The 56,080-nt window shown below is 69.9% G+C and carries 52 protein-coding genes and 2 pseudogenes; 27 read left to right on the top strand and 27 right to left on the bottom strand.

Going from position 1 to position 56,080, the window contains the following annotated elements; translation table 11 throughout:
• A partial coding sequence (locus tag ABZY33_RS19095) for a hypothetical protein (protein ID WP_356492851.1) occupies positions 1-211 on the top strand: 211 nt, incomplete at its 5' end.
• 38 nt (positions 212-249) lie between these two features.
• Here the strand turns inward: ABZY33_RS19095 and ABZY33_RS19100 are convergent.
• Both ABZY33_RS19100 and ABZY33_RS19105 read right to left on the bottom strand, forming a co-directional pair.
• Entirely contained in the window at positions 250-894 is a 645-nt protein-coding gene (locus tag ABZY33_RS19100) for a hypothetical protein (RefSeq protein ID WP_356492771.1), read from the bottom strand.
• Positions 891-1,079, bottom strand: coding sequence for a hypothetical protein (locus ABZY33_RS19105; RefSeq protein WP_356492772.1), 189 nt, complete (start codon positions 1,077-1,079; stop codon positions 891-893). Before ABZY33_RS19105 ends, ABZY33_RS19100 begins: the two co-directional genes overlap by 4 nt.
• Positions 1,080-1,841: 762 nt before the next feature.
• On the opposite strand from ABZY33_RS19105, the gene ABZY33_RS19110 reads away from it, so the two are divergent.
• Positions 1,842-2,348, top strand: a complete 507-nt coding sequence (locus ABZY33_RS19110; RefSeq protein WP_356492773.1) for a peptidase inhibitor family I36 protein — start codon at positions 1,842-1,844, stop codon at positions 2,346-2,348.
• Positions 2,349-2,657: 309 nt separating this feature from the next.
• On the top strand, positions 2,658-3,161 hold the full coding sequence (locus tag ABZY33_RS19115) for an actin depolymerization factor/cofilin-like domain-containing protein (protein ID WP_356492774.1): 504 nt from the start codon (positions 2,658-2,660) through the stop codon (positions 3,159-3,161).
• A gap of 57 nt (positions 3,162-3,218) precedes the next feature.
• Here ABZY33_RS19115 and ABZY33_RS19120 read toward each other — a convergent pair whose 3' ends face one another.
• Both ABZY33_RS19120 and asnB read right to left on the bottom strand, forming a co-directional pair.
• Positions 3,219-4,439 carry an acetyl-CoA C-acyltransferase gene (locus tag ABZY33_RS19120; protein WP_356492775.1) on the bottom strand — a complete coding sequence of 407 codons (1,221 nt, stop codon included), beginning with the start codon at positions 4,437-4,439 and terminating at the stop codon, positions 3,219-3,221.
• Positions 4,440-4,521: 82 nt separating this feature from the next.
• Positions 4,522-6,345, bottom strand: a complete 1,824-nt coding sequence (gene asnB, locus ABZY33_RS19125) for an asparagine synthase (glutamine-hydrolyzing) (RefSeq protein WP_356492776.1) — start codon at positions 6,343-6,345, stop codon at positions 4,522-4,524.
• 697 nt (positions 6,346-7,042) lie between these two features.
• On the opposite strand from asnB, the gene ABZY33_RS19130 reads away from it, so the two are divergent.
• Together ABZY33_RS19130 and ABZY33_RS19135 are read left to right on the top strand one after the other, a co-directional pair.
• Positions 7,043-7,903, top strand: coding sequence for an NAD-dependent epimerase/dehydratase family protein (locus ABZY33_RS19130; RefSeq protein WP_356492777.1), 861 nt, complete (start codon positions 7,043-7,045; stop codon positions 7,901-7,903).
• A gap of 103 nt (positions 7,904-8,006) precedes the next feature.
• A complete protein-coding gene (locus ABZY33_RS19135) occupies positions 8,007-8,885 on the top strand; it encodes a LysR substrate-binding domain-containing protein (protein ID WP_356492778.1) in 879 nt (292 codons plus the stop codon).
• 191 nt (positions 8,886-9,076) lie between these two features.
• Here the strand turns inward: ABZY33_RS19135 and ABZY33_RS19140 are convergent, their stop codons facing one another.
• Complete coding sequence (locus ABZY33_RS19140; protein WP_356492779.1) at positions 9,077-9,841, bottom strand: SDR family NAD(P)-dependent oxidoreductase; 765 nt, start codon at positions 9,839-9,841, stop codon at positions 9,077-9,079.
• A gap of 100 nt (positions 9,842-9,941) precedes the next feature.
• Here ABZY33_RS19140 and ABZY33_RS19145 point away from each other — a divergent pair, with 100 nt between their 5' ends.
• Together ABZY33_RS19145 and ABZY33_RS19150 are read left to right on the top strand one after the other, a co-directional pair.
• A complete protein-coding gene (locus ABZY33_RS19145; RefSeq protein ID WP_356492780.1) occupies positions 9,942-10,826 on the top strand; it encodes a helix-turn-helix transcriptional regulator in 885 nt (294 codons plus the stop codon).
• Between the two features lie 287 nt (positions 10,827-11,113).
• Entirely contained in the window at positions 11,114-11,590 is a 477-nt protein-coding gene (locus tag ABZY33_RS19150) for a hypothetical protein (RefSeq protein ID WP_356492781.1), read from the top strand.
• A gap of 139 nt (positions 11,591-11,729) precedes the next feature.
• Here ABZY33_RS19150 and ABZY33_RS19155 read toward each other — a convergent pair whose 3' ends face one another.
• Positions 11,730-13,118: an FAD-dependent oxidoreductase gene (locus tag ABZY33_RS19155; protein ID WP_356492782.1), complete on the bottom strand. Its 1,389-nt coding sequence runs from the start codon at positions 13,116-13,118 to the stop codon at positions 11,730-11,732.
• A 27-nt stretch (positions 13,119-13,145) separates the two neighbouring features.
• Here ABZY33_RS19155 and ABZY33_RS19160 point away from each other — a divergent pair, with 27 nt between their 5' ends.
• Entirely contained in the window at positions 13,146-14,105 is a 960-nt protein-coding gene (locus ABZY33_RS19160) for an AraC family transcriptional regulator (RefSeq protein WP_356492783.1), read from the top strand.
• An 8-nt stretch (positions 14,106-14,113) separates the two neighbouring features.
• On the opposite strand, the gene ABZY33_RS19165 is transcribed toward ABZY33_RS19160, so the two are convergent.
• Positions 14,114-14,983, bottom strand: coding sequence for an alpha/beta fold hydrolase (locus tag ABZY33_RS19165; protein ID WP_356492784.1), 870 nt, complete (start codon positions 14,981-14,983; stop codon positions 14,114-14,116).
• A gap of 252 nt (positions 14,984-15,235) precedes the next feature.
• On the opposite strand from ABZY33_RS19165, the gene ABZY33_RS19170 reads away from it, so the two are divergent.
• The 5 genes from ABZY33_RS19170 to ABZY33_RS19190 all read left to right on the top strand — a co-directional run bounded on the left by ABZY33_RS19170 (position 15,236) and on the right by ABZY33_RS19190 (position 18,235).
• On the top strand, positions 15,236-15,952 hold the full coding sequence (locus tag ABZY33_RS19170; protein ID WP_356492785.1) for an SDR family oxidoreductase: 717 nt from the start codon (positions 15,236-15,238) through the stop codon (positions 15,950-15,952).
• A gap of 71 nt (positions 15,953-16,023) precedes the next feature.
• Positions 16,024-16,326, top strand: coding sequence for a 2-dehydropantoate 2-reductase (locus ABZY33_RS19175; protein WP_356492786.1), 303 nt, complete (start codon positions 16,024-16,026; stop codon positions 16,324-16,326).
• 11 nt (positions 16,327-16,337) lie between these two features.
• Complete coding sequence (locus tag ABZY33_RS19180) at positions 16,338-17,066, top strand: ketopantoate reductase C-terminal domain-containing protein (protein WP_356492787.1); 729 nt, start codon at positions 16,338-16,340, stop codon at positions 17,064-17,066.
• On the top strand, positions 17,020-17,571 hold the full coding sequence (locus tag ABZY33_RS19185) for a CGNR zinc finger domain-containing protein (RefSeq protein ID WP_356492788.1): 552 nt from the start codon (positions 17,020-17,022) through the stop codon (positions 17,569-17,571). Before ABZY33_RS19180 ends, ABZY33_RS19185 begins: the two co-directional genes overlap by 47 nt.
• Before the next feature lie 427 nt (positions 17,572-17,998).
• Complete coding sequence (locus ABZY33_RS19190; protein WP_356492789.1) at positions 17,999-18,235, top strand: hypothetical protein; 237 nt, start codon at positions 17,999-18,001, stop codon at positions 18,233-18,235.
• Positions 18,236-18,282: 47 nt separating this feature from the next.
• On the opposite strand, the gene ABZY33_RS19195 is transcribed toward ABZY33_RS19190, so the two are convergent.
• The 8 genes from ABZY33_RS19195 to ABZY33_RS19230 form a co-directional block, all read right to left on the bottom strand.
• On the bottom strand, positions 18,283-18,675 hold the full coding sequence (locus ABZY33_RS19195; protein WP_356492790.1) for a nuclear transport factor 2 family protein: 393 nt from the start codon (positions 18,673-18,675) through the stop codon (positions 18,283-18,285).
• Between the two features lie 459 nt (positions 18,676-19,134).
• Complete coding sequence (locus ABZY33_RS19200; protein WP_356492791.1) at positions 19,135-19,689, bottom strand: dihydrofolate reductase family protein; 555 nt, start codon at positions 19,687-19,689, stop codon at positions 19,135-19,137.
• Positions 19,690-19,784: 95 nt separating this feature from the next.
• Complete coding sequence (locus tag ABZY33_RS19205; RefSeq protein WP_356492792.1) at positions 19,785-20,420, bottom strand: helix-turn-helix domain-containing protein; 636 nt, start codon at positions 20,418-20,420, stop codon at positions 19,785-19,787.
• Between the two features lie 777 nt (positions 20,421-21,197).
• Positions 21,198-24,326: a glycoside hydrolase family 38 C-terminal domain-containing protein gene (locus ABZY33_RS19210; RefSeq protein WP_356492793.1), complete on the bottom strand. Its 3,129-nt coding sequence runs from the start codon at positions 24,324-24,326 to the stop codon at positions 21,198-21,200.
• A 61-nt stretch (positions 24,327-24,387) separates the two neighbouring features.
• Positions 24,388-25,620, bottom strand: coding sequence for a glycoside hydrolase family 76 protein (locus tag ABZY33_RS19215; protein ID WP_356492794.1), 1,233 nt, complete (start codon positions 25,618-25,620; stop codon positions 24,388-24,390).
• A 136-nt stretch (positions 25,621-25,756) separates the two neighbouring features.
• The gene (locus ABZY33_RS19220) at positions 25,757-26,578 is read right to left on the bottom strand and encodes a carbohydrate ABC transporter permease (RefSeq protein ID WP_356492795.1); all 822 of its coding nucleotides are present in this window, start codon (positions 26,576-26,578) and stop codon (positions 25,757-25,759) included.
• Complete coding sequence (locus tag ABZY33_RS19225) at positions 26,575-27,534, bottom strand: sugar ABC transporter permease (protein WP_356492796.1); 960 nt, start codon at positions 27,532-27,534, stop codon at positions 26,575-26,577. Before ABZY33_RS19225 ends, ABZY33_RS19220 begins: the two co-directional genes overlap by 4 nt.
• The gene (locus tag ABZY33_RS19230; RefSeq protein ID WP_356492797.1) at positions 27,531-28,844 is read right to left on the bottom strand and encodes an extracellular solute-binding protein; all 1,314 of its coding nucleotides are present in this window, start codon (positions 28,842-28,844) and stop codon (positions 27,531-27,533) included. The genes ABZY33_RS19225 and ABZY33_RS19230 overlap by 4 nt, the downstream gene beginning before the upstream one ends.
• Before the next feature lie 296 nt (positions 28,845-29,140).
• Here ABZY33_RS19230 and ABZY33_RS19235 point away from each other — a divergent pair, with 296 nt between their 5' ends.
• The 5 genes from ABZY33_RS19235 to ABZY33_RS19255 all read left to right on the top strand — a co-directional run bounded on the left by ABZY33_RS19235 (position 29,141) and on the right by ABZY33_RS19255 (position 34,779).
• On the top strand, positions 29,141-30,859 hold the full coding sequence (locus ABZY33_RS19235) for a hypothetical protein (RefSeq protein ID WP_356492798.1): 1,719 nt from the start codon (positions 29,141-29,143) through the stop codon (positions 30,857-30,859).
• The gene (locus tag ABZY33_RS19240) at positions 30,856-31,782 is read left to right on the top strand and encodes an ROK family protein (RefSeq protein ID WP_356492799.1); all 927 of its coding nucleotides are present in this window, start codon (positions 30,856-30,858) and stop codon (positions 31,780-31,782) included. Before ABZY33_RS19235 ends, ABZY33_RS19240 begins: the two co-directional genes overlap by 4 nt.
• Positions 31,783-31,826: 44 nt before the next feature.
• The gene (locus ABZY33_RS19245; RefSeq protein ID WP_356492800.1) at positions 31,827-32,867 is read left to right on the top strand and encodes a LacI family DNA-binding transcriptional regulator; all 1,041 of its coding nucleotides are present in this window, start codon (positions 31,827-31,829) and stop codon (positions 32,865-32,867) included.
• 187 nt (positions 32,868-33,054) lie between these two features.
• Positions 33,055-34,356 carry a glycoside hydrolase family 125 protein gene (locus ABZY33_RS19250; protein ID WP_356492801.1) on the top strand — a complete coding sequence of 434 codons (1,302 nt, stop codon included), beginning with the start codon at positions 33,055-33,057 and terminating at the stop codon, positions 34,354-34,356.
• A gap of 171 nt (positions 34,357-34,527) precedes the next feature.
• On the top strand, positions 34,528-34,779 hold the full coding sequence (locus ABZY33_RS19255; RefSeq protein ID WP_356492802.1) for a hypothetical protein: 252 nt from the start codon (positions 34,528-34,530) through the stop codon (positions 34,777-34,779).
• A gap of 58 nt (positions 34,780-34,837) precedes the next feature.
• Here ABZY33_RS19255 and ABZY33_RS19260 read toward each other — a convergent pair whose 3' ends face one another.
• The 3 genes from ABZY33_RS19260 to ABZY33_RS19270 form a co-directional block, all read right to left on the bottom strand.
• Complete coding sequence (locus ABZY33_RS19260; RefSeq protein WP_356492803.1) at positions 34,838-35,086, bottom strand: SCO4226 family nickel-binding protein; 249 nt, start codon at positions 35,084-35,086, stop codon at positions 34,838-34,840.
• Between the two features lie 554 nt (positions 35,087-35,640).
• Entirely contained in the window at positions 35,641-37,164 is a 1,524-nt protein-coding gene (locus ABZY33_RS19265; protein WP_356492845.1) for a chitinase, read from the bottom strand.
• A gap of 179 nt (positions 37,165-37,343) precedes the next feature.
• Entirely contained in the window at positions 37,344-37,889 is a 546-nt protein-coding gene (locus ABZY33_RS19270; RefSeq protein WP_356492804.1) for a hypothetical protein, read from the bottom strand.
• Between the two features lie 253 nt (positions 37,890-38,142).
• Between ABZY33_RS19270 and ABZY33_RS19275 the strand changes: the two are divergent.
• Positions 38,143-38,979, top strand: a pseudogene (locus ABZY33_RS19275) (helix-turn-helix transcriptional regulator).
• Positions 38,980-39,111: 132 nt separating this feature from the next.
• Here the strand turns inward: ABZY33_RS19275 and ABZY33_RS19280 are convergent.
• The 3 genes from ABZY33_RS19280 to ABZY33_RS19290 form a co-directional block, all read right to left on the bottom strand.
• Positions 39,112-39,591, bottom strand: coding sequence for an STAS domain-containing protein (locus ABZY33_RS19280; protein WP_356492805.1), 480 nt, complete (start codon positions 39,589-39,591; stop codon positions 39,112-39,114).
• Positions 39,592-39,598: 7 nt separating this feature from the next.
• Positions 39,599-41,080: a SpoIIE family protein phosphatase gene (locus ABZY33_RS19285; RefSeq protein WP_356492806.1), complete on the bottom strand. Its 1,482-nt coding sequence runs from the start codon at positions 41,078-41,080 to the stop codon at positions 39,599-39,601.
• Positions 41,081-41,381: 301 nt separating this feature from the next.
• On the bottom strand, positions 41,382-42,128 hold the full coding sequence (locus tag ABZY33_RS19290; protein WP_356492846.1) for a DUF5994 family protein: 747 nt from the start codon (positions 42,126-42,128) through the stop codon (positions 41,382-41,384).
• 275 nt (positions 42,129-42,403) lie between these two features.
• Here ABZY33_RS19290 and ABZY33_RS19295 point away from each other — a divergent pair, with 275 nt between their 5' ends.
• The 6 genes from ABZY33_RS19295 to ABZY33_RS19320 all read left to right on the top strand — a co-directional run bounded on the left by ABZY33_RS19295 (position 42,404) and on the right by ABZY33_RS19320 (position 46,906).
• A complete protein-coding gene (locus ABZY33_RS19295; RefSeq protein WP_356492807.1) occupies positions 42,404-42,655 on the top strand; it encodes a hypothetical protein in 252 nt (83 codons plus the stop codon).
• 363 nt (positions 42,656-43,018) lie between these two features.
• A complete protein-coding gene (locus ABZY33_RS19300; RefSeq protein WP_356492847.1) occupies positions 43,019-43,447 on the top strand; it encodes an Asp23/Gls24 family envelope stress response protein in 429 nt (142 codons plus the stop codon).
• 164 nt (positions 43,448-43,611) lie between these two features.
• Positions 43,612-43,908, top strand: coding sequence for a hypothetical protein (locus ABZY33_RS19305; RefSeq protein ID WP_356492808.1), 297 nt, complete (start codon positions 43,612-43,614; stop codon positions 43,906-43,908).
• A gap of 594 nt (positions 43,909-44,502) precedes the next feature.
• Positions 44,503-44,937, top strand: coding sequence for a DUF5994 family protein (locus tag ABZY33_RS19310; protein ID WP_356492809.1), 435 nt, complete (start codon positions 44,503-44,505; stop codon positions 44,935-44,937).
• A 437-nt stretch (positions 44,938-45,374) separates the two neighbouring features.
• The gene (locus ABZY33_RS19315; protein WP_356492810.1) at positions 45,375-45,785 is read left to right on the top strand and encodes a DUF5994 family protein; all 411 of its coding nucleotides are present in this window, start codon (positions 45,375-45,377) and stop codon (positions 45,783-45,785) included.
• Between the two features lie 140 nt (positions 45,786-45,925).
• Positions 45,926-46,906 (top strand): slipin family protein, encoded by a 981-nt coding sequence (locus ABZY33_RS19320; RefSeq protein WP_356492811.1) that lies wholly within the window; start codon positions 45,926-45,928, stop codon positions 46,904-46,906.
• Between the two features lie 263 nt (positions 46,907-47,169).
• Here the strand turns inward: ABZY33_RS19320 and ABZY33_RS19325 are convergent, their stop codons facing one another.
• The gene (locus ABZY33_RS19325) at positions 47,170-47,721 is read right to left on the bottom strand and encodes an EF-hand domain-containing protein (protein WP_356492812.1); all 552 of its coding nucleotides are present in this window, start codon (positions 47,719-47,721) and stop codon (positions 47,170-47,172) included.
• A gap of 134 nt (positions 47,722-47,855) precedes the next feature.
• Positions 47,856-50,156 (bottom strand): molybdopterin-dependent oxidoreductase, encoded by a 2,301-nt coding sequence (locus tag ABZY33_RS19330; protein WP_356492848.1) that lies wholly within the window; start codon positions 50,154-50,156, stop codon positions 47,856-47,858.
• 271 nt (positions 50,157-50,427) lie between these two features.
• On the opposite strand from ABZY33_RS19330, the pseudogene ABZY33_RS19335 reads away from it, so the two are divergent.
• Positions 50,428-50,751: pseudogene (locus ABZY33_RS19335) on the top strand (RidA family protein); the annotation flags it as partial.
• A 328-nt stretch (positions 50,752-51,079) separates the two neighbouring features.
• On the opposite strand, the gene ABZY33_RS19340 reads toward ABZY33_RS19335, so the two are convergent.
• From ABZY33_RS19340 to ABZY33_RS19350, 3 genes are all read right to left on the bottom strand, one after another.
• Entirely contained in the window at positions 51,080-52,897 is a 1,818-nt protein-coding gene (locus tag ABZY33_RS19340) for an amino acid transporter (RefSeq protein ID WP_356492813.1), read from the bottom strand.
• Between the two features lie 729 nt (positions 52,898-53,626).
• Entirely contained in the window at positions 53,627-53,998 is a 372-nt protein-coding gene (locus ABZY33_RS19345) for a Gfo/Idh/MocA family oxidoreductase (protein ID WP_356492814.1), read from the bottom strand.
• The gene (locus tag ABZY33_RS19350; RefSeq protein WP_356492815.1) at positions 53,995-54,333 is read right to left on the bottom strand and encodes an NDP-hexose 2,3-dehydratase family protein; all 339 of its coding nucleotides are present in this window, start codon (positions 54,331-54,333) and stop codon (positions 53,995-53,997) included. Before ABZY33_RS19350 ends, ABZY33_RS19345 begins: the two co-directional genes overlap by 4 nt.
• A 392-nt stretch (positions 54,334-54,725) precedes the next feature.
• On the opposite strand from ABZY33_RS19350, the gene ABZY33_RS19355 reads away from it, so the two are divergent.
• The gene (locus ABZY33_RS19355; protein WP_356492816.1) at positions 54,726-55,277 is read left to right on the top strand and encodes a phosphatase PAP2 family protein; all 552 of its coding nucleotides are present in this window, start codon (positions 54,726-54,728) and stop codon (positions 55,275-55,277) included.
• A 381-nt stretch (positions 55,278-55,658) separates the two neighbouring features.
• Here ABZY33_RS19355 and ABZY33_RS19360 read toward each other — a convergent pair whose 3' ends face one another.
• Entirely contained in the window at positions 55,659-55,829 is a 171-nt protein-coding gene (locus ABZY33_RS19360; RefSeq protein WP_356492817.1) for a hypothetical protein, read from the bottom strand.
• Positions 55,830-56,080 lie beyond the last annotated feature (251 nt).

Below are 56,080 nucleotides of genomic sequence, written 5' to 3' on the forward strand. Positions count from 1 at the left end.
GATCGTGATGCTCGCCAACCGCCACGACTGGCTCTCCGCCTTCTCGAACGAGCTGGGCGTCGTGCTCGCCGTGGAGCGGATGCTGGCCGAGCGCGACGGGGAGGGAGTGCCCGTCGCATTGGGCATGTTCCTCGCCAACACCCGCCGCCGCGCCGACGAACTCACCGTGCGCCGACGCGACGACCTCAACCAGCTCGGTATGCGTTGGTGAGGGAGATGTCGCTCTGGGGGCCCGCCTGGAACCAACCCTCACCAGTCGGTGAGGTCCACCAAATATCGGCAGTGCGAGTCGTCCACGGCATCGGAGGTTCGCCACTCCTCACCGAGCAGCGATGGCAGTGCCGCGAGAAGGGCGGTCAAGGTTCCGCCCGGCCGTACGTCTGCGGCAATCACTCCGGTGACTTTGTCGCTGTCCATGTACAGACGTAGCAGGCCGTTTTCGCGGAAGAGGAATCCGCGGAGCTGTGACCGGGTGTGCGCCGTGGAAGGGCGGGCCAAGCAGCGCAGCAGGGTGGCGGACCAGTCGTCTGTGGTGAAGGGGGCCGCCTCCACCTGTGCCGGGTCGACCAGGTACAGGTCCATTCCCATGACGGAGGTGACCCGGCCGGCCGGGTAGATATGGGTTCCGGTGTGCACGGCGCGCAGTAGGGCGATGACGTCATGGGTGGTCCGTAGCTCTGTGCCCGTCCTGAGGGGGATCTCGTACGCCGTCAGCCGGTGGGGTGCGCAGTCGCCTTTGTCGCCGAGGACGGCCCGCACTGCTGGTGCGCGTGAGGGTGAGGGCAGGACTCCGCGTACGTGCTGGTCTTCCAGCAGTGGCGCGTGGACGAAGTCCAGCAGGCGGCTGGTCACCTCTCGTTGCAGGTCTTCGATCTCCTGGTCGTCGTCATTCACGAAGTCACTCGTTTACTCAGTTGGGACACTTTGGCGCCGTGCACGCTGTCGACGTTGCCCTGGATCGGGATATTGACGATCGCGCACTTCTTGATGTTGTGCTTGCCGGAGAAGTGGTTCCGTCCCAGTTCGCCGTTGCCGATGCGAGCGGGATGCGCCGGCGGTCCGGGTCGGTCGCCTCGCACTTGGTGCTCTTGTTCCAGTGCGGCCCGCCACCCGCTTCGGCGGGCTGAGGGGTGCCGGCCTTTCACGTCGCATGTTGTAGCGAGCTGGGCTCTGCTTCTTGCCACTCTGCTCTTTCCGGTCCTCCATCGGTCAGCTCGGGGGCGCCGTCGCGCCGCTGCCCGGTGTCAGCCATGAAATCCCGACTCCTCCCTGGCCTTCCTCAAGTCATCGACCATCACCTGTAGGTCTGGGGTGGTGTCGCTGGGGATGCCGTCAGGCACAGGCTCAGCAGGCAATGGCCGCACGTGTTCACGGATGACCATGAGCATCGCGGCCGCGCGCGAGCTGACCGCGCCGAAGTCCGTTTCCCGTCGCGCCAGATGACCAGTTCGCCGTCGAGCACGGTGTCGTGCGGGAGCTCCATCGCGGCGGTGGCGATGTCGAGCCATTGGGCAGTGGCGTCCCGGCCTGAGCGGGTCTGGATACGGACGGACTCGCGGCGCCGGATCACGCCGCGGTGACCGTCGTTCTCCAGACTGCACGGTGTCTCGTGAGACAGGTTCGGCTGCCAGAATGTCAATTAACGGTGGTCGAGAACAATCGGTGGGTCTATCTGTGACCGCCTCTCGGGCCCTAGCGTTTGCGGGCCGCGTCGGGCACCGTTCTGGTCGCCAAGTGAGGTCCTCGTAAAGGTCGAGTGCTCTACTCGCTGCGATGCCGAGCGAGCTGCCGGATATGCCCTCCAGAGGCTTCACCCGCACAGACCAAACCGCATAGAGATAGTGCGTTCCAGCAGCGTCACCGCCGGATCGGTGGCTCGTTGTCAGGGCGTGTCGAACAAGATCAGCATCTTCATCGCCATGACGCTTTCCGCCCTGTTGCTGGGCTCCGTCTCGCCAGCGGTTGCAGCAGAAGGCCCGGTGCGCGTCATCCGCGGGCACGGACTTGAAGCCTGTCCACGCAATTCTCTGTGTCTCTACGAGGACGTCGACTACAACGGATCGGGCAACGGCCGTATCTGGGTCGTCACCGGGAGTGTTCACTCGCTCAGCGAGTACGGAGGCAACGACGAGACCAGCTCCATGTACATGCATACGCCCGAGAACTGGCGGGCCGATGCCCATGAGAACCGAAGCGGGATGGGTAGTGGTGACTGGGTATGGATGTATGGGGGGAAGAAACTCCCGAACCTCCGGAGCGTCAACATTCACCAATCTGCACGTGACACGCACTATGGGCCCTTCAACGACGTCATCACGTCCGTCTCCTGGGCGGGCGGGGAGGCATAGCGTGCAGGCGGAGGAACCCCAGCTGTAGCGGCCCAGACTGTCAAGGACCGACACGAAGCGGGGACTGGCGAGTCATACCTCGCCGGTCCCCGCTTCAATTGCGATCGCACTGCGGTCCACCCTTATCGCGTCATCTGCGGAGTGATCGCTGACTCCCGGGGCGGGGTGGGAGCAGTGCGGTTGCAGCGCCTCAGCGCCCCGCTTGTTTGAGCTGCCGGCCAGTAAGAGCCAATCCCCGAAATTAGGTTCGAAGTCTTTTTGCGCCAAGAAGCGTTGTACCAGCCACTTTTCTCCGTACCCGCGCATCCCATGATCGTGGGCAGCACACCGGATCTCGACCTGAGGGAACCGGCGCACGTCGCGAGACTGGCGCCGCGGCCCCCGTATCTGGGAGGAGAGGACATGGGTTCCTCTGACTTCGCCGTTTCCAACGCCTGCGTCGAGGCGTACAACAAGCTCAGGATGGCTCGCACGTACAGGTACGTGATCTTTACCGTCGACGAGGGCCGTAAGGAAGTCGTGGTCCACAAGACCTCGGCTGATGACGACTACGAGGCGTTTGTGAGGGATCTGCCCGAGAAGGAGTGTCGTTTCGCGGTCTACGACTTCCCGTACACGGTCGGTGGGCAGCAGCGCAGCCGGATCGTCTTCTACCGCTGGTCTCCTGAGAGTGCAGCGGTGAAAAGTAAGATGATCTATGCGTCGGCAGAGGACGCGTTCCGGCAGCGCCTTGACGGCGTCAGCATCAAGCTGACGGCGACCGAAGCCGCGGAGGTCTCCCGAGAGACCGTTCTTGAAAAGGTCCGGCAATAAGGCACCGCTTGCGTGGATCGCGAGGCTTTCAGCGAACAGAAAGTTGCCCGGCCCCTCTCATGAGGTTCGTTCCATGAGGAGGGCCATGCCCTGGCCTCCCGCAGCGACGACGCTGACCAGGGCGGTGTTGAGATCGTCGTGGCGGAGCGTGGTGAGGGCCGTGGTGGTAAGCCGGGCTCCAGCCGCACCGTAGGGCTCGCCCAGGGCGATGGAGCCGCCGTGCGGGTTCATGCACTGGGGATCCAGGCCGAGTTCGGTGCAGTAGGCCAGCACCTGGGCGGCGAAGGGTTCGTTGCCGGCGACAGTGTCCACATCCGCCAGGGCCAGACCGGCCCTGGCAAGGACGGTGCGGGTCGCGGTGACAGGGACGGGGCCCTCTGTCTCGGGGGTGCCCGCGCTGACGGCGGTGGCCAGGATGCGGGCGAGCGGGGCGTGGCCGTGGGCGCGGGCGTAGCTCTCGGACATGACGACGACCGCTGCGGCGCCGTCGGACAGCGGGGCGCTGTTGCCGGCGGTGACCCGGCCGCCTGTGCGGAAGCGCGGCGGCAGGGCGGCGAGGGTCTGCGGGGTGACTCCGGTGCGGGGGCAGTCGTCTGTGGTGGCGGTGGTGCCGTCGGGGGTTTTGACCGGGACGATGTCGCCGAAGTGGAAGCCTTGGGCCAGTGCTTGCTGGGTGAGGTGGTGGGAGCGGGCGGCGTAGGCGTCCATGTCGCTGCGGCTGATGTTGTACAGGTCGGCGGTGTTCTCGGCAGCCAGACCCACCGGGATGTAGGGGTCAGGGTGGGCGCCGTCCTCGCGCGGGTCGTGCCAGGGGCCGGGGTCGGCCTGGGAACGCTGGTGGGTGCGCTGCCCGGCGGTGTGGAAGGCGGGGTTCTCGGTGTCGGGCCAGGTGTCGGAGCTGCCGTAGGCGAGCCGGGACTGCGATTCGACTCCGGCGGCGATGACCACGTCGGCGTCCCCGCAGCGCACCGCCTGTACAGCCGTGCGGATGGCCTGCAGCGAGGAGGTGCAGAACCGGTTGACCGTCACGCCGGGGACGTGATCCCAGCCGAGCAGGACGGCGGCGATCCGGGCGATGTTGAACCCTTGCTCCCCACCGGGCAGAGCGCAGCCGACCACCAGGTCCTGGACGCCCTGCGGTGTCAGGCCGGGGGTGCGGGCCAGTGCCTCGGCGACGGTGCGGGCGAGCAGGTCGTCGGGACGGATACCGGCCAGCGTTCCTTTGTGGGCACGCCCGATGGGGGTGCGGACGGCTGAGGTGATCACGGCATGCTGCATGAGGGTGTCCTGTGCGGTCTGGGCGACGAGGGAGGGGCAACAAGGCGAGAGCCGCCGAGCCGGTGGGTCGCGTCGGGGGCGGTCAGAGATGGAGGGCGGGGCGGTGGGTGCGCAGCCACTGGTCCAGGTCCAGAACGAACTCCAGCCCCTCCCTGGGGAAGCGGTCCGGGCCGGTGCTCTGCAGCAGCAGGCGGCGCACGGCGGCTGCATCGAGCAGGTCGGTGGCGGGGCCGCCCTCTGCCAGGAGCCGGTCGACCTGGAGGGTGAGGGCCGCGCGGTAGGCGGGTTCGCGGACCATGGGGTAGGGGCTCTTGCGGCGGTTGAGAACGGCGTCGGGCAGGAGCCCGGCGGCCGCGGCGCGCAGGAGGCTCTTCTCGCGGCCGTCGAAGGTCTTCAGGTGCCAGGGGGTGTTGAAGACGTACTCGACCAGTCGGTGGTCGAGGAACGGCACCCGTACCTCCAGGCCGACGCCCATGCCGAGGCGGTCGGCACGGTCCAGGAGGCAGGGCAGGAAGCGGGTCAGGTTGAGGTAGCTGTCCTGGCGCAGTGCGGCCTCGGCGGGGGTGGTGCCGGGCAGGTGGTCGACTTCGGCACGGGCGGCGCGGTGGAGTTCGGCACGGTGCGCGGACAGATCCAGCGCGGCGGCCAGGGCCGGGTCCAGGAGCCGGGTCAGATCCGCGCGTCCCAGCACACCGTCCCACGGAAAGGATTCTGCGGCGGCGGCCTGCGAGGTGAACCAGCGGTATCCGCCGAAGAGTTCGTCGGCTCCGTCTCCGGCCAGGGTCACCGTGAAGTCCTCGCGTACCGCGCGGTAGAGCTGGAGCAGCGAGGTGTCGAAGTCTCCGAGCGTCAGTGCGTCGCGCAGTCGGCCGACCCGGGCGCGCAGGTGCGGGTCGGCGAGGTCGCCGGCGTCCGCCCGTACCCGGCGGTGGGAGCTGCCCAGGTGGCGGGCCATCACCTCGGCGTAGGGGGCGTCCGGGTCACGCTGCATGGCGTCCTGCCCGGATGCCCGGTCACCGAGGTCGACCGACAGGGTGTGCAGGCTGCCCGCCGCGGGACGGGCGAGAGCGGCGATCACACTGGAGTCCAGGCCCCCGGACAGCAGGACGCTCACCGGCACATCGGCCGCCAGCTGCCCGGTGACCGCCTCCTCCAGCAGCCCCCGTACCCGGGCCACCGTCGCCGGCAGGTCATCCTGGTGCTCGGCCGGGGTCAGCGACCAGTACCGGCGGGTGCGCACACCGTCGGGTGTCATGCTGACGACCGTGCCCGGGGCGACTTCACTCAGGCCCTTGAAGGCACTGCGCCCGGGGGTCTTGATCATGGGATGGGCGGACAGCAGCAGCTCTCGCAGCCCTTCCAGGTCCAGGCGTGCGGTCACCGCCGGGTGGGCCAGCACCGCCTTGGGCTCGGAACCGAACACCACCGCGTCCCCGGTGCGGGCGTAGCACAGGGGCTTGATCCCGAACCGGTCCCGGGCCAGCGTCAGCCGCCTGGCATCCGGCTCCCACGCGGCATAGGCGAACATGCCCTCCAGGTGGGCGGGGGCCTCCTGTCCCCAGGCAGCGACCGCGTACAGCACGACTTCACTGTCGCCCCGGGTGGTGAACCGGTAGCCGAGAGCAGACAGCTCCGACCGCAGCCGGCCATGGTTGTAGACCTCACCGGTGAACGCCACCGTCAGCACCGTGCGCCCGCCACGGACCAAGGTCATCGGCTGCCGGCCGCCGACCAGATCCACAACGGCCAGCCGGGTATGCCCCAGCCCCGCCGCCCCTTCGACCCACACGGCCGAAGCGTCCGGTCCCCGGCAGGCAAGGGTTTCGGTCATCTCCTTGAGCGAACTGCCCGCCGTGCCCCGGGGCACATGGCCCGCCAGACCGGCATAGCCGACCAGCCCACACATGTGAAACTCCCTCGCCTCTGGGTCAGGGCCACCGCACGCTCGGACCGGAGCCCTCCGCAGGGGTACTCCGCGCGATGGAGGCAGGCCCGGTGTCCGACCGGCGGTCGGTCCACGACCAGGGAAACGATCAACAAGCTCCGAGGTCACCCACACGCCGTCCAGGACATGGGCGCCACCCCCGCGACCTACCAGGTACCGAAAGAGGTTCCCCAGCGCGGCCGCAGGGCACGTTGGAAACGCTGGACGGCGACAACATCGACGAACTGGGCATAGGCCAGCTCGTTGCCCGCCGCGACTGCGGTCCCTCGCCTCAGATCCACGTACTACCAGGCCAGGCACGCGGACGTGGCCGCACGATTGTCCAGCGACAATTCAGTACGTCCCCGTCACGGCACCGGCCCCGCCGTGCGCTGGGGCTGTCCGGCACCATCGCGGCTGCGCCGAGCACAGTCGGCCCGCACGCGCCCGCACCCCTGACCGGCCCGCCGTGCCGTCAGTTCGCGGGGCGTGCAGGCCGGTGCGGATCTTCAGGCGGGCCGCCTTGCCGACAGGAGCTCCTCGGCTCGGCATCCGGCGCCCGGGCGGCTTGATGCCCTTCGGGTATCAGGGACGTCGAAAGAGGTCTTGGACGAGAGGCCGTTGCGAGACGCAGGCTGGTCAGCGACGTCGACAGCCCACGAAGACAGGAGCCGTGACCATGAAGATCTTTCTCACCGGTGGGTCCGGATACATCGGCAAGGCCACGATCAGCGCGCTGGTCCGGCACGGCCACACCGTGGAGGCGCTGGCCCGCAACGATCGCGCCGCCGAAACCGTCCGCTCCCTCGGGGCGGCTCCCGTCCGTGGCGGGCTCGGTGATCTCGGTGTGCTGAACGCGGCCGCGGCCCGCGCGGAGGCGGTCGTCCACCTGGCGCAGGCCGAGACCGGCGACGAGGACCTCGCGGCCGCCACCGCCATGCAGGACGGCATCGGTACCGGCACCTATGTGCACACCGGCGGCACCTGGGTCTACGGCGACACCAACGGGGTCGTGGACGAGACCGCGCCCTGGAACCCGCCGCCGTTGGTCGCCTGGCGCAAGCCCGTGGAGGAGGCCGTCCTGCGGCGTGCGCAGCACGACGGCCGGCCCGTCGTGGTGCAGCCCGGCCTGCTGTACGGCGGTGAGAACCGCCTGATCGACATCTTCTACGCCACTCCGGGCAGGAAAGCGAAAGCAATCCCCTGCATCGGTGACGGTGCGAACCACTGGGCGCTGGTGCACATCGACGACATGGCAGAGCTGTACGTCGCCGCCCTGAAGGCGAAGCCGGGTTCGGTGTACGTGGGTGTGGGCGGGGTGAATCCGACCGCCAAGGAGTGCTCGCTGGCCGTAGCACGGGCCGTCGGCCTCGACGGCAAAGTCGTCTCCCTCTCCCTGGAGGAGGCTCGCGATCAGATGGGCCCGATCGCGGACGCCTTCGTCCTGGACCAGCAGCTCACCCCGGCGCGCGCCGAGGCCGAGCTGGGGTGGGTCCCTGCGCACACCGACCCGCTGGCCGTCCTGAACGGCGGCGAGTGACGCGCTCGGGGAGCAGGCAGCGTCGGCGGCTGGGCGGCCAGACCGATAGATTTGCTCTCCGGCTGCTCCGCGAACAGTCGGAGAGAGTGAGCGGTGAGTCCGGGTGGATCTTGACCTGCGAAAGCTGCGGTACTTCGTCGTGGTGGCCGAGGAACTCCACTTCGGACGGGCGGCGGAGCGCCTGCACATCGCGCAGCCGGTGCTGTCCCGGCAGATCCGGAGCCTGGAGAATGATCTGGGCGTCGAGGTCTTCGAGCGTGACCGGCGCGGCACGCTGCTCACCGCGGCGGGGAGACAGTTGCTGGAGGACGCGGCCCCGCTGCTCGCCTCGGCGCAGGCACTGGTGCGGCGGGCGAAGGCTGCCGCGCAGGGTACGCCTACGCTGACCGTCGGCTTCATGCCCGGCATCACACTCACCCCTGCCATGGCCGTCTTCTCCAGCATCCGCCCGGACGTCCACGTCCGACTGCTGCGCACCAGTTGGGACGACCAGGTGCAGGTGCTGCTGGACGGCCGGGCCGACATCGGAGTCGTACGGCTGCCCATCGACCAGCACGGCCTTCAGGTGCGGCCCCTGTTCAAGGAGCCCCGGGTCGTCATGCTGCCCGCGGGACACCGCCTGGCGGACCGTGTGTCCGTGAGCGTCCGCGACCTCGCCTCCGAGCATCTGCTCCAGGACCCGGACGCCGTACCCGAATGGCGGGACGTCGCCCTGGAGCTGCGTGACGGACGACGCCCCGAGAAGCCAGTGATCCACCAGGTCGAGGAGAAGCTGGAGCTGGTCGCCTCCGGCGCGGGCATCTGCGTACTGCCCTTGTCCACCGCCACCTTCTACACCCGCACCGATGTGATTCCGCTGCCCCTGGAGGACATCGGCCCCAACAAGGTGGCGCTGGCATGGGTGGCGTCCCGGCGTTCCCCCCTCGTCCACGACTTCGCCGAGGCCGCGGCGAAGACTCTGGGGCGGCCCCGGTCCGAGTAACGCCCCGGGAACACTGAGGGTGCAAACGACAGGCGTCCCTTCGGGGGCGCGTCGTCAACGCCACCGTCGGCCAAGCCCCCGCGGCTGTGCTCACGGGCGTCGCCGGCCTCGTCCTGGTGCTGATCTGGACATTCCGCCGCCGGTGTCGCCAGGGCGACTACTCCCAACAGCGGCAACGGGGGCTTCGCCAGCTACTTTCCGTGCGGATCGGTGCTGTTGAGTGCCTCGACCACGCGGTCGTAGTCACCGCGCGCTTCGCCGTAGCGCAGGAACTTCACCTGCTCGACCTGGATCTCCTTGGCGTCGGGCTGGTTCTCGAGCAGGGAGACCACCTCAGTGATGAACGCATCGAGCGGCATCGCTGCCTCGTTCTCCTCGTGCCCGGGCATCAGGGCCGTGCGGACAGCCGGCGGCTCCAGTTCCACCACCTTCACCGAGGTGTCGGCGAGCTGGAGCCGGATGGACTCGCTGAGCATGTGGATCGCGGCCTTGGAGGCGTTGTAGGTCGGTGTGACCTTGAGCGGGGCGAACGCCAGCCCCGACGACACGGTCATGATCGTCGCGTCCGGCTGGGCCTGCAGATGCTCGATGAACGAGGCGATCAACCGGACCGGACCGAGCACGTTCGTGGTGATCGTTGTCTCGGCCGTCCGGAGAAACGATGCAGGGGTGTGCCAGTCCTCAGCGATCATCACACCGGCCATCGGCACGAGGACATTGAGATCCGGGTGGCGGGCGAGCACCTGCTTGGCGGCGGCTTCGATGCTGGCCATATCAGCCGTGTCGATCTGGACGGTGTCGATGCCGGGGTGATCGGCGGCGATCTGCTCCAGCAGTTCGGCGCGCCGGCCACCGACGATGACCGTGTTCCCCCGCGCCCGCAGCGCAAGAGCCAGAGCCAGTCCGATGCCGCTGGTGGAGCCGGGGATGAAGACGGTGTTTCCGGAGATGTTCATGCATCCAATATCGACTGGTGCGGGCCTGAAGTGCAGAGACCACTTATCGGAGGATCGGCGATCCCTGGCTGAGTCACCTCGTCCGGCCGACACTGGAGGCATGGACCGAACAGCCCTCGCCGATTTCCTGCGCCGCCGCCGCGAGGCACTCCAGCCTGCCGACGTCGGCCTGCCAGTGGGTGCACGCCGCCGCGCCCGAGGTCTGCGACGTGAGGAGGTGGCCTCCCTGGCGGTCATGTCCACGGACTACTACACCCGCCTGGAGCAGCAGCGCGCGCCTCAGCCCAGCGAGCACATGCTGGCCTCGCTCGCGCGGGCTCTGCGGCTGACCGTCAGCGAACGCGACTACCTGTACCGCCTCGCGGGCCGCAACGCGCCGACCTCGCTGGCGGCCACACCGCATGTGGCCCCCGCACTGCAGCGCGTACTCGACCGCCTGACCGACACCCCGGCACTGATCCTGAGCGACCTCGGCGAGACGCTGGTCCAGAACGACATGGCCGCGGCCCTGTTCGGTGACGCATCGCATCTGACCGGGCTCGCGAGAAGCGGGGTCTACCGCTGGTTCACCGACCCCGCGGCCCGCACCATGTATCCGGAGGCGGACCGGGACCGGCAGAGCCGCAGCCAGGTCGCCAACCTGCGAGCCGCCTACGGGATCCGAGGCCCCCAGTCCCGGGCAGGTGAGCTGGTGCGGGCGCTGAGCAAGGCCAGCCAGGAGTTTACCGAGCTGTGGGCCCTGCACGAGGTCGCCCGTCGATTCGAGGACCACAAGACGCTCGTCCATCCAGAGGTCGGCGCCATCGAGGTGGACTGCCAGGCCCTTTTCACCGAGGACCAGTCGCAGGTCTTGCTGGTGCTGACCGCCGCACCGCGCAGCGAGAGCGCCGAGAAGCTGCAGCTACTGTCCGTCCTGGGACAAAGCCGCTACGCCACCTCGACCGACCAGGCCTCCACGCGCAAGGGGAAACTTCAGACCGGGTAACGCGCTCTACCCTGCGCCTGCCGCCTGCCGCCTGCGCCCAGCTCGGCCAGTTGCCCCCCGTTCCTCTCCCCCGCCCACGGGCACCCGCCTACGCACGCGTCGACGACCAGTCCCGTCAGAACCGCGGCGCAGGCCGGTGAGGGGAAGGGCGATGTACGGCTGCCGGTGGGCCGTGCCACCGCAGGGTGCGCGGCCCCTGCTTTGCCACAAGAATTTTCAGCATCTTTGCGGGAAGGCGACGAAGGCCCGCACCGCGAGAGGTTCCCTCCGCAACGAAGGAGTTCCTGATGCTCGAGATCCGACGCGAACGCGCCTTCGGACGCACCTATCAGATTCTCTCGGACGGCAGGCAGGTCGCGCAGTGGTCCATGCGCGCCTGGAAGTCAGGTGGACGTGTGGAGTTGGCCGACGAGACCTTTGAGTTGCGGTCCTCCGGATGGGGACGTTCCTTCGAACTGCTGGAAGGGGGCGCAGAAGGAGCGCTCCGGGCCCGGGCTCACCGATCCGGTCGGCGCTGGTACATCTCCGACACGTCAGGACAGTACGAACTGAAGCGACCATCAGCATTCCGCGGCAAGAGGCAACTGCTGTCGCAGGACAGTGTGGTTGGGGAGTTCCGGCCCAGTCGTCTCGGCAGCGGCCTGACCGCCGAGTTCACTGATGTGCCCCTCCCCGTACAGGTCTTCGCGGGCCTGATCGTCCTCTCGATGCAGCAGCGCCAGACCGCGGCCGCAACCGCAGCTGCCGCGGGTTCGAGCGGCTGACAGCGGCGCGTCTGCGAGCTGCAGCGCTGCTGAGCGCCTCGAGCAAGGTCGGGTTGGCGAACCGGGGCAGGGGCGGCCGGTTCAGGTCGTGCCGGTGATGGCCCAGGTGGCTGGGAGCGGTGTCGGTGAGTCCGGCGGGTCAGCCGATGACCTTGTCGAAGACCTCGTTGAACGCCTCTGTCGAGCTGGGGTGGGTGTAGATCGCGTCACGCAGTTCGGTGGCCGTGATGCCGTGGCGCATCGCCATGGTGACCATGTTGATGATCTCCTGGGCGTCGATGGTCAGCAGGGCCGCGCCGAGGATCAGGTCCGTTTCCGCGTCCACGATGAACTTCATCAGGCCGCGGGTCTCCTCCACGGTGTACGCGCGCGGCATCGCGACGATGTCGGCGACGTTCTCGCGCGAGACTTTGATGTTGCGTCCCTGGGCCCGCGCCTCTTTTTCCGTGAGTCCCGTGGTGGCCAGCGGTGGGGTGATGAACAGGGTGTGCGGCACCGCGACGCGGTCGGTCGTGGTGCGCCTGCCCTGTCCGAGCAGTTGGTCGAGGACGATCCTGGAGTCGTCGAGGGACACGTAGGTGAACTGCGGGCCGCCGTTGACGTCGCCGAGGGCGAAGATGTGCGGCCTGCTGGTGCGCAGCCGCTCGTCGACCTCGATCGCGCCGTGCGCGGTGGTGCGCACGCCGGCCGCCTCCAGGTTGAGATCCGCGATGGCAGGCCTGCGGCCCGTGGCTGCCAGTACGGCTTCCGCCTCGACGGTCAGGGTCTGCTCGTCCTTCTCGTAAAGGACCGTGGCGGCGGCCCCGTTGTCCCGTACCTCGACAGTCCGTGCGCCGGTGACGAGGCGGATGCCGTCCTGGGCGAGGATGTCGGTCACCGCCTGGGCCACGTCGGCGTCCTCGTGCCTCAGCAGTCGGTCCGCGGTTTCCAGTACGGTCACCTCGGTGCCGAAGTGCTGGTAGATCGCGGCGAATTCGAGGCCGAGGTAGCCGCCGCCGACGATCACGAGGCTTTCGGGGAGCTGGTCCTGCTGGATCAGGTCGGTGCTGCTGACCCGGTGCTTGCTGTCCGCGAGTCCCGGGACGTCGGCGACGAACGGCTCGGAGCCGGTGTTGAGCAGGATGGTCGGCGCGGTGACGGTGATCAGGTCCGCGCCCTCGCCCACGGTGACGGTGTGCTCGTCGGCGAACCTCGCGGTGCCGGTGATGACGGTGGCGGTGTCCTTGCCGTCCAGGGCGTCGAAGTTGCCTGCCCTGAAGGTGCTCGTCAATGCCCTGACCCCGGCGACGGAGTTGGCGAAGAACTCCTGCGCGTCGTCCTCGAGCCGCTTGCCGCTGGAGTAGTGGACGAGCATCTTGGTCGGCACGCAGCCCACGTTCGGGCAGGTGCCGCCGTACATGTTCGCGGATCGCTCGACGAGGACGACGCGCTTGCCCGCGTCGGTCAGCACATGCGCGGCGGTCTTGCCACCCTTGCCGAAACCGACGACGAGGACGTCTGCGCTGATAGTGGTCGTGGTGGATTCCATGGCTCAAGACTCCATGTCTATGGTTGGGTGAACCAGGTCTGTTTGTTTCGGTTTCCAGCTCGGACGTCTCACATCGACACTGTCAGTCACTTCATCCGTCAGGCCCGCGTCGAGGCGAGCCTCGACAAGCGCTGCCTGCTCGGCGCCTCCACCCGCATGGACGTCGCCGCCATGGGGAAGCGCGAAGCACCGTTCCATGTGCTCCTCGACGGCGAGTGCAGGCTCCTGGTCGGCTCCCAGGTACTCGAACTGCGGCCGGGGGACGCGGTGATCATCCCGTCCGGCAGGCCGCACCGGATCACCACAGAGCGCGGCGGCAGCCGGATCAGCGGGACGGCGGAGACGGTCGGCGCCGCCTTCGCCACCGCCCGCAGTGCACAGACCCGCGAAGCGGTGATCGACCTCTTCTGCGGGCACTACACCTTCGGCTGCGGCGCCGGCGCGATACTGCTCGGCAGCCTGCCCGACCCGGTGCACGTCTCCTTCGGGCAGTCGTCCGACAGCGACGAGGTGCTCAGGATGCTCAGCGCCCTGATGCGCGGGGAGGCGCACCGCGAGGGGGAAGGGACGGCAGCTGTCCTGTCGGCGCTGTGCACGGTACTGCTGACGATGGTGCTACGCACCTCGCGCGGCCCTGCGTCCGCTATGACGCTGTGGACCGCGGCGGGGGACGCGCGGATCGCCGGAGTGGTGGAACGCATCGTCGCGGACCCGGGAGCCGACTGGCCGATCGAGCGGCTCAGCCGCCTCGCCGCCATGTCGCGTGCCACGTTCATCCGCCGCTTCGGCCGGAGTACTGGCGTGACCGTGGGCGCCTTCCTCACCCGGGTGCGGATGATGGCGGCCGCCGAACTCCTCCTGAGCGGCGACGCCAACGTCGCCGGCGTCGCGGAACAGGTCGGCTACCGGTCCGAGTCGGCATTCAGCCGCTCGTTCCGCCGTGCCGTCGGCACGACCCCCGCGCGGTTCCGGCGCTCAGGGGCCTGAGCGCACCGTCAGGCCTTGACTCTCCTGCCGAGGAAGTCGGTGATCAGCGCGGTGACTTCGGGCAGTGCGCTCTCCAGCAGGAAGTGGCCGCCTTCGAGCAGGTGGATCTCCGCGTCCGGCACGTCGCGGCCGAACGCCTCGGCGCCCGCGGGGCCGAAGATGGGGTCGCCCTTGCCCCACACCGCGAGGACCGGCGGCTGCCGTTCGCGCAAGTAGCCGTGCAGGGCCGGGTACTTGGGTGAGTTGGTCGCGTAGTCGCGGAACAGCTTGAGCTGGATCTCGTCGTTGCCGGGGCGGGAGACCAGGTGGTGGTCGTGGTACCAGGTGTCGGGGCTGACGACGCTCTCGTCCGGAACCCCCGTCACGTACTGCCACTTGATGAGGTCGAGGCCGAGCGCACCGCGGATGGCCGCCTCGGTCTGCGGGGTCTGCTCGCGCTGGTAGTCCCAGACCGTCCTCCAGAAGCCCTCGACGAAGCCCTCGTCGTAGCCGTTGCCGCTCTGGGTGATGATCGCGGTGATCGAGTCCGGGCTGTCGAGAGCCAGCCGCCAGCCGATCGGCGCGCCGTAGTCCTGCACGTAGATCGCGTAGCGGGTGACGCCGAGCTGGTCCAGCAGTCCCTTGGTCAGGGCGGTCAGCGCGTCGAAGGTGTAGTCGAACTCGTCGGCGGCCGGCGCGTCCGACAGGCCGAAGCCCAGATGGTCGGGCGCGATGACGTGGTAGTCGGCGCCGAGCATCGGGATGAGGTCGCGGAACATGAACGAGCTGGTCGGGAAGCCGTGCAGCAGGACCACGGTGGGCGCGCCGGCAGGGCCGGCCTCGCGATAGAAGATCCGCCGGCCCCGCACGGTCGCGAACCTGTGGTGAACGGTAGCCATGACTAACCTCCGTAAGTTCCGTTGATGGTTATAGCCAAGCGCGTTTTCTGTAACCTGTCAAACTGGTTTTACAGGTTAGACTGGAACAGCGCAGGTTCGCGGAGAACCGGTGGGCCTACCGCGCGCGAAGTGAACCAGTGAACCGCTGCCTTGACGTGGTGGAACTCCGTCGTGCGAGCGACGGAATCGCCCAGCACAGCAACAGCGGACGGCAACAGGCAGCAAAAGACAGCAGAGACTGAGGAGTCAGCCATGACAGCCGAACTACGGGACAAGAAGGTGCTCGTCATCGGCCGTGGCAGCGGCATCGCAAGGGCCGTCACCCTCGCCGCACGCGCAGCAGGCGCACAGCTCGTCGTCGCAGGCCGTGACCGGGAGAAGCTCGCCGGCGCCTACGACGACCCGGGCGTCGCCGCGGAGAGCGTCGACCTCACCGACGAGACGTCGATCGCCGCACTGGCGGAGCGCCTCGGCGCGGTCGACCACGTCGTGTCCACGGCCTCGGCCCGCGCCCGCGGCCTGGTCGGCGATCTGGCTCAGGAGACCCTCAAACTCTCCTTCGAGACCAAGGTGATCGGGCCGATCCTGCTCGCCAAGCACTTCAAGGGCCGTATCGCCGAGGGCGGTTCGCTCACGCTCTTCTCCGGCTCCTCCGCGATCAAGCCGGTGCCCGGCATGCTCGCGGTGGCCGCGACGAACGGCGCGGTCGACGTCATCACGAAGGCGCTCGCCGTCGAACTGGCGCCCACGCGGGTGAACGCGGTGTCGCCGGGCACCATCGACACCGGCGCGTACGACGCGCTCGGCGAGGAGAGGAAGGCGGCGCTGTTCACCGCGCGCAGCGCGCACAACCCGGCGCGGCGCATCGGCACCGCGGAGGACATCGCGGACGCCGTCGTCTTCGCCATGACCACTACGTTCATGACGGGTGTCTCGCTCGCGGTCGACGGCGGCGAACCGCTCGTCTGAGCGGACGAACCAATCGTCCATATGGACAACGGCTCCCTGTGGGACGTCCTGAACGAGAAAGAGGAGGTTGTATGCGTAAGCGGTCATGGGGGCCGGCGGCGCCGGTGGCTACTTCGGCGCCCGGCCACGACGTGGAGTTCATCGCGCGCGGCCGTCAGCTCGGCGCGCTGCGCGAGCGCGGGCTGCGGGTGGAGAGCCCGCTCGGCGACGTACATCTGAGAGAGGTGACGGCGACCGACGACCCGGCCGCCCCCGACCAGGTCGACCTCGTGCTGTTCGGGGTCAAACTGTGGGACACCGATGCCGGGGCGAGACTTGTCGTGCCGCTGCTGCGGAAGGACACCGCCGTGGGGTGTCCTTCCATAACGGTGTAGTCAAGGACGAGGTGCTGCGCTCCGTCCTGGGTTCCGAGCACGTCGTCGGAGGCGTCTGCTACATCTCGGCCACCGTCGCGCAGAGCGGTGTCATCCGGAACTCCGGCACACTGCAGAAGCTGGTTTTCGGCGAGTACGACGGCATTCCCTCGCCCCGCGTCCTCGAGTTCCGTGACGCATGCGCGAAGAGCGGGATCGAGGTGGAGGTCAGCGACCGGATCGAGCGGACGATCTGGGAGAAGTCCGTCTTCCTCGTCGGACTCTCCGGCACGACGAGCGCGGTGCGCTCGACCATCGGCCCCATCCGTGCAGACCCGCGCACGCGTGCCTTCCTGCGTGACCTGATGGACGAGGTCGTCCAGGTCGCAAGGGCCCAGGGCGTACAGATGCCGGCGGACTACGCCGACGACCGGCTGGCCTTCGTGGACCAGGTGCCCGCGGGCATGACGTCCTCGATGCACCACGACCTCGACCGCGGACACCGTCTGGAGGTCGACTGGCTCAGCGGTGACGTGGTCGAGCGCGGCGCCAAGTCCGGCGTGCCGACCCCCTGCAACCGCGCGGTGGCGGACATCCTCGCCGTGCATGCGGGGGCGGGAATGAACCCGCGCCCGTCACGGCTAACCTGGATAACGGGTTTCAGGGGTTTTGGGCCGGTCTCTGTGCCGTCTCACCGCCGGAGTGGAAGGGTGCATGGAGGCCATGGAGATCGGCGCGGTTCAGGAAGAAGCGCTGCTTGACCTGCTGAACACGACTCCCGTGCTGAACGGGACAGCACGGGACCTGCTGGCGGGCGACGACGAGGCCCGGGGCTGGCTGGCGGAGCACGACGTCGTCGCGAAGGGTGCCGATCTCGGGGCGCTGCGCGCGGCCAGGGACACCGTGCAGAAGGTGGTGCGGGGTGAGGAGAGCCCGCGCTCGCTGGCGGAGTTCCTCGTCGGCGTCGGCTACCTGCCCGTGGTCGACGACGCGGGGATCGGCTGGCGGCTCGACGTCCCCGCGGGCCGGGAAGCGGCCGCGCTGGCCGTGCTGACCTGGAACCACGTGAGGACGGCGAAGCCCGGCCGGCTCAGGCCCTGCGCGAACGACGAGTGCCGGCTGTTCCTGCTGGACAAGAGCAAGGCGAACAAGGCCAAGTGGTGCTCGATGGCGGTCTGCGGCAACAGGACCAAGGCCCGCAGGCACTACGCGAGGGTGAAGGGCGCCGAGAGCCGGGCGGCGTCCGGCCTGTCTACCGGGGAGTAGTCGAATGCCGGGCGCGGCGCGCCGCGTCTCCTCCGCGTCCGGCTGTTCCTGCGGCAGGTAGACGACGGCCACATCGGCACCTTCGCGGCGTACAGGACGGCGACTGTACGGCCGATACCGAATCGCCTCCCGTGATCAACGCGATCTTGTCGGTCAGCTTGCGGGACCCTCGATACTGCGGGCTGAGGTAGCCGGGCGCAGGCTCCTCCGTGCTTCCGGTCCCGGACGGTCCTGACGCCCAAACGTGTACGTCGCAACCGGCTGAGTTTCTTGGCCGTCGCCTCGGACGCCTTCTGCGTGAGGGTGGACAGCAGGTGCGCGGGAGGGGTGTGGCGGAGGGCTCGCCCAGGTTCAGTCCGTGGTGAGTCGCGGTGTCGGTCGGGTGCTGGACGTGGGTGTGGGACCAGTCGGCGAGGTCCAGGGCGACGTGGTGGACCTCGTGTTCGGCCTGGTGGTGGCCGGCTACGGCCGTCAGGTGCCCGGCCGGGTGCTTCTCGCCCACCGTGCACGCGAACGCTTGGTCGTCCAGACCCTGTTCAGCGAGAGGAATGGGGCGTTCGTGGAAGCGAAGCGCTGGCGCTTGCCGGTGCGGAGCTCCAGCATCGCCGGACGACCATGCATCCGGCTCGCCGCCTTCACCTCCCGAGACGCGATCTGCGAGTGAATCGACCCGGGTTTGATACATATCTTCAGAATCCGGAAGGATGCCGATCACAGCGGGATCTCTTGGGAGACGGACTGCTCGATCTCCCCCGCGAAGACGATGACCTGGTCGATGAGGCTCCGTCGCAGATGGACGACGTCCGTTCCCGCCAGGCGAGGGCCACCATCAGGCGTGGTGAAGACCCACCGGTAACGGGCCCATTCGTCAGGCATGTCCACCGCCGAGCAGCGCACCATCGTGCCCGCCCCCGCCGGATGGTGCCGGATGTCGAGCACGAACCGCTCGACCGCAGCGATTCCTTCGCTGCGTCCCAACGGCCCCCAGAAGAGCACGTCCGAGGTCAGCGCCTGGGAGAGCAGAGCAGTCACATAGCTGTCGTCCGAGGCGTTGAACGCGGAGATGAACGTGTCGATCGCGGAGCGTGCGGTCTCTTCCTGCATGCCCCAGTCATACCAGCCATTGCGCGTGCGCTCGTCCCACGAGCAGCCTATCGATCAGAATGGACCGGTCCTGCCCCGAAGGCGGAGATCAGCGGGGTAGGCACTACCGGATGCGGCGCATCGCCCCTGACGGCAGCGGTCGTTTGGCCACAGTGGTCGTCTGCAGGCTGCGTATCGGCAGCCTGCGACAAGGAACGCCAGGCAGTACGCGTCCGCTCCGCACGCACTGTGTGGTCACCTGGTCCCACTCTTGTCGGCCCCCCGGAGTCGAGAGGCGGTGGCGCTGCAAGATGGCGGGCCGGTAGCGACGACGCGGAGACCGTGGATGTCTTGTTCGTCGCCCCTAGCAACGCGGCACCCCTCGGGGCAGGCAGGCGCAGTTCCAAGGCTCGCTGTGCTGTAGCGCCAGACTCGCTCTGTCATCGGGGTGTCGTACGCGCGGCCCGCGTCGAGCAGTGCTCAGCGCGTCGGGCGGTAAGTCGCGATGATCACTCCGCTGCTGGTCGGCTGAGCGCTGACCAGCTCCAGCTTCTTCATGGTGGCGTCGTCGGCGAAGAGCTTCTTGCGGCCCTCGCCGGCCACCACCGGGTGGATCAGCAGTACCAGTTCGTCCAGCAGGTCCTGCTCAAGGAGCGAACGCACCAGTGTGGGGCTGCCCGCGACGGTGATGTCCTTGCCCTCGCCCGCCTTGAGCTGCTCGATCGCGGTCGCCAGGTCACCGTTGATGAGCGTGCTGTTCGCCCAGTCCTCCACGCTGGACAGCGTGGAGGAGACGACGTACTTGGGCGAGTCATTGATCCACTTGGCAAAGCCGGCGTCCTCGCCGTCGGTCACCGTCGGCCAGTACCCGGCCCACTCGGTGAAGGTCACCCGGCCCAGCAGAATCGTGTCGGCTGTCTCCAGCGTCTTTCCCAGCGCCGCGCCCATCTCCTCATCGAAGGCGAACTGCCACTCGTTCGGCGACTGGGCGACACCATCGAGCGAGACGAACAGACCTGAGACGACTTTGCGCATGATTCCTCCGTCGTGAGTTCGGGAGCCTTTGCCTGGCCCCGGCCGAAGAGCGTTCCGGCCAGGACGGGCCGGTCCCGTCGGCTACGTCAGGAAGACTATGCGGGCGACGGGGATGCGGGCTTGTACAGAAGCGACAGCGGATCCGCCCCCTCCGGTGCACCCAGCTGAGTGGCGGTCCGGCCGATGAACCGGGTCAGGGACCGCGCCAGGTGCGGCTGGTCGAAGTAGCCCAGCTGGTGCACGACGTTCTGCGCCGCCGCCCCGTCCTGGATCAGAACCGCCGCCTCGCGGGCACGGTGGATCTGCCGGATGGCACCTTGGGTGAGGCCCGTCGCCGCGACGAAACGCCGCTGGAGGGTTCGCTCGGAGACCTCAGGGGCCGCGCCATCGAGCACCGCGGCCACGATCGGGTCGCACTCCACGATGCCCTCACGCACCATGCGCCGCACGAACGCCTCCGCGTTGTCGTAATCGGGCACGTGCCAGGCGGAACCCTTCAGCCACACGGAGCGCTGCGTCACGTCCGGGATCTCCGCGCTGCCGCCCACAAGCCGGCTGATCGGCACATGAGGCATCGAGGTGCCGAGAGCGAAGCTGATACCGAAGAACGTGGCGTCCCTGGGGACGGGAGCCGGACAGGCCCTGGGCTCCGGGCCCAGCACGGCCGCCTGCATCCGGCCGTCGTGCTCCCAGAAAACAAGCTCCCAATGCGACGCCGCGATCGAGGTCATCCGACCACCCTCGATACTGCGGCTGCGCCATACCCTCTCGATGTACGGCAACTCCGACGACCGACTCTCAATCTCCAGACCCACCCGGATCGCCCCCGTTCACCGCCGCCTGTGCCGCCAGTGTGTCACGTCGGGCCCGTACCGCTCGGGCCGCATCGCGCCGACGTCGGCGCCGCCGCTCACGAGGGCTCACCGTTCATGGGAACTCGCGTCGTTCACGGTGTCGGCGGCCTGCCGGTAGTGGCGCGGGTGGGCGTTGACCGAGCCGACGACGGCGTTGTTCTCCCAGGACAAGCTCGCGGTTGAGGGCGCCTGCGTCGACTGTGATCCGCTTGCCCTTCGGTGAGACGCCGGTGCCCTCACCGGTGTGCAGTTCCACTCCCGACTCTGGCGCGTCCCGCCCGACAATAGCGGGCACATCGCCGCAGGCGCCGGAAGCCGATCTTCCGGCGCCTCTCCGACCATCAGGTGGGGCGTGGCGTTTCGCGGCACGGAGTCACACCCATCGGCATCGGTAGGAGGTGGTTGACGCGAGAGTGCCGGACCCCGTCCGCTCCCCCACGCACCACCGGGTTGGCATCGAGCCCCCGCAGAACAGGCTGACGAGCGACGGCACACGGTCCTGAAAGTCCTGACGCCGCCGGCCATCCTTGTCGCCTCACTGGGTACCGCCGACGGGTGATCACCGCCCCTCTCACCGGCACGGGCCGCGCCGTGCGGGACCGGAGTCGCGGACGCCCTGCTGAACACGGAGGCCCGGCAGGGCGTTCGCCTCCCTCAGGTGCGCACGGTGAGGAGTACGGCCGCTGTCCCGAGCGCGGGTACCTCGATCGGGACAGCCCGGTCCTCGTGCAGGTCGAGGCCGCTCGGGTTCAGCCCCAGATAGGTGGTGCGGGCGGCGCGCGCTACGGGCAACGGGGTGCGCAGGCGACAGGTGACAGGGGCGTCCGTAAGGGACTGCAACCGCACCAGGAGTGTGCCGTCGCCGGGGACGGTGACCCCGACCAGGCGCACCCGGGGGTCGTCCAGGGCCAGGAAGTGGGTCCGCGCCGGGCTCGCGGCCCCGGCACCGCCCCGGGCGCGGACCGGCACCAGCGGATGGCTGGTGACCGCGGCGATCCGCGCGGCGAATCCGTCGGCGCCGGTGTTCTCCTCGGCTGTGGCTCGGGTGAAACCGACGCTGTAGCGGAAGACATGGTCGAACCCTTGCTGGGAGGGGAAGTTGGTGTCCCAGACGTTGTTGTGCACCCAGGAGAAGACGGTGCCGGGCTCCTCCTGCGGCAGCGACTGCGGGTAGGGGACGTACGGGATCGCGATGCCGCCGAGCTGGACGAGCGGCGCGTCGGCCGTCGCCAGGGCCGCGTGGTGGGTGCCGTCACTCAGGCTGATCCAGCGCCGGATCGCCCGCATGTGGGTGGCCGAACCCGGCACGGTCTCGCGGTCGGTGCCGAGCACACCGCCCGTCGCCTCCGTGTGCACGACGGGGCGGTCGAGGGCGAAGGGGAACGCGAAGAAGGCGCTCTCCTTGGTCAGGGTCGCGTTCTTGTCGACGCGGTTGTCGATGTCGACGCGGGCCGCGTCGTGCGGGAGGTGCACGCGCACGCGAAGACGCCGTGTGCCCGCCGGGGCGCATTCGTAGACGAGGGTCTGGCCGGTGGCGTCCGTGGTGCGGTCCACGAGCGCGGCGGGCGGGGCGGTGCTGCGGGAGGCGAGCAGGTGCATCGAGTCGTCCGCGACGGTTTTGCTGGACTGGTGGTTGAACCCGCCCGCGGTGGCGTACTCGTCGTACACGTATCCGTTGAAGCCGATGACGGCGTCCTGGCGCACCATCTCGCGGCCGGTCCGTTTGTCGACGATGGAGGCGATGCACGCCTCGCGCAGGTCGACGGTCACCCGCAGGTGATCGTTCTCCAGAACGCCTGCCTCGGTCGGCTCGTCGTGCTGTACGGGGGACGCGGCGCCGGTGACGACGATGTCCAGGCGGACGGCCCCGCAGGCGGGCACGTCCGCGACGGGCACGTGCAGGAAGCGGCCGGCCGCGCGGTGGCGCTCGTTGCTCTGCGCCTCCTCGGCGCAGGGCAGCGGGCTGCCGGTGCGTGCGTCGAGGACCTGGACCGGAGTGTCGAGGGCGACGGTGCTCTCCGGCAGGAAGAGGCGGGCGGTCTCGGTCCGTGGCCAACTGCACGTGTTGACGACGTAGAAGGAGGCCGACACGTCGTCCGCCGCGGCGAAGGCTTCGCCGAGGAGGGCGGAAGCGGCGTCCAGGAGCGTCTCGGCGTCGTCGTGGGCGCGCAGGGCCTGGGAGTACTTCCAGTGCCACTGCGTCTGCCCGGAGCCGTGGCCGTGGTCGCCGTGGGTCCAGGGGTCGCCGGCGCCCCAGGTGTGTTCGTTGAAGAGGGAGGCGGAACGGTAGATGCCCGGTGCTTCGCCGGTCACCGCAGCGCCTCCGTGCATGCCCATGAGGGAGGCGTAACCGGCCACGGTCTGTGCCTCGGCGAGGGCCGCCTGACCGCGCCGCACGGCGGCGAGCGGAACTGCACCGGCGCCCACTCCGTCGACCCACCAGTCCGTCCAGTCGCCCCGGTAGGTCTCCAGGCGGTCGCCGACGCGCTTCTCCGCGTCCTCGAAGAAGTCCTCGTTGCGGGAGGCGCGCAGCCGCGGATACGCCCACTGTTCGTTCCAGCGGCGCACCGTGTCGGAGATGACGCGGCGCGGCGGGCCGTTGTCCGCGAACTTGCCGAGCACGCGCAGGTGCAGCACGTCCCACGGGTACGGGTCCGCCGTGTCGGGCAGGTCGAGTGCGGAGAAGCCGGGGATACCACGGCCCTGGTGGGGATAGGGGAAGCGGGCCAGGGCGCTGAGGTAGGCGGGCAGCAGGTCGTCGACGCGGTCGTAGGACTCGTCGAAGCCGAGGATGGAGCCCTCCATGTAGGCGAGGCCGTGCGGGGTGTCCGTGCGCCAGACCAGGACGCTGTTGCCGCTCGGCGTCTGCCACCGGAAGAGGCGCGGGAGGTGTTCGCCGCCGACGAGGTGGGGAACGGCGCGGCCCGCCCAGTTGTGGGCGACGGACAGGTAGCGGATGCCGTTGTCCGCGAGGACGTCGGGCAGGCCGACCACCTGGCCGGGTACGTCCGTCTGCATGGCCGTGGTGATGGCGATGCCGTGCCGGTCGCGCAACTCGGTGGCCGGGCGCAGGAGCTCGTGGAGTTCGTCGGTGGAGCAGGTCTCGGTGTGGAGGTTGAAGGGCATGGCGGTGAGTTCGACGCGGCCCTCGCGCACCCGGTCGAGGAAGCCCTCCACCTGGCGGCTGGGCCGGTTCGCCCGCCAGTCCTGGAAGGAGTGGAAGCCCTCGACGGCCCAGCGGAACCGGGCCGGGTCGGGCCAGTCGTCGGTGTCCCGACAGAGTTCGAGGAGCGAGTCGAGGTAGGCGCGGCTCTCGGCCATCACCCGGCCCTGCGGGTCGGTGTAGCCGATGTCCAGGTGGGAGTGCTGGACGAGGTGCAGGGTCCAGTGGCGCTGCGGGGTCACCTGGAAGGCGATCTGTGTGCCCTCTTCGAGGTCGGGGAGTTCGATCAGCAAGGGCGTGGGCTCAGTCACCTCCGGGACCATGAGGCGGATGCCGTCGCCCGGCCCCGGCACGATCTCGCAGGGGACGGGGGTGCCCCCGCTCGTGGTGACGTGGGCCCGGGTGACGCGGGGCAGCGGGTCCGTGCTGCCGGGTCGGAGCACGGTGAGCCGCACGGACTGCAGCAGCCCTCCCCTTCCGTCGTGGCGCAACAGAGGCTCCCCCGAGAACCGCACCTGGAGGCCGGCGAGGCCGGTGGTGGTGGCGACGCGCTCCTTCAAAAGGTCGCGCGCGATGTCGGAGTCCCACCAGGATTGCCTGGTCAGCGGCGGCTTGGGCATGGTGCGTGAGGGTCCTTTGCGTCGGGGCAGGTGTGGGTCGGTGCGGGTTCGGGTCGCTGCGTCAGGAGACGGCGCGGGGGCCGGATGCTCCGGGGCGAGACGCTTGAGGGCCCGTCGCTTCGGCGAGGGTGGCGAAGATCTGGACCATCGCCGACTGGTTGAGGGTCGCGGCCGGCGCCTTCGGGTCGTAGTCGCCGCCGTTGGACGGCTGGAAGCGGAACAGGCCGGTGGCGGCGTCGCGGTTGGATGTGTACGTGCTGTCCGCGTACGCGCTCATGGTCTTCAGGTAGGCCGGGTCGGGGCGTACGGAAGCCAGGTCGAGCAGGTCCTTGAAGTAGAAGGCGTTGAACACGGCCGGCTGGTCGTGCAGCCGACTGCCCTGGGTCCAGTGGGCGAGGGAACCGCGGGCGTCCTCCACGGCCTTCTTCAGATACCGGGTGTCTCCGGTGCCGCGGTAGAGGGCGGTGGCGGTGGCGATCATGGCGCCCGAGTTGTAGGTCCACAGGGTCTCGTCGACGCAGCCGTCGTCGCCTCGGTCGTTGACGTACAGGCCGGGTGCCTTGCGCATGCAGGAGTGCACCCAGCCGTACCACTGCCGCGCCTTGTCGAGATACGTGTGATCACGGGTATGTGTGTAGAGCCGGGCGGCGAGTTGGGCGGACAGGGCGGTGACGTTGGTGGCGCGGATGGTGTTGGCGGGCGAGTCGTACCAGTCCATGCCTCCCGCGCAGCTCTTGGTGGTGTCGCCGTCCCAGGCGCGGGAGACGGTGGGTATGACCTGCTCGGCCCGGTCGAGGAAACGCGTGTCGCCGGTGGCCTCGTACTGGTCGAGCTGGGTCAGGGCCACGACGGCGTTGTCGTCGTAGTACACGTCGCCGCCGGTGCCGAGCGGGGCCGGGAGGTACGACGCGTAGCCCGGCCGCTCACCGGACGTGCGGTACAGCTCGGCGGTGTCGAAGCGGTCGGCCGCGTCCTGCCGGTACCCGTCGCCGGTGCGTGGCAACTGCTGCATGTCGACGGCTGCCTGCGCGGCCTCGCGGAACGGCCAGAGGAAGGAGTGGGCGGGGTCACCGTCCTGGCGGGGTGTGTGCTCCAGGTAGAGGCCGTGCCGGCCGTCACCCTCGTACAGGTGTGTCTGCAGGGCTCGATAGCTGTCGGTGGCGCGGGCGGCCCAGGTGCCGGAAGGGACGGGGCGGGCCCGGTCGGGGCTCTGGGCGTGGGCGGGGGCAGCGGTCCAGAGCAGCCCCGCGCAGAGGACGGGGGCGGTGGCACGGGTGAGCAGCGAGCGCAGCATGAGGGGTGCCCTTCGCGACGGTGGAGGAGGTGGAGGAAGGCGTGGACGACTCGGCGGAAGCGGAAGTGCGGAACGGCGTACGGCTCAGCCGTGCTGAAAGACGTACGGGTCAGCCGTGCGGGGAGACCGAGGGCGCTCAGCGATGGATCTTCAGGCTGCTGACGAAGAAGCGCTGGGCGCAGAAGAACAGCACCACGGTGGGGAGCGAGACCAGGAGGGCGCCGGCGAGGACGATGGGCGGTCCGACGTTGGAGTAGTTGCCCTGGAGATCGGCGAGGGCGGCCATGACGGGCCGGATGTTGCGGCTCGTGACCATGGTGATGCCGAACATGAGGTCGTTCCAGACCGCCACGAACTGGAACACGAACACGGCGATCATGGCGGACCGGGTCAGCGGGACGTGGATCTGCCAGAACACCCGCCACCAGGACGCGCCGTCCATGCGCGCGGCCTCGACGACCTCCCGGGGCAGGGTGAGCGCGTAGTTGCGCATGACGAAGAACGCGAACGGGACCGCGATCGCCGTGTAGATCAGCACCAGGCCGAGTTGGGTGTCGTAGAGGGAGGTGTGCGCGTAGGACAGGAACAGGGGGCGGATGAAGACCTGGAGGGGCAGCAGGGTGCCGCAGTAGATCAGCCAGAACCACCAAGCCCGGTGTCTGACCGGCATGATGACCGTGGCGAAGGCGGCGAATCCGGCGAGCACGGCGGCGGCCACGGCGCTGACGACGGAGTACAGGAGGCTGTTGCCGAACGCCGGGCCCAGGTCGGCCTTCTCCCAGGCCTGCGACATGTTGTCGAACAGTCCGAAGCCCTGGGGCAGCCAGTGCGGACTGCCGGAGTAACTCGCTGCGGGGACAAGGGCGTTGACGACCAGGAGCCAGGTGGGGATGAGCCACAGCAGGGCGAGTGTCACGAGAGTGGCGTTGCGCAGAACGCGGCCGAGAGACATCGTCATCCGCCTTTCACGTCGAGCTGGCGGCGCAGGTAGAGCCAGGAGGCGGCCAGGACGATCACGGTGAGGACGACCGCGATCGCCGCCCCCGCGCCGGGCCGCAGTTCGAGGAAGGTCTCGTTGTACATGGACACGGCGAGCGTCTCGGTGGCCCGTCCGGGGCCGCCCTGGGTGAGCACCCAGATCAGGTCGAACGACTTGAGGCCGTTGACCAGGCTCATGCCGATCACGATGATCGACACCGGCCGGAGCTGTGGCAGGACGATGTGCCGGAACTGCTGCCAGCCGCCCGCGCCGTCCAGCGCACCGGCCTCCAGCGTCTCGGGCGGGATGGACTGCAGTCCGACGAGAAAGAGGATGACGGCGACGCCGGTGGCCTGCCAGGCGTTGGCGAGGATCATCACGAGGGTGTTGCCGGGCCAGGTGATCAGCCATCCCTGGGCGAGCGAGTCGAGCCCGACACCGTTCAGGACCTGGTTGACGGCGCCGTCGGTCGTGAGCATGAAGTTCCACACCACGGCCACGGCGGAGCCCGAAAGCGCGTACGGCAGGACGACGCAGAGCCGGGCCAGTCGGGAGAGGCGGCTCGCGTTGGTCATGCAGGCGATGGCGAGCCCGAGCACGAACGGGAGTGCGACGGTCCCCACCACCCACATCAGGGTGTTCTGGATGGAACGGGACAGCGCCGGATCGGAGGCGAACAGCGTGTAATTGTCGAACCAGTCGAACGGGGCGGTCCGGGTGTCGCTGAAGAAACTGCGGTAGACGGTCCAGACGAACGGGGCCAGCAGGAACAGCGTGACCAGGAGGACGGCCGGGGCCATGAACCCGCCGGCCGCAAGGCGTTCACGCGCGCCCGCCCAGGTGTGCGACCGGGGAGGGTGTGCGGTCGTGCGCCTGGGTGTGGGAGATCCGCCGGGCGGGCTCGGCGGGCGCTGCTCGGTCAGTGAAGTGCTCATGCTTCGTCTCGCTTCCAGGCCGCCCACTCGCTCTGCGCGCGTTCTTCCATCCGGCGCAGGGTGGTGGCGGGAGAGGTCTGCCCGGCCATGAAGCCGCCGAGGTCGTTGGTGTTGCCCTGAATGAGGCTCGGCGGGCTGGCCTCCCAGTAACGGACAAGGGCCGTGCGGCGGTTGCGGGCGATGTCCCGCTGGAGCCCGGCCACCACCGGATTGCTCGAGCGCACGGTCGGGTTGGCGGAGCTGTCCTCCAGGAAGTCGCTCCACACCCGCTGTACGGACGGGTCGAGCCAGGCCCCGACGTTCGCCACCGCGGCGGCGTGCGACGAGGCGCGGCCGGGCACCGCGAAGACACCCGACTCGGCGATGACACTCTTCGGGGTCGAGGAACGCACCGTCGGGAGGATGAAGGCGCCGTATCCGGTGCCCGGCTTCATCCCCGCCGCCGACATGCCGGACGCCTGCCAGGTGCCGTGCAGGAACATGCCGACCGTGCCCTCCTTCAGCGCACCGGGGCCGCGTGCCTGGTCGAAGTCGGGCGGTGTCATCCAGCCCTTGCGCATGAAGTCCTGCCAGAGGTCCATCGCCCGGCGGGCCGGTTCGTCGGTGTAGGAGGCCTCACCGGCCACCAGGCGGCGGTAGAAGTCCGGGTCGACCTTGCTGACCAGCTCCTGGAACCACTCGATCGCGGGCCAGCCGCCCACCTGGCTGGCGAGGAACGGCGTGATCTTGTTGCGTTTCAGGACCTCGGCGCAGTGCAGCAGTCCGTCCCAGTCGGTGGGGGCGGAGAGGCCGAGCTTGGTGAACACCGGCTTGCTGTAGAAGAGCACGTAGTACGACTCGTACAGCGGGATGCCGTATGCCGTGCCCCGGTAGGAGACGGCGTCGCGCGTGGTGCGGCGCACCCACCCCTTGGCCGCGTACCGCTCGAAGACGCGCGTCAGGTCGGTGAGCCCTCCGGCCCGCGCCAGCCGCTTGAGCTGGTATCCGGAGGCCCACTTGACGAGGTCCGAGGATTTCGAGGTCTGCAGGGTCATCTGCACGACCTGCTGGTACGAGGTGACCGATGGGTTCGACAGCGGCCTGAGCGCGTAGCCGGTGATCTTCTCCAGCTCACGGCCCGCCGAGCGGTAGCCCTCGTCCCAGGTGGCGTTGTCGTTGGAGATGCTCGTGGTCCCCGGCTGTGCGGACGTGCTCGCACCCCGGGCGCAGCCTCCCGCGGCCAGAGCCGCCGCACCGGCGGCCGCCCCTGCGAGGAAGCGGCGCCGGGCGAGCGGTACGGCCGTACTGCTGGTCCTGCCCGATGCTGACATGGATCACCTTCACGGAAGCGGGCCACCTGCATGGCCGGATGTGCATCACGGGGCACTCACGACGCCGACGGAACAGGGGAGCTGCCCGGTGTGTGTTGCGTGGAGGTTAACGACACCATTCCTTAGGTAGCAAGGCTTCGGGCTGAAAAGAATGCAGCTCAAGAGACTGATCGCAGAGTTTCCGCAGGTAATTGCCGTTTTACTCGGCCAGATGACCAGCGGAACATCCATGGACACCTTCGGCCAGCTGTTGTTATCGTTAACTCCCCCGCTTCGCAGTCCACGAAGGAGCACCTGTGCCCGCGCCCCGTACGTACGACCCCCTCCCCACCTATCCGCCGACCGCCGGAGAGGTGGTCGCCGGCTGGCCCGCCGCGGTCTCCGCTCTGCCGTCAGGACCCCTCGTCCTGGCCGTCGACGGACCGGCCGCGCTCGACTGGGCCGCGCTGGCCGAGGGGCTCGCGGCAGCCGTGCGCTCCGGAGGCCGTGACGTGCGGCTGCTCGATGTCCGCGACCGCTACGCGCCGGCGGCCCACGAGCGGATAGCGGCCGCGCCCGTCCCCGCCGACGACCCGTTCTTCACGCCGCTGTCGCGCGGGCAGGTCGCAGACCTGTTCGACGCGGAGTCGCGACCCGAGCAGGCGACGGGCACCGCGGTGACCGTGGTCTTCGGGCCGGGCGCCGCTCTGTGCGGCCCGGACCTGCTCTGGTACGCGGACCTGCCGAAGCGGTACGCCGAAGCGGCGGTGGCCAAGCGCGCGCTGCCGGTGGGTGCCAACCTGGGGCGTCCGGGCGAACCCGGCGACCTGGTCCGCCTCTTCTACACCGACTGGCCCGTCCTCGACCGGCACCGGGACGCGATCGCCGCGCAGGTCGACCGCTGGATCGACGTCCAGGACGCGGCCCGCCCCGCCTCACTGGACGGCACCGCATTGCGCGGCACGCTCGCGCGGTTGGCCCGCCGGCCCGTGCGCACGCGCCCGTACTTCAACTCCACGCCGTGGGGCGGCCAGTGGGCGGCCGGCGAACTGGGCTTCACCCCGCAGGCGGGCAACACCGCCCTCGGCTACGAGCTGATCGCGCCCGAGGCCGGGGTCCTCGTCGGCGAGAAGGACGGCCCCCAGGTCGAGATCCCCTTCCAGCTGCTGTGCGCCGGCCACCCCGAGGACATGCTCGGCGAAGACGTGCACCGCCGGTTCGGCACCTCCTTCCCGATCCGGTTCGACTACCTGGACACCATGGGCGGCGGCAACCTCTCCCTGCACCTGCACCCGCGGGAGCGGTACATGCGCGAGGTGTTCGGCTGGCCCTACACCCAGCACGAGACGTACTACGTCACGGCCTGCGAGGACGGTGCCCGCGTGCTGCTCGGCCTCACCGCGGACGCGGACCTCGACACCATGCGGCGCCAGGTGGAGGAGGCCATCGCCGACGCCACCCCGATGCCCGTCGAGGAACACGTCCAGTCACACCCGTCGACGCCCGGGCAACTGTTCATGATCCCGGCGGGCACCCCGCACGCGTCCGGCGCAGGCAACCTCGTCCTCGAGGTCAGCGCCACCCCGTACCTGTACTCCCTGCGGCTGTACGACTGGCTCCGCAAGGACGCCACCGGAGCGTCCCGGCCCCTGCCGTACGAGCACGGGTTCGCCAACCTGGACACCGCGCGGCGCGGCGAGGACGTCACCAAAGACCTTGTGCAGGAGCCGCGCACCTTGCGCGCGGGTGAGGGCTGGCGCGAGGAGGTCATCGGGGCGCTCCCCGAGATGTTCTACGCGGTGCACCGCCATGTCGTGACTCCGGGCGCGGCCCTTCCCGACGACACCGCGGGCCGCTTCCACATCCTCAACGTGGCCGCGGGGGCCGGTGCCGTCATCGAGTTCGGCGACGGCGCCACCCACTGCCTGGCCTTCGCGGAGACCCTCACGATTCCCGCCGCCGTCGGGCCTTACCGAGTCCGCGCGCTGGGCGATGCCGAAGTGCGGGTCGTCAAGGCCCTGGTGGTCGACGCGTGAGGACGGTTCCCGCGGGGCGGCCCCCGGCGCCCGTCCCGGTCCTCGACGTGGGCGGCACCCATGTCACGGCCGCACTCGTCGACGTCGGCGCGGACCGCCCCGCGCCCTCCACCGTGATCCGCCTGCCCCTGGGCGCGCACGGCGGGGCCGACGCCGTACTCGACACCATCGCCGAGGCGGCGTCCGCCCTGCCCACCGGGCACGACCCCTGCTGGGGCGTGGCGATGCCCGGTCCCTTCGACTACACCACCGGCATCGGCCGCTTCACCGGTGTGGGCAAGTTCGAGTCCCTGAACGGTGTGGACGTCGGCCGCGGCCTGCGCGAGCGGCTGGCCGGACGTGCGCAGCGGCTGCGCTTCCTCAACGACGCCGACGCGTTCGCCGTCGGCGAGCACAGGGCGGGTGCCGCGGGTGGCCACGACCGCGTCGTGTGCCTGACCCTCGGCACGGGCGTGGGCTCCTCGTTCCTGTCCCTCGGCCGTCCCGTCCACAGCGGCCCAGCGGTCCCGCCGAGCGGACACGTGCACCATCTGCGCGTCCACGGCGGCCCTTTGGAGGACACCGTGTCGCGCCGGGGCATCCGCGCCCACTACGAACGCCTCTCCCCCACGCCGGACGGCCGAGGGACCCCCGACGTCCACGAGCTGGCCGTGCGCGCCGAGAAGGGCGACGCCGCCGCGGCCCTGACCTTCCGCTACGCTTTCGACGCACTCGGCCAGGCGCTGGCGCCGTGGATCGACCGCTTCGAGGCCACCGCGGTCGTCGTCGGCGGTTCCATGGCCCGCTCGTGGCAGCTGATCCACCCCGCGTTCGCCGCAGGGCTCGCTTCAGCGGGCGGACCGGACGTCCCGGTGTCGCCGGCGCGGCAGCCCGAGGCCGCCCCGCTGATCGGGGCCGCTCACTGGGCGCGGGACGCGACATGACGACCAGCGTGCCGGACCAGGCAGGCAGCGAAAGGGGCAGGGGCATGACCGCTCGCCGGGGCAGCGGGCCGACCATGCAGGACGTCGGCAAGCTCGCACAGGTCAGTGCCATGACCGTGTCACGCGTGCTCAAGGACGACCCCGGCGTCTCACAGGCGACCCGCGAACGGGTCTTCGCCGCCGTCGACCGGCTCGGCTACCGCCGCAACCAGACCGCGCGGAGCCTGCGCCTCGGCGGCAGCGGAATGATCGGCCTGGTCGTCACCAACCTCGCCAACCCCTTCTACTCGCGCCTCGCCCTCGGCGTCCAGGAAATCGCGACGCAGTACGGCTTCCGCATGCTCCTCAGCAACTCGGGGGAACAGGCCGACCGGGAGCCCGAACTGATCGACGGGCTCGTCGACCACCAGGTCGAAGGGCTGATCGTGGTCCCGGCGGGCAGCCGCCAGCAGCACCTGGCGGCCGCCATGCGCCATGTCCCCGTCGTCCTGGCCGCGAGGCCGCCCGCCGGGATCGACACGGACTGCGTTCTGGTGGAGGACTTCCACGGTGCGCGTGAAGCGACCACCTGCCTCCTGACGGAGGGACACACCCGCATCGCCTTCCTCGGCAACCCGCCGGCGCTGTACACGGGCGCCGAACGCCTGCGCGGGTTCTGGGCCGCGCACGATGAGGTCGGCGTCGACCCGGACAACGCCCTCATCCGCCAGGGCCTCGTCGACTCCGCGACAGCCGAACGGGCCACCCTCGACCTCCTGGACCTGCCCACTCCGCCCACCGCACTGTTCTGCACCAACAACCGCATCAGCCAGGGCGCCATCCGCGCCCTGTACAAGACGGGCCGCACCCTGCCCGTCGCCGGCTTCGACGACTTCGTCCTGTCCGACGTCCTCGGCCTGCCGCTCACGCTCGTCTCCTACGATGCCGACGAGGTGGGACGCCAGGCCGCGCGCCTGCTCATCGACCGTCTCGAACAACGTGACGCGGCGCAGCCCGCCTCCCGGCGTGTCACCGTTCCGACCCGGGTCGTTCGCTATGGGGCGGCTGCCGGTGACGTGCCTGAGCGCTCGCTCGGGGACTCCTGACGCCTCCGGGCCCGGGTCCACGCCAGGCTCCGGCTCCGGGTCCGGCGGGGCGACGGTCACACGTATGCCGTGCCGCATGGACGTATGCCGCGCCACACGTTCGTATGTATGCCCAGGTACGTATGCCGTGCCTTGTACGCCATTTCCGCGCCACACCCATTCCACCCGACCGCCGAAAGGGCCACCCATGCGCTTCCCCACCAGCGTCAAGGACCACCCGATCGTCCAGCAGGCGGTACAACGGCTCGACGACCTGGGCGACCCGCGCCTCGGCCGGACACTGATGCGCTGCCTCGACGACACCCTCGCCCGCACCGTCCGGCCGATGCCCGACGGCACCGCCTTCGTCGTCACCGGCGACATCCCCGCCATGTGGCTGCGCGACTCCTCGACACAACTGATGCCCTACCTCGCGCTCCTCGAGAACAACGCGGCCTTGCAGGACCTCGTACTCGCCGTGCTGCGCCGTCAGTTCCAGCAGATCGCCCGCAACCCCTACGCCAACGCCTTCAACGCCGAACCGTCCGGGTGCGCCCACGACCCCGACGACCTGTGTGAGGACCCGTGGGTGTGGGAGGCGAAGTACGAGGTCGACTCCCTCGCCTTCCCCCTCCTGCTCGCCCGCCGCTTCTGGGCGGCGACCGGACGCACCGACCACGTCGCCGCCGCACTCCGGACGGCCCGTACCGCCATCGAGGTGTGGCGCACGGAGCAGGACCACGAACACCGCTCCGTGTACCGCTTCCTGCGCCGGAACTGCCCGCCGAGCGACACCCTGCCGAACGCGGGCCGCGGCACGCCCGTCGCCCGGACCGGGATGACCTGGAGCGGGTTCCGGCCCAGCGACGACGCGTGCGCCTACGGCTACAACATCCCCGCGAATCTGTGTGCCGCCGCCGCCCTCGACGGAACAACCGAACTGGCCCGCCTCACCGGAGATACACAACTCGCTGACGAGGCCGCCCAGTTGGCGTCGGAACTGCGTACCGCCGTCCTGCGACACGGCATCGTGCACCACCCCGATCACGGCGAGATCTACGCCTACGAGGTGGACGGACACGGCAACACGCTCCTCATGGACGACGCCAACATGCCCGGTCTGCTCTCCCTGCCCCTCGTCGCGGACATCCCGGCAACGGATCCCATATACCTCGCCACACGTGGGTTCGTCCTCTCGTCCGCGAATCCCACCTGGCACCGGGGAACAGCCGCCGAAGGCATCGGCAGTCCGCACACCCCCGACGGGCACATCTGGCCCATCGCGATCGCCGTACAGGGCTTGACCAGCACCGACCATGCGGAGCGACGCACGGCCCTGCACACCCTCCTCGCCAACGACGCGGGGACGGGCCAGATGCACGAGTCGTTCCACAAGGACGACCCCCGGCGTTTCACCCGCCCCTGGTTCTCCTGGGCCAACGCCATGTACGCCGAACTCGCCCTCGACGTCGCCGGACTCGGCACCCGGCACCTGTGGGCCCGCGCGTGACAGCGATGCCGGGCGTCAGCGTGCCGCGAACTTCGCGTCGGCCGCCTCGCGGACTGGTGTTGTGGTGAACCAGACTGCCGGCGACCGTTGTGGCGCCGCAGGCCGCTTGGCTCATCGACGCCCTGGCAGCGGCAGGCACCCAGCTCGCCCAGGAATTCGCCACAGTCGGCCTTGACGGCGGTCGCCCTGGGTGTGTCGTGGGCAGCAGACATCCACCCCGCGCCGGCCTGGCTGGACATCGCCCGGGAGTTCACGGAGCACTGGACTCACCGCCAGCAGATCCGCCCCGCCATCGGCCGCAACACCGACCCGGAACCGCGTGCTCTGACCGTGATCGTCAATACCATCGTGCGGGCCCTATTCGACTTCAGTAGCTGGAAGTGGGAGGTGCTGCCTCTCGATGCCCGTCCCAGTTCTCTCTGACGTACCATCAGGTACGGTGCAGTCTGCCCGCCACCCGAAGGCGCCCAGCCATAGGACCTCACGCGCTCAGCGGGACCTCGTGGACCTCGTCGGCGCGGTGGCCGGCGCGTTCGTGGATGCGCTGGACCGCGTCGGCCGACGGTGCCTCGGAGAGGCAGTAGACCGTGCCCGACTCCGGATCCGCCCAGGCCTTCTCAAAGTGCACGCCCTCTTCCTTCTCGATGGCAAGGTCCGCCTGATGGGCCTGCTTCAGCTGGTCCGCCGTGATCCCCGCCATCCCGTGGTGGACGTCCATGTACTGGGACATGGCGTCACACCCCCTTCCGACTCGCCTCGTCCGGAGGCCCGGAACCACCGGCCCGTGCCGGCACCGGCTCCGCTGTCTCCATCCTGCACCCACGGAACCGGCGGCAGCGACCGGGGACGGCGGCTACTGACCCCGGAGAGGCTCCTCCAGCGATCGCCGACGCGCTCTGCTGCAATCACACGCGTCACCCTGCTCGCCTCGTCGTGGCCCTGCCGACTTTTGGAGGAGAAGTGGCTGGGATGATCCATGGTGCGAACGTATCCGGCCCCGCCCGACCCGGCGACTTCCTCGGCCCGGTCGGCGGCACCTCGGCTTTCATGGGGATGCGGTGAACGCTGACGACCCCGGACCTGTGCGCCCGTCAATCGAACGACACCGTCACCCTCCGTGACCCATCCCCAAGATCTGTGCCAGCCCCCTGTCGCCGACAGAGCCGACCCCGCTCGCGCGGATCGGAACCTGACCCGCTCCCGCCACCGGACCGGTGCGGGGAGCGGAGGCCCGGGACCCGCCGCCCCCGGGGATCGTCCGGCCCGCGCGGGGCCGCGCGGGGATCAGCAGGCGCCGAGGTCCTGCCAGACGCCCCACTCGCCGGTGGTGCCGGGCTCCTCGCCCGTCGTCCACCACTTGGCCTTCCAGGTGTGGCCCTTGTACGAGACCTGCTGGCCGCCCGTGTAGACCGAGCCCGAGGCCCACGGGGCCGCCGTGCACTGGTTGCCGCTGCCGCCCGTGACGGTCAGCGTGTACGTCGCCGAGTGCGCCGCCGACGCGCTCGCGCCGTCGACCACCAGCGTGTACGTGCCGTTGACGGCGGCCGAGGTCGTGGCGACGGTGAGCGTCGAGGTCCCGCCGGCCGTCACCGACGCGGGGCTGAGGGTGGCGGTGACCCCGGCGGGCGCGCCGCTGACGGTCAGTTTCACGGACTGGGCGCTGCCCGCGGTGACCGCGGTCCGGACCGTCGCGGTCGTGGAGGCGCCGGCCTTGACCGTGCCCGACGCGGGGGAGGCCGTCAGCGAGAAGTCGTTGCTCGGCGCGGTCGTGCCGCTGGTGAAGGGCGCGAAGATGTGGGCGAAGTCCCAGGTGTTCTGCGCGATGCCGGAGCAGGTGTCTCCGGCGGCGCCGCCCGGGCAGCTTCCGTTGTCACGCTGGAGCGCCCAGAAGGAGATCATGTTGATCCCCTTGGCGACCGCCCAGTCGTACACGTCCTTGGCGTTGGCGAGGGTGAACGTCTCGGCCGGACCGAAGTCGTCGACGCCGGGCATCTCGGTGATGCCGATCATGCCCCAGAGCTGGGCTGCGGTCTTGGTGGGGTAGAGCTTGGCGAGTTGGTCGTAGAGACCCTGGGCCGCGGTCTTGGTGTCCTGCGCCATGTTGTGGGTGGCGTTGTCGTAGTAGTCGAACGTCATGAGGTTCACGACGTCGACGCGCGCGCCGTTGGCTACCGCGTTCTTGAGCACGGCGAGTCCGCTGGCGGCCGGGCCACCCGTCGTCGTCGGCAGAGTGTACGAGATCTCCAGCTTGCGGCCGCTGGCGGCGGCCCAGTCCTGCACCTTCTTGATCGCCTTGTTCCGCCGGTCGATTCCGGCGGTGTTGTCCAGCGAGTCGACCTCGATGTCCATGTCGAGCCGGGGGATGTCGTAGGTCGAGACGACCTTCTCGTAGACGGCGGCGATCTGGTCGACGTCCGTACAGCTGTCGGCGATCTCGGTGCCGGTGGTGTCGGCCGTGTACCCGCCGAACGACGGGATGACGTCCCCGCCGCGCCCCTGGATCGTCTTGATGTCCGCGCCGAAGGATGACGCGGCGACGGGCAGCGAGGTGTCGCCGTTCCAGTAGGCGGTGCAGGACCCCTTCGACGCGGTCTGGAGGAACGCCATCGTCAGGTGCTTGGCCCCGGACTGGGCGCTGAGAGCGGCGGGGCTCTCACCGGTCCACGCCTCGAAGTAGGGCGCGAAGACATGGGCAGGGAGCGGGGTCGCGGCCTGGGCGGGGGAGCCCGCGACGGCGGTGAGGCCCAGAGCAGCCACTGCAGTGGCCACCGCAGTGACGGCGGCACGGAGGGAGCGCATAGGTCTCATGGCCATCCAAGAGGTGAGGCGGCGTCAACTCAGCTGTGACGCACGGGAGATGCATACGGAATAGCTCTGCGGTCAGCGGTGTGTCAATGGTCTGTACCAAGATGAGGACTAGACCAATTTGCGCGATGTTCCCCGCCCAGGCCGGTGACGCTCCGCATCGCGTTGCGTGACAACGCAGGTCAGACGGGCGCCCAGGGCTCCGCCGCCGGACGCCCCGGGCCGGGCGCGCCGCCGAACCATCCCCTGCCTGCTCCTACGGAAAGAATGAGCAGAGCGCCCGGGCGCCGTCGCTCACCCGCGGCGGCGCCCGGCGCGACTTCGGTCCTCGGCCCACGACCGGACCGCGTTCCCGGCCGGCTGGTCCCGTACGGTGTGCGGCCGGCCGGCGATGTCGTCCCACGGGTCGTCGGCGCGGCCCGCGAGCGCCCCGGCGACGAGGTCGAGGGCGGCGACGGTCGCGGTGAACCCGACGTCGAGGCGTACGACTCCGGCTCGTTGCCCAGGTCGACGGCGAGGTCGGCGAGCGGGGACGGGGTGACGTTGAGGACGGCGGCGGTGCGCACCGCGCCGGAGGCCCGGAACGCGGCGAGCGTCTCGGAACTGCGCCCCGACTGGGACACGCCGATCAGGATGTCGGTGTCGAACCCGGTCAGGCCGTCCTCGATCTCGCTCGCGAGGACGCGCTGTGCCGGCACCGCGTGGCCGCGCAACACCTCCACGGGCACGGCGAGCGCCGCGAAGGAGGCGCCGATCCCGCGAACAGGGGGCGGCGCGCCGACGTCAGGCCGGCGAGACCGGTGCCGGACAGCTGGGCGCGGACGTGGTCGACGACCCGGGCCAGGGCCTCGGGCTGCGGTCCTGGCCGGTGTGGACGGTGATGCGGGTGCCGGACATGAGGAAGTCCTTTCGGGGGCTCCCGGGGGTGGCGGGCGCCCCGGAGCACGGGTCGTACGGTCGTGCTCCGGGAGCGGCTAGGCCGTGGGCGGTGGAGCGGAGCCGGCTGGTTCGGGTGGGGCGGACTCGCCGGCGGAAGGTTGTCGAAGACGGCCTGGCCGCCGGCGGTGAGGATGGTCGCGCACCTGTCCGGAGTCAGCGTCGACTACTACATGCGCCTGGAGCAGGGCCGCGCGACCCAGCCCTCCGAGCAAGGTCCTCGACGCCCTCGCCCGTGTCCTCGGCCTCGACGAGACCGAACGCGCACACCTGGACCGGCTTGTCCGACAGCGCCGCCACCGAGCGACGGCACCGAGCGGGCGGCTCCGCCCGGAGCTGTTGCAGGTCCTGGACCTGGTCCGCGACGCACCCGCGCTGATTCTCCTCTACGGCCGTCCGATGCCGGGCCTGAACACCGCCCGGCACATCTTTCTCGAGGAAGCCGAGCGCGACCTGTACGCGGGCTGGGAGAACTGCACCCTCGACGTGGTCGGGCACCTGCGCCTGGCCACCGGCAAATACCCCGAGGATCCCCATCTGGCCTCACTCATCGGCGAACTGGCGATGGGCAGTGAACGCTTCTGTCGTCTCTGGGCCCGCGCGGACGTACGCGCCCGCACCCTTGGACGCAAGACGTACTGGCACCCTCTGGTCGGACTGCTGGAACTGCACCATGAGAACTTCGCGCTGCCAGACGAATCAGGCATCGAGTTGCTGGTGCTGTACGCGGCCCCCGCCGGCCCAGCCGAGGACGCATTACGCCTGCTCGCCGACGTGCGCGCGGACAACGGCCATGCACATCCCCCGTGGGCCGGCCATCGAGCGCCGCCATCGCGAAGAGGCCGGGTCGGCAGCGGAACCGGGAATGAGGCGGGACCATGACCCGCTCCCCCGCTGTCTTTCCAACACATGGCCCCACGCGGGCCGTTGGGCTCGCCCGCAGCCGCTTTCCGCGACGTGACGCCGACGCCTTGCGCCTGAGAACCTGGGAGATCGCGTCGGCGGGCCGCGCGCTCAGCTCAGGTCGGCAGAGAGGGTGTGCGCGCTCTCGCCGACCGCGGGCTCCGCCCCGACTTCGCCTGCCCCGCCTCCGATGGGGGTATGGATGATCGAGCCGTGTTCGCCGGCGCCGGTGGACTGGCTGAGGGTCATGGTGGTGACGGCTTCGGCGGCGGTGGCGTGGGCTGGCAGAACCGCGTCGACGCCGGTGAGGGTCAGCATGCGCATCAGTCGGTCAGGGATGTGGGCGAGTGCCAGCGCACCGCCCGCTGCCTGCGTGGCGTGCCAGAGGCCGATGAGCGCACTCAGGCCGGCGGAGTCGCAGAAGCCGGTCTCTGACAGGTCGAGAATCAGGTGTGGACACTCTTGCTGGATGATTTCGCAGGCTTGGTGGCGCAGGGTGTCCGCGGTGCGTGTGTCCAGGTCCCCGGCGACTGCGACGATCGCGAGGCCGGGGCGGGGGTGCTGGACGGTCAGTTGCAGTGTGTCGGTCACGTCGGTCTCACTCCTGGCCGAAGTGTTCGGGTGCGGCGGTGGTGTGGGCAGTGGCAGCGACACTGCCGTCGGGCATGGTGTGAGAGTGGGGGACGGACAGGGCCAGCAGCGCCACGTCGTCGCCGACTCCGTCGGGCAGCGAGGCCAGGAGGGTGATGCTGTCCTCGATCAGGGAGGCGGCGGTGACGGGCCCGGTGCGCTGGTGGAGGAAGCCGGTCAGGCCGTCCTCCCCGAGCATGGCGCCCTGGGTGGTGCGGGCTTCGATCAGCCCGTCGGTGTAGAGGAAGAGGCTCTCACCGGCCGTCAGGGAGAACGTGGTCTGGGCGAAGGGCGCCTGGGGAAACGCACCGACGAGCATCCCGCCCTTGGGGCGTACGGCCCGCACCCATACGGCGCCGCCGTCGTCGGGGCGCACGTGATAGACGGGCGGGTGGCCGCCGGAGGCGACGGTGACGGTGAAACCGCCGTCCTCCCGGGGCTCCAGGAGACCGAAGACCACGGTGCAGAAACGACGGCCGGCACTGCCGTCGGTGAGCAGCCCGGTGTTGAGCGCGCTCAGCACGGTGACCGGGTCGGCGTTGATCTGGGCCGCGGCGCGCAGCGTGTGGCGGGCCAGGGCGGTCACGGTGGCCGCCTCGGGGCCCTTGCCGCACACGTCACCGAGGAAGAACGCCCACCGGCCACCGTCGAGGGGGAAGACGTCGTAGAAGTCGCCTCCCACGTCGTGGGCGGAGGCGGTGCGGTAGTGACAGGCCAGTTCCAGGCCCGGCACGACGGGAAGGGCCGGAGGCAGCAGAGTGCGCTGGAGGGTGGAGGCGAACGCGGCGATGGCGGCTTTGTCCTGCTCCGCCTTCTCCCGCGCCGCCCGCTCCGTCTCAGCCCGCTGCCGTTCCGCCTCGGCCTGCCGCCTCTCCGCCTCCCGGCGGGCCTGCTCGTCACGCAGGGCGTGCAGGGCCGACAGCCGCAGCTCCATCTCGTCCAGCACGATCGCGGCGAGATCGGCAAGGGTGGCGGTGTCCTGCTCGGTGATCGAACGCGGCCGGGTGTCCAGGACGTTCACCGTGCCCAGCCGGTGCCCATCGGGGGTGATGATCGGTGCGGCGGCGTAGAAACGCACCCCCATCTCTCCCGCGACCAGCGGATTGTTCACCGCGACGGGGTCCTGGAGAGTGTCGGGGATGACCATCGTGTCGTCGCGCAGGACCGCCGAGCCGCACAGGCCCGGATCGCGGCCGATCTCGGCGACACCCTCCAAGCCGTGTGCGGCCTTGAACCAGATGCGGTCGGTGTCCACGATCGTGACTGTGGCCACCGGCACGTCGAAGAGCCGGGCGGCCAGCGCCGCCACCCGGTCGAACGCCCCGTCGGGCGGAGTGTCGAGGATGTCGTAGCGGCGTACCGCCGCGATGCGGGCCGCCTCCACATCCAGGTCGGACACCAGCTCGGGGCGGCGCCCGGGAGCCGGGTCGGCGGCCGATGCCTGCTGCATGATCGGCATTCCTCTCCGTCGATGGGCTGCCGCCGTGAACGGCACGCACCGACGCAGCCTAGATCGCCCCCGGGCCCGAACGCCAACGCCCCTCTACGGCAGCACCCGTCGCCAGCCCCTCACACCGAAGAGGGTGTGCAGAGGTGGAAGGAGAGGGCCGATGCGTTCGATCACGGCCAGGGTGTTCATCACTCTCGACGACACCATGGCGAAGGGCTGGCCAAGGAGACGAGCAAGCCGGGAGAGATGCTCTTCGACCGCCGCGCCTGGGAAGACTTCATCACCGCGTGGGGTCGGCTGATCAGACCTGTGCGGGGAGAACCTGCGGTGGCGCCGGGACGGCGCTCCGGCCGGTCTCGTCCTCCGCCCCGGCCGGCCCCACGTGATCCGGAACGGCCGTGAGCACCAAGGGAGCGCCACCTTCGTACTCCCACGCCTCGTCCGGTGCCAGTGCCAGGTCGAGGGTCTCGGCGGCGCCGTGCCCGGCCGCGTCCGCCGCGACGAGCGCGCTCGCGGTCAACGGCGGGCCCTCCCGGTCGGATGCGGCGGCCATCAGCCGGGCCGCCGCGTCGGGCTCGGTATCAGGCGGGATGATCAGCAAGTCCCAGCGGCCGGTGCCGTAGGAGAGCAACAGCAGCTTGTGCGGGTCGAGTTCCGGGGTGAACCAGCCGACCTTGACGACGTGGCCGTCGACGGGAACCTTGCGTGGGACCACCGGCCAGTGCTCCGGGTTGACGGCGGCCCGGGTGATGCGGCCCCACAGGGGGTCCAGCGCGGCGGTCAGCCCGGGCAGCTCGCTGAGCAGGTCCCGGGACCGGGGCCACCAGGCGCCGTCCAGGAGTCCGCGGGAGCCGCCGCCTTCGCCCTTCAAGGCGAGACGCGCGACCGGGGCTGCGACGGGCTCGGGGTGCGGCAGGGTGGGGTGCAAGGTCGCCGACATGGCACGGACCCGTCTCCGGGCCGCCTCTGCGGCGGCCCGGGATTCATCTCTCGCCGAGAACGACCCGACGTGGAAGCCGGTATGCGAAAGACCCTCGGTACTCATCAGCGTACTCCGTGCATCGACGCGGTGCGGAGCAGCGGCCACCTGGTGCCCGCTCCGAGGAGACGGCGCGGCCGGTATTCAGAGGGGCAGGGTGGCGCGACGCTTCGCCGGCCCCGCTTCTGGAGTCCAGTTCCGTTGACTGTGCGTCAAATGATGTGTCACAGAAGCCAGTCGGGGTGACGTGGCAAGGTTCGCAACCCTTGCCGGGGAGTACGTTGGAGGGGTAGGCCCCGGTCCCCGGCCGTGTTGTCGCGTTCCGCGCTCAAAGGAGGACCACCATGTTCGTATTTCTGTTCCTCCTCTCCGCAATCCTGTTCGGGCTCGGCTTCCTCAACCCTTTGTGGTGGGTGGCCGCTGCCGTGCTGCTCTTCACCCTCGTCCATCACGGCCGGCGCCGGGGCAGCGAATCCGGGTACGGGCAGTACCGGGAGGACCGGGATCGCCGGGACCGGTGGGATCGCCGTTACCGGCGCCAGAACCGAGAGCGCTGGGCGCGTGAGGACCGCAGGAGCCAGGACGACCACCGGTGAGGCGCGGGCCGGGCCAGGTACACCCGGGGCAGGTCGGCGCGGCCGGGCGCGCGGAGCGTGCGCAACCGGTCGTGCGCACACGACCGCGAGCCGTGAGGAGCACGGGTCCTGTCGCGCGACAGTTTTGTCGGGCACCGGCCGGCGACCGGAGGTCATGCTTCCGGGGCGCCGGCCCACGGCCGGGGTGCGGCGGTGTCCGTGGGCATACCCGTATGCCGCACGGCACTTGGAGACCAGCAGGACATCCGGCGACCGTACGGTCGCTCGCGCACGGGAAACCGTGCATTTCCAGGGAGGTGGCTTCGCGTGACGGAGCCGATCGGTCAGACCCAGCAGACGTCGCGACCCGACGAGTCCCACACGGTGGTCGGTCCGCGCCTGAGGACCGGAGCCGGGGAACCGGCGGTGGTTCGCGGCCGGACGACCGTCGCGGACGGAGTGGTGGAGAAGATCGCCGGGATCGCGGCCCGCGAAGTGCCCGGCATCCATGCGCTGGGAGGCGGGTTCAGCCGGAAGATGGGCGCGATGCGCGACCGCGTTCCCGGTGGAGGGTCCCCGGTCGGGCGCGGCGTCAAGGTCGAGGTCGGCGAGAAGCAGACCGCCATCGACCTGGACGCGGTGGTGGAGTACGGCGTGAGCATCATCGAGGTCGCCGCGGACGTACGCCAGAACGTGATCGCGGCCGTGGAGCGGATGACCGGGCTAGAAGTCGTCGAAGTGAACATCTCCGTCAACGACGTGCACCTGCCGGAGGAGGACCTACCCGTGACCGACGAGGGCCGGGTGCAGTAGGGCCCGCCCGCAGGCCCTCACGCGTGAAGGAGAGGGGCTGGTCCCGGGCGGCAGGAGTAGGGTGGAGCCCGTCGAGGGCATGTCGTACGCCGGTGTTCGGGCCGGTCTCGTCCTCGTCGCAGAGCAGATGCGGACCGTCTCCGGTCCGGGTCAGGTTCCGCCGTATGTCGATCGAACCCGCGCAGCACTCGTCCCGTCCCGATGCCGCAGCCGATCCGAGTGGGGACCGGGTCGAGGTCCGACTGGTCTCCACGTCCTCCGAGGCGGCCCGTCGCGTCGCCGAAGCGTTGCGGCTGCTGTTCGCCGGGGACGAGCAGCGGAGCTATCCCGCGGACTCCTCGGGCGCCGGGACGCGGCTGCACCTCACGCTGGACGCCTCGAGCGCCGGCACGTCGCTCGACTCCTGGCTGCACTCCAGCAGTTCGTCCGCAGACCGGGCCCACCACGGCGAGACGGCCTGAGGGCGCCGCCACCGCACTCCAGGTCCCGGCCGGCCCCGTCACCGCCGTATCCGTGCTTCGCGACTCGCGCCCTCTGTCGCAGACGCGTGACGGAGCCGCCCCAGAACAGGCGCAGGCCCAAGACCTCGGCCGCCTGACATCACCGAGGCCGAGGATCGCCCGTGCAGCAGCGCCCTCTCCGCTCGCACCCCACGCACAGGCCGCACAACCGTCCCCGGAACCCGGCGGGAAGGCAGCCTCTCCCCCGCGCGAGCGGCCGGGCGTGCGGTGCCGAGCGCTTGTTCCTGCCGGTCACGGCGTTGCTCGGCTTCCTCGCGCTCCTGGCCGACCGGGCCGTTGCGGGGACGCCTCGGACGGTCGGGCGCCGTCACCGGCCCTGGTGCCACGACCGGCGTGCCGCCGTGGGCCGGCCCACAGGAGCCACCAGGCCGCGCGGCCGCCGCGCCTCGTGCTCGTGGTGGCCGGACCGATGAGCTTCCCGGGCCTGGGCAGGCTGGGTCGCCATGCACCGCCGCCATCACGCCGTCACCGGCCGGCCGGGCCATGCGCCCGCCGCGTACTCATCCCCCTCACACCATCCGACCAGGAGTTCCCATGACACTTGCCCCGCCGCCCCCGCTCTCCTCGCTGTCCGCCGTACGTCTGCGTCTGGTGTCCCAGTCGGCGGGGGACTACATGCCCCTGCGCATCGACGGCGCCTGGTGGCCCCGCTCGGCCGATCTGGCGTCCGAACTGCCCCGGCTGCTGGCCGCGCTCCCTCCCGGCTGGGGCCGGATCACCAGCGTCCTCGTGGACGAGGCCGCGTGGTCGCCCTTCCCGGGCCGGCTGCTCGTCGCCGAGCAGGTCGTGCGCCTGCACCGGACGACCACCCAGCGCTCCCCGTCCACCGTCTGCCTGCTGGCACCAGGTCATGGGCGGTGGGACCTGCTGGTGGTGCCACCTTCCGCCACGGACGCGGAGGCCGGGCGGCTGATCGAGGAGATGGCCACTCCCGCACAGGACGATGAGCGGCCGGCGGCGGTCCGCTGACGCAGGCCGTCGGAATCACCCCGTGGTCACGGCGCCCCGGCCACGAGCCCCGGGGGTCGTCACCTCGTGCCGTACCGGACCCGGGGGGCCCGGGGGCCGGTACGAGGTCGGTCACGCCGCCCGGACGGGAGGAGAAGTCCGTCGAGGCCGAGGCCGGAGTAGGGTGGAGTCACCGCGGGTATTCCGTACGCCGGCCTCCACGCCGTTGTCACCCTCGGCGATCGGAGCACGCCGGGCCGGGTCTTCTGGCCGGTCCGGAGAGAGCCCGCATCATGACTGCGACCGTTTTCCCCACATCACTTCCCGGAAGCACGTCCGCCTCCACGTCACTTCATCTCCCTCTCGCGCTCCTGGCCCCGTCGCCGATGGCCGCGCTCGATCCACCGACGGGATGGGTGAGCGGCGCGCCGGTGCTTCCCGGTACGGCGGTCCTGAGGATGGAGACCACCACCGGACGCGCAGGAAGATTCGACGGTGCGTGGTGGCCGCGGTCACGCAGCCTCAAGACCGAACTTCCGGGCCTGGTCGCGGCGGTGACGGCACGTCTGGGCCCCGTCACCCGTATCGGCCTCGACGCGAGCGAGTGGGACGAGACGCCGAACCATCTCTTCGCCGACGGGCACATGGTGCGTTTCGACTGGTCCGCCGTGAGTGACGACACGATGATCGTCACTCGCGGCGACCGGGACCACTTCCTGTTCCTGGTGATCCCGCCGGGAGCGGGCCGCGGCTCCGCGCACGCGGCGATGGTCATGGCCGTACGAGAGGACAACGCCTTCTCGGCCGAGCGGATCCTGACCGCCACCGGGGTCACCCGGGCCGGCGTACCGCGGAGTTCTCCCGGCTGAGCCGGGAGCGGCAGGCACGAACTTTCCCGCCCGGGACCCCGGCCGCGCGCAGGACGACAGGCCGGGGTCCGCCCGTCCCGTGTGTCTCCCCGACCCGCTGGGGTCCGGGACCGTCATCGACGTAAGGACAGTGAGAAACCATGGGTGTACTGATCACCGTGCTGGTGGTGTGTGCCGTGGCCGGGCTGGTGCTGCTCGCCCTGAGTGTGCGCAACGTCCAGCAGTACGAGAAGGGCGTGGTGTTCCGTTTCGGGCGGCTGCTCCCGGACATCCGGGGACCGGGCCTGCGGGTCATCCGGCCTATCGGGGACCGGATGCGGAAGGTGTCCGTCCAGACCGAGGTTCTGGGCATTCCGCCGCAGGGGTCCATCACGGCCGACAACGTGACGCTCACCGTCGACGCGGTGGTCTACTTCAAGGTCATCGACCCGGTGAAGGCCCTGGTCAACGTCCGTGACTACCGTGCCGCCGTCTCCCAGATCGCCCAGACGTCGCTCCGCTCGGTCATCGGCAGGGCCGATCTGGACACGCTGCTCTCCGACCGCGACCACATCAACGCGGAACTCAAGAAGGTGATGGACGCCCCCACCGAGGAGCCCTGGGGACTGCGTATCGAGCGCGTCGAGATCAAGGACATCGCGCTTCCCGGGTCGATGATGCGTTCGATGTCGAAGCAGGCCGAGGCCGAGCGGGAACGCCGCGCGCGGGTCATCGCCGCCGACGGTGAGTTCCAGGCGTCGCAGCGGCTGACCGACGCCGCGGCGACCATGGCCGACACCCCCGGAGCGCTCCAACTGCGCCTGTTGCAGACCGTGGTGGACGTCTCCGCCGAGAAGAACAGCACCCTGGTGATGCCGTTCCCCGTGGAGATGCTCCGCTTCTTCGAGCATCAGAGCAGGGGGGATGACGGCGAGTCGGACGGACGGGTCGCGCGCAGGAGCGATCAGCCCGCCCCGCTCTCCTCACCGACCGTGGCTCCGGAGCAGGCCTCCCCCGCCACGGCCCTCACCCCCACGGCCCACCTGCTCGACGAGCGCGCCGCCGGCCGTGCGGAGGTGGCCAGGGAACGGCGCGACAACTGGCCGACGCGCCGCAACGCCGAGGAGTCCCTCAGCGGTTGACCCTTCCTGCCCGGGACCGGCACCGCGCCTGTCGGCAAGGTTTCGGTCCCGGCGTGGGGCGGGGCTTCGGGGTCGCGCCCCGGCCTGACCTTCGGCCGACCAGAGCACGAGTTGCTGTTCCGGTGCGCCGGCGTAGCGGAAGGTGTCCACTCCCGAGGTTGAACCTCAATGTACGGACGACCCCGTGACGCGGACACCTCCTCGCCGCGCCGCCCCGTCCGGGCGCCCACTGCCGAGCACCTGGCATACCTGGTCGGGGGCTGTCAGGCGGTGACCTTGCCGAAGATGTGGTTGGCAGGAGCCTCGGGGTCGTCCCCGTAGAAGAACTCTTCGAGTGCGTGGTGGAACTCGTCACGGTCCAGTCCCCCGGAGCCGTCGCGGTCCAGGGCGGCGAAGACGGTGGCGCAGTCCTCGCCGGGTACGGCGGCGACCGAGTCGAACATCAGCTGGAACTCGGCCTGGTCGATCTTGCCGTCTCCGTCGAGGTCGACGAGGTCGAAGAAGCAGTTGCTGACCGGCTCGATCTGCTGCGGGTAGAGCGCGCGGTCGGTCAGGGCACTCTTGAAGCCTTCGGTCATCTCCCGCACGTCGACCTTCCCGTCGCCGTCCTGGTCCATCGGGGCGATGACGTTCGACCAGAACCGGTCCATCCCCTCGGTGAGCCGGCGGGCGGTCTCGGCGTCCGGGGCGGTGGCGCGGGCGCTGATGTAGCGCTCGCTCATCTTGCGTACGTCGTGCTGGGTGATGAAGCCGTCGCCGTCGACGTCGGCGCCCCGGAACCACTGGCCGTACTTGCGGTCTTTCAGTGCAGTCATGACTACGGACCGTATTCGCGCAGTCACGGCCGCGCAAACGCCGGAGGGGGGTCCGACGCCGGACAGGGGCTGTCGGCTGTGCGCCTGACGAGAGTGAACTGGGCAAACACGCCCGTTGTTCAGGTGGGTTCGGGTCAGTGTTCGAGGTGTGGTGGTGTGAAGGCGAGTACCCCCTCGACCGGTCCGTCGTAGACCTCGACGTCGACGAGCGCACTGTGCGCACTCGGACCCTGGGACAGGCGCGAGCACCCGCGGTCCCGGGTGAGGGTGTTGGGGTTGCCGTGGCGGTCCAGGCTTCCGCTCCGGCCCGGCCGCGCCGGGTCCCACCACGCTCCGGTGGACAGCTGAACGACGCCGGACATGACGGTGTCCGACAGGATCGCGCCCGCCAGGCAACTGCCCCTGTCGTTGAAGACGCGCACGATCATGCCGTTCTCGATACCGCGCGACGCGGCGTCCAGCGAGTTGATCGTCACGGGCTCACGGCCGTGGATCTTCGACTTGAGGCTGTGGCCACCGTTGTCGTACTGGCTGTGCAGACGAGAGGCGGGCTGATTCGAGATCAGGTGCAGGGGAAAGCGCTCCGCCAGGCCGGCGCCGAGCCACTCCCCGGGTTCGAACCATGTCGGATGTCCGGCGCAGTCGTCGTAGCCGAACGAATCGATCTTTTCGGAGAAGATCTCGATCCGGCCCGACGGCGTTGTCAGGGGGAAGCGCTGCGGATCGGAGCGCAGGGCTTCGAAGCTGCCGGGAAACGGCCCGCCGAGTGACGGCAGCTCGACACCGGACGCGCTCTGCCAGAAGTCGTCGAAGGCCGGCAGGGCCGCGTCGTCGCCGAGGCCGGCCCTGGTCTGCTCGTAGAGGTGCCGGACCCATTCGCTCTCGCTGCGTGCCTGGGTGAACTCGCGCTCATAGCCGAGCCTGGTAGCCAGGGCGGCGAAGATCTGGTGGTCGGTGCGCGCCTCACCGGCCGGCTCGCGGACCTTCGGCATCGGGACGAGGTGGGGATCGGAGAACCCGGCGGCGAAGTCATCGCGCTCCAGACTGGTCGCGACGGGGAGCACGATGTCGGCGAACTTCGCCGTGGTGTTCCACCAGGCTTCATGGACCACCACCGTGTCCGGGCGCTGCCAGGCACGGGTGAGGCGGTGGAGGTCCTGGTGGTGGTGGAAGGGGTTGCCGCCACACCAGTAGATCAGGCGCAGGTCCGGCAAGGTCAGTCGCTGACCGTCGTAGTCGATGGTCCTGCCCGGCTCCAGCAGGGTGTCGGCGATCCGGGCGACCGGAATGAAGTCCGCGACAGGGTTCGCGACCCGCGGCACCGACGCCACCGACGGGCGGCCCGGGGCGACACCGGTCGCGTCCATCGTCGCGTAACCCGCGCCCCAGCCGCAGCCGGGCCGCCCCATCGAACCCGTCATGGCCGCCAGTACGACCGACATCCAGATCGGCTGTTCACCGTGGTCCGCCCGCTGTATCGCGTAGTTGACCATGATGAGAGAACGCTGCGTGGACAGGCGGCGAGCGAGGTCGGTGATCGTGTCGCGGCCGATGCCCGTGATCCCCGCCGCCCAGCCGGCGTCCTTGACGACGCCGTCCACGTCTCCGGTCAGGTAGGAGGCGAAGCGGTCGAACCCCACGCAGCAGCGGGTGAGGAAGTCCTCGTCATGCCAGCCGTTGACCAGCAGCGTGTGCGCGATGGCGAGCATCAAGGCGGTGTCGGTGTTCGGCACGACCGGCAGCCACTCGGCGTCGAGGAAACCGGCGGTATCGCTGCGGATCGGGCTGACGTTCACGAAGCGCACCCCGGCCTCACGGCACTTGCGCTGCAGGTTCCGCGTCTGGTGCCGGGCCAGTCCGCCAGGGTTGATCTGACTGTTCTTCAGCGCCAGCCCGCCGAACGCCACCACGAGCTCGCAGTTCTCGGCTATCTCGTCCCACATCGGCATCCGGGACTGGTAGCTCCAGGGAGCCCCGCCGATCACATGCGGGAGGATGACCTCCAACGCCGCCGTGCTGTACGTGTTGCGCGAGTCGGTGTAACCCCCACCCAGGGCCAGGAACCGCTGCAGCTGTCCCTGCGCGTTGTGGAAGCCGCCCGCACTCGCCCAGCCGTACGAGCCACCGAACACCGCACTGTCCCCGTGCTGCGAACGCACCCGGCGCAGTTCCTCGCTCACCAGCCCGAGCGCGTCGTCCCAGCTCACCTCTACGAAGGCGTCCACCCCTCTGGCCGCGTCGCCGGCGCGCGGCAGGCCATCGAGCCACCCCTTACGCACCGCTGGACGCCGCACACGAGCAGAGTCCTCAGCCGCCGTCACCATGCCAGGCCCGATGGGCGAGGGCGCAGGGTCGTCGCCCCGAGGCTCGATGCGCTGCAGCCGGCCCGAATCGACCACGGCCACGAAGCTGCCCCAGTGGGTCGCCACCGGCATACGTCGTTCCACCGTGCATCAACTCCATCCCTGAAGTCTCTCCGGCTCACGGGCAACGGCCGCCTGTGCCACAGGGGTTCCGCGTCGGACAGCGGTCCGCAGGACACAGACTCCCCCTGCAAGAGGTCGCCCAACCCTGACGGCGCCGGCGATTCCTGCCGTCGCCCTCTCCTCTCACTCGACCTGTGCGGTTGGCGCCTGCGGTCGCTCCCGGCCTCGAGCGGTACAACGCGACCGCGTCCGCCTTGAACTCGGCGGGGTACGGCCTACAGGCACGGGCCGCTTCGTCGCCGTCGCGGGCCAGCTCGCCCTCGACGAGCGGGGCGAACTGGTCGGCGCCGGTGATCCCTCCGCCCAGGCGCCAGGTCTTCGAGAACCTGCGACGCTGTCTGACGGCGGCCGGGGCGGCCTTCGACGACGTGCTCGAACTGACCTACTACGTGACGGACATGGCTTTCATGCCGGCCGTCCGCGAAGCGCGCGACGCCTTCCTCGACCCGTCCCGCCAACCTGCGGCATCGGCAATCCAGGTGTCGGCTCTCCTCTCCCCCAGTTCCTGATGGAGATCGAGGCGTTCGCCGTGATTCCGGAGTGACTCTCCGGCTCCTGCACGTCGTGGCCGGCCGGTGGGCGGGGGCCGTTACGGCTACGCCTGCGCCGTTGGGCTCGTTATGGCTGTGGATGAGGATTCCCGCCTCTGCACGATGTGCGCCGGTAACCTGAGGGCCGGCGTGGCCCACCTCGTCGCAGGCACTACGCGCCGCAGCCGCCCCACCGTGTCCGGCCGCTCCTGATCTGGAGGTGGCGGACGGTTCCGGGCTGGTGACCATCGCCGTCCACCGCCAGGACCACCAGGCCACCTCGCCGGGGCGCAGGTGGATGGCGTCAAGACCGTGGTCGGCCTGAGGGCCGGCCCTCCCCGCTCAGGCCCCGACGTGGATCCCGGGCCGCCGGGCCGGGTCAGGTTCGTTGCGGCGGATGATCTCGCGGGTGACGGGGGCGGTGTCACCGCGGCCGAGGAGGAAGTAGCGCAGCATGTGCCGCAGCGGGCTCCCTTCCGACCAGGCGAAGTAGCAGTGGGGCCGGGTGCCGGTGGCGTCGCGCAGCGCCAGCAGGACCGCGGCGATCGCGTTCGGGGCTGCCGGCGCTTCGGCTCGCAAGATCCGGTACCCGCCGACCTCGACGCCGTGCACCGTGAGCGTTTCGCTGAAGTCCGACGGGTCGACGACGTCGATCTCCAGGAAGAGCAGGTCGGCTCGGCCCGGTACCGCGTTCATGCCCCGCTGCTCACGCTCCTTCTCCCGGTACTCCGCGTCGTCACCCGCCTGCTGTCGGTTGGCGATGATGTTGATGGAGTGGTCATGGGCGAGGGTGTCGGCGACGAAACTCCGGGCGGCGTCGTCGAACACCAGGCGATCTGCCCGCAGTTCGGTGGTCCGCGAGACGCGTGAGATCAGCGACACCACGACGATTCCGGCGATGAAGAGGCCGGAGATGGCGATGCCGCCGGGCTTGTCGACGACGTTGGCGCTCAGGGCGTAGAGCAGGACCGCGGTGAGCAGTGCGAAACCGACGGTCGTGGCGCGTCGACGGTGGTGCGCGGCGAAGACCGTGACGGCCAGGGCGCCGGAGACCATCATGGCCAGGATTCCGGTGGCGTACGCCCCGGCCTGGGCGTTCACGTCGGCACCGAAGGCGATAGTGATCACGATGCACAACGCCGTGTAGACCAGCACGACGGGACGCACGGCACGCGCCCATTCGGGGGCCATGCCGTAGTCGGGGAGATAGCGGGGCACGATGTTGATCAGCCCCGCCATGGCGGAGGCCCCGGCGAACCAGAGGATGAGGATGGTGCTGATGTCGTAGACCGTGCCGAACGCCTCGCCGACCCGGGCATGGGCCAGATAGGCCAGAGCGCGGCCGTTGGCGGCGCCGCCGGCTTCGAATTCCTTGTGCGGGATGAGGAGGGTCGTGACGAAGCTCGCGGCGAGCAGGTAGACGCTCATGGCGGCGGCGGCCGTCGTGAGGAGGCGACGGGCGTTGCGGACGCGGGCACGCAGCCGTTGCTCGGGGTCGTCGCCCTCCGCGGCGATCAACGGCGTCATGCTCACCCCCGTCTCGAAACCCGAGAGTCCCAGCACCAGCAGCGGGAAGGCCATCAGTGCCGGACCAGCCATGCCTCCGAGTCCGCCGCCGCCGCTGGTGAGGGCTTTCGTCCAAGCCGAGAACGTACCGGGAGTGGTCGTCACCTGGAACAGACCGACCCCGATGACCACCGCGTTGAGGAGCATGAAGACGGCGACCAACGGGATGGCTATGCGGACCGCCTCGCTGAAACCAAGGAGGAAGACTCCTCCCAGCACCAGCAGCAACACCACCGTGATGACCACCTCGTGGCCGTGGAGCGCGGCCGGGAAGAAGGGGTTCTCCACCACGTGCACCGAGGCGTCCGCCGTGGACAGCGTGATCGTGATGATCCACGATGTCGCGACGAACCCCAGCAGGACCAGCACGAAGAGCTTGCCCCACCAGAACGGCAGCAGATCCTCCAGCATGGCGACGGATCCCGCACCGTACGGGCTCTCCTTCGCCACCCTGCGGTACATCGGCAGCATTCCCAGCAAGGTCAGCAGGACGAGCAGCAGCGTCGCCAGAGGCGAGACTGCTCCGGCGGCCAGCGCGGCGATCGCCGGCACGTAGGCGAGGCTGGAGAAGTAGTCGACGCCCGTCAGGCACATGACCTTCCACCACGCGTGCGACTCCCCATGCCCTTCACCGGCGTGCGGCCCCACTGGCTGCACGCGGTGCCGCAAGAACCACCGCGCCACCCGGCCGGCCGGCTGAGTGCGCAGCGCCGGGCTGTCCACCACCTCCGGCAGAACTCGCGATCTCGCCTCGGTCATGTCGCCTGCAGCCCCTCTCCCTGCCACCCACCGCACCGATCACTACGCACTACGGGTACCGCATCATCACGCCGCACCGAGCAGGCCGCTTCCCCGCAAACCTCACGGCACTCGGATAGACAGGGAGCCTTTACCCGACCCGTACCTATCGTTGGGCGGCGCGCTCGGCTGCACGGACCGCACCGTGCGAGCGGCCCGGTGCAGGCTGCCGGTCAGCGGTCCGCTGCCGGCGGGTGTCAGCACGCAGCTGGCCTGCTTCACCGCCGAGGGCGTCATCCGTGCCAAGGTGTGTGCCCGTATTGACTGAGCGGCGTAGCAGCGCTCCGGCGACGGTGACCGCACTGTCCCGGATCGAGGGCACAGATGAGCCCGCGGCTACTGCGAGCCGGGGTTCTCATGCGCTGACCCGGTCGCTTCCGATCGCCGTTGCCGGGGACATGTGGCCCATGGAGGCCGGGAGGTTCGCCGCACTCACGCATGGAGATGCCGGCGAGCAGTCCGCTACCGTCCATGTGCGGTACTGGTGCACCACTGTCTCACCACCACCCCTTCGGGCCGCGACCTTCAGGGCTCCTCGGACCGCCTCGTGCGAAGTGCGCTGGAGACAGGTATCGCCGCGCTCGCGTCCAGCCAAGGGACGGTTGGAGTCGGGCACGAGCAGCTTTGGCGGCCTATGGCGCGTGCAGCGCGTTCGGCAGTGGGATTCGGCAGTGGGATGTAGACGGCGTCGAGTCCCGGGAGGGTCAGGAGTTGCTCGTATCCCGGCCAGGGGGTGCCTCCGTGGCACGCGGCCGCCTCGCGCGCTGCGGAGGGGTGGCGGTTGGCGATGGCCGCAATCTCGACTTCCGGATGATCTGTGAAGGCGGGCAGCATCCGTCGCAGAGCGAACTCAGCGCAGCCCTGGACCCCCGGGCGGATTCGTTTGCAGGCGCTCATGCGATGAAGCTTATGCAGGTGAGCAGGTTGCGTGTCTCCACATTGGGCACCCCGCCGTATTGGCTGGCCGCAGCGAGCTGTCCGCAGGTAGCCCAGTGGAAGCTGTCGACTACCTCCATGGTGGGGTCGTCGGTCACGTCGACCGCGAGGTAGCGGTTGCGGGCGTGGTGGAAGCGGCCCCCTTCTTCGGAATGGACGACATCGAAGAGGACCTGTCCGGGGCAGGCACTCAGGACGGTGTCCAGGTAACGGGGGCGGCGTCCGTTCGGCAGATGCGCGTAATTGGCGGGGTTGCACTGCACGGTCGGCGCGATCTCGACGCCGTCAGGGGTCAACCGAGTCCTCGCCTTCGGACGCGCACCGGTCGAGCATGGCTTCGCACACCTCAAGAACTGGCGAATCCTCACCAAGCTCCGCACGAACTCGCCCTCGCCACCCGACTTCTGCGCGCTCTGCTCGTCCTGACGAACCTCGAAGTCGACCGCTGGCGGATGATCTTCTTCGCGGACTCCCCCCTACGACCAGCGCGAGTACCCGGAGAACCGGCCACACCAGCCCTTTGACCTGCGTCTTCAAGTTGGTGGGGCCTCACGGCGAACCGGGCGCGGAAGTCGTCCCACTCCGAGGCCGGCCGTGCGTTTGCCTCGCGGGGTGCGGCACTACTGGACGGATGAGAGGCACGGCCTTGGTGCAAGCCGTTGACCTGGGGTACCGGCACCGTATGAAAATGCTGGATCAAGTGCGTGACGCCGACGAGCTGGGAACCAAAGGAGCGGCCTCCCGGATCCCGGCCGGGGCGGCGAAGGTGCTGTCGGCGGTCGAAGAGGCCGCAGAAGGCACGAAGCTGTGGTGCGCTGCGGCCGGGATGATGGCGTGGCGGGGCGGCTGGCGAGGCCGCAGGGCGGCAGCCGCCGGCATCGCCGCCGTCGTGGCGGCGCAACTGATGTCCAACGGCGTGGGCAAGCAGGTGACAAGCCGGCGCCGGCCGCCCAAGGAGTGGATCCCGCACGACGAGGTCGAGGACCGCCCCGACTCCTCGTCCTTCCCCTCCGGGCACACCGCGGCCGCCGTGGCGTTCACCGCGGCCGTCGCCCCCACCTGGCCGCTGGCCGGCGCCCTGTGCGCGGTACCTGCGGCAGCGGTCGCCGTCGAGCGGGTACAAAGCGGCGCCCACTACCCCAGCGACGTCGCAGCCGGCGCCGCAGTCGGCCTGGCCGCCGCCTGGCTCACCCACCGCGCCCCGCACCTGCTGCTGCGCCACCGGCTCAGCAACCGGTAGCTGACGGCCGCGTAACCCCGGCAGCCGAGCGGGCGTCGACCATCTGACACGACGAGACCTCGGCTGTGTCAGCGGTCCTGTCACTGGACCGGCGTGGCGGTGGAGCCGCGCTGGCCGCGCGGCTTCCCTGCGCGGGCGCCCGGCGTGCACAGGGCCTCGGGCCTTTCGCCCCCCTCGCGAAGGACCGGGGCCATCCGCATGGCCCGCCCAGCCCTTGCTGCGGTTCGTCCTGGGTGTGCAACGTGTCGGCGTACGGACTTGAGGTGCTGCTTCTGGGGCGTGCAGCCCACCGTCGCAGGCGTCCTCGGCTTCGGCTGCTGAGACCGGTGCGGGGGTCCCGGCGTGCCGGGCCGGGACCCCCGCACCGTCGTTTCGCTGCGGTCAGCTCAGCTGGTCTCCGGCGTAGCGGCAGATGGCGCCGGCGGCAGCGACGTGCCACACCGTCCCGGCCGCGGCGGCGCCGATGTCCACGGCCTGGCCGGGAATGCCGACCCAGGGGTTGGCGTCTTGTCCGGAGTAGCGGTAGATCTGGGTGGAGCGGCCGCACTTCATCGGAGCCCTGTGGCTTCGCGATCTCGAACTCACCGCCTGGTGCGTCCTGCACGCCGCCCGCAGGTCGGACGATCCCGCTGGACGCCAAGCCTTTCTCGACGCCTGGACGACCGCGTGAGGAGCGTCGCTTGCCATGCGGCCGATGATCACAGGACACACGCTGGAGCGTGGTGAGGGCGCCCTGCTGCGCAGCCGTCCACCCGCTGGCCAGACCGGCACCCGCTGTGCCCTGTGTAAGGTGCGGCCTTCGG

This window comes from Streptomyces sp. NPDC006552 (assembly GCF_040611655.1).
Taxonomy (GTDB): Bacteria; Actinomycetota; Actinomycetes; order Streptomycetales; family Streptomycetaceae; genus Streptomyces.

Coding starts and splice junctions, on each gene's coding strand:
- ABZY33_RS19115 (WP_356492774.1), top strand. CDS start 2,658: ATGATCGTGGGCAGCACACCGGATCTCGACCTGAGGGAACCGGCGCAC.
- ABZY33_RS19120 (WP_356492775.1), bottom strand. CDS start 4,439: ATGCAGCATGCCGTGATCACCTCAGCCGTCCGCACCCCCATCGGGCGT.
- asnB (WP_356492776.1), bottom strand. CDS start 6,345: ATGTGTGGGCTGGTCGGCTATGCCGGTCTGGCGGGCCATGTGCCCCGG.
- ABZY33_RS19130 (WP_356492777.1), top strand. CDS start 7,043: ATGAAGATCTTTCTCACCGGTGGGTCCGGATACATCGGCAAGGCCACG.
- ABZY33_RS19140 (WP_356492779.1), bottom strand. CDS start 9,841: ATGAACATCTCCGGAAACACCGTCTTCATCCCCGGCTCCACCAGCGGC.
- ABZY33_RS19145 (WP_356492780.1), top strand. CDS start 9,942: ATGGACCGAACAGCCCTCGCCGATTTCCTGCGCCGCCGCCGCGAGGCA.
- ABZY33_RS19150 (WP_356492781.1), top strand. CDS start 11,114: ATGCTCGAGATCCGACGCGAACGCGCCTTCGGACGCACCTATCAGATT.
- ABZY33_RS19155 (WP_356492782.1), bottom strand. CDS start 13,118: ATGGAATCCACCACGACCACTATCAGCGCAGACGTCCTCGTCGTCGGT.
- ABZY33_RS19165 (WP_356492784.1), bottom strand. CDS start 14,983: ATGGCTACCGTTCACCACAGGTTCGCGACCGTGCGGGGCCGGCGGATC.
- ABZY33_RS19170 (WP_356492785.1), top strand. CDS start 15,236: ATGACAGCCGAACTACGGGACAAGAAGGTGCTCGTCATCGGCCGTGGC.
- ABZY33_RS19175 (WP_356492786.1), top strand. CDS start 16,024: ATGCGTAAGCGGTCATGGGGGCCGGCGGCGCCGGTGGCTACTTCGGCG.
- ABZY33_RS19185 (WP_356492788.1), top strand. CDS start 17,020: ATGGAGGCCATGGAGATCGGCGCGGTTCAGGAAGAAGCGCTGCTTGAC.
- ABZY33_RS19195 (WP_356492790.1), bottom strand. CDS start 18,675: ATGCAGGAAGAGACCGCACGCTCCGCGATCGACACGTTCATCTCCGCG.
- ABZY33_RS19200 (WP_356492791.1), bottom strand. CDS start 19,689: ATGCGCAAAGTCGTCTCAGGTCTGTTCGTCTCGCTCGATGGTGTCGCC.
- ABZY33_RS19205 (WP_356492792.1), bottom strand. CDS start 20,420: ATGACCTCGATCGCGGCGTCGCATTGGGAGCTTGTTTTCTGGGAGCAC.
- ABZY33_RS19210 (WP_356492793.1), bottom strand. CDS start 24,326: ATGCCCAAGCCGCCGCTGACCAGGCAATCCTGGTGGGACTCCGACATC.
- ABZY33_RS19215 (WP_356492794.1), bottom strand. CDS start 25,620: ATGCTGCGCTCGCTGCTCACCCGTGCCACCGCCCCCGTCCTCTGCGCG.
- ABZY33_RS19220 (WP_356492795.1), bottom strand. CDS start 26,578: ATGACGATGTCTCTCGGCCGCGTTCTGCGCAACGCCACTCTCGTGACA.
- ABZY33_RS19225 (WP_356492796.1), bottom strand. CDS start 27,534: ATGAGCACTTCACTGACCGAGCAGCGCCCGCCGAGCCCGCCCGGCGGA.
- ABZY33_RS19230 (WP_356492797.1), bottom strand. CDS start 28,844: ATGTCAGCATCGGGCAGGACCAGCAGTACGGCCGTACCGCTCGCCCGG.
- ABZY33_RS19245 (WP_356492800.1), top strand. CDS start 31,827: ATGACCGCTCGCCGGGGCAGCGGGCCGACCATGCAGGACGTCGGCAAG.
- ABZY33_RS19250 (WP_356492801.1), top strand. CDS start 33,055: ATGCGCTTCCCCACCAGCGTCAAGGACCACCCGATCGTCCAGCAGGCG.
- ABZY33_RS19260 (WP_356492803.1), bottom strand. CDS start 35,086: ATGTCCCAGTACATGGACGTCCACCACGGGATGGCGGGGATCACGGCG.
- ABZY33_RS19265 (WP_356492845.1), bottom strand. CDS start 37,164: ATGAGACCTATGCGCTCCCTCCGTGCCGCCGTCACTGCGGTGGCCACT.
- ABZY33_RS19285 (WP_356492806.1), bottom strand. CDS start 41,080: ATGCAGCAGGCATCGGCCGCCGACCCGGCTCCCGGGCGCCGCCCCGAG.
- ABZY33_RS19295 (WP_356492807.1), top strand. CDS start 42,404: ATGTTCGTATTTCTGTTCCTCCTCTCCGCAATCCTGTTCGGGCTCGGC.
- ABZY33_RS19305 (WP_356492808.1), top strand. CDS start 43,612: ATGTCGATCGAACCCGCGCAGCACTCGTCCCGTCCCGATGCCGCAGCC.
- ABZY33_RS19310 (WP_356492809.1), top strand. CDS start 44,503: ATGACACTTGCCCCGCCGCCCCCGCTCTCCTCGCTGTCCGCCGTACGT.
- ABZY33_RS19315 (WP_356492810.1), top strand. CDS start 45,375: ATGGAGACCACCACCGGACGCGCAGGAAGATTCGACGGTGCGTGGTGG.
- ABZY33_RS19320 (WP_356492811.1), top strand. CDS start 45,926: ATGGGTGTACTGATCACCGTGCTGGTGGTGTGTGCCGTGGCCGGGCTG.
- ABZY33_RS19325 (WP_356492812.1), bottom strand. CDS start 47,721: ATGACTGCACTGAAAGACCGCAAGTACGGCCAGTGGTTCCGGGGCGCC.
- ABZY33_RS19330 (WP_356492848.1), bottom strand. CDS start 50,156: ATGCCGGTGGCGACCCACTGGGGCAGCTTCGTGGCCGTGGTCGATTCG.
- ABZY33_RS19340 (WP_356492813.1), bottom strand. CDS start 52,897: ATGTGCCTGACGGGCGTCGACTACTTCTCCAGCCTCGCCTACGTGCCG.
- ABZY33_RS19345 (WP_356492814.1), bottom strand. CDS start 53,998: ATGAGCGCCTGCAAACGAATCCGCCCGGGGGTCCAGGGCTGCGCTGAG.
- ABZY33_RS19355 (WP_356492816.1), top strand. CDS start 54,726: ATGCTGGATCAAGTGCGTGACGCCGACGAGCTGGGAACCAAAGGAGCG.
- ABZY33_RS19360 (WP_356492817.1), bottom strand. CDS start 55,829: ATGAAGTGCGGCCGCTCCACCCAGATCTACCGCTACTCCGGACAAGAC.